The following is a 57,671-nucleotide window of genomic DNA, read 5'->3' on the forward strand; positions in this document are numbered from 1 at the left end:
CACCGTACGCTTTACCGATCTAGGCCAGGGCAACGGCGACTACAAGCTGAGCGTGGCGCAGGCCAGCGCCAACGGGCGGGTATATGAGTACGTGGGGCCAGGGCTGGGTAATTACCAAGCCATCCGTCTGATTCCGGCGCCATTGCAGAAGCAGATTATTTCGGCCGGCGCCAGCTACCAGATTGATTCCACCTCCACTGTGTTTGTGGATGTGGCGTCGTCGGAGCTGGATTTGAACCGGTTTTCGCCGCAGTCGGACAAGGGTCAGGCCATGCGCATTGGCTACGTGGTGCAGGACCGCAAGCTACCGGGGCTGGGCATACTAAAAGACTATCGGTTCCGCAGCGCCCTCGACTACGAATACACTAGCCCGGAATTCGCGCCCATTGACCGGTACCGCGACATTGAATTCGACCGAAACTGGAGCACCGCCAGTACCGTGCAGGGCAACGCCACCCGCCGCGTGGCCCGCGCCGACAACATCCTGAACTTTGCGGTGGGCGCGGCCAAAGACGCCGACAACGCCATCAACTACCGCCTCAGCCGGCGCTACCGCTCAGGCGAGGTGGACGGCTTGCAGCACTGGCTGGATGGGGCCCGGCAAATAGGTGGCGTGCAGATGCGCGGCAGCTTGTTTCTGCTGAACTCCCAAGCCGGCAGCGGCAAATCGACGTGGGCGCGGGGCGAGGCCACGGCGCGCTACGTGCGGGGCCGCGTGATACCCGGCTATGCCTACCGCTTCGATAAAAACCGGGTGACCACTCCCACTGGTGATTCGGTGGTGCTGTCGTCGGCCAATTATTTCGATGAGCACAACGTGTTCATTCAGAGCCAGGATACGGCCAAAACCAAGTTCCGGGCCGACTACACCTACCGCCGCGACCAAACGCCCAACGCCAACCAGAGCGAGTTACAGCGGCGCGGCACCGCCCAAACCTGGCAGGGCACCATGACCACCCGCCTCGGCCGCTACCAGGACCTGGCCGTGCTAGCCACCTACCGGGACCTGGCCGCCCGCGACAGTGTCCGCCAGCGCACCGTGCTGACTAAAGTGGACTGGAACGCTAGCCTGCTGCAAAACCAAGTACGCTCCGAGCTAAGCTACTCCGTGGCTACTGGCCGGGAATTGCGCCGCGACTTCTCGTTTGTGGCCATACCAAACGGACAGGGGACGCACTATTTTCAGGAATCCAACGGTGAACCAGGACAGCAGAAAGAAGAGTTCTTCGAGGCCCCCACGCCCGATGCGGTGTACCGCACCCACATCAAAGTGTATCTGCCTACCGACGACTACATCATTGCCTTCACCAACCGTTTCAGCTACCGCCTCACCACCGCCGCGCCCCGCAACTGGCGCGAAGCTGGCGGCTGGCGGGCCGCAGTGGCGCGGTTTTCCACCATCAGCACCGTTACGCTGGACCGCCGTACTACCGATAAAAGCTTGTCGTCGCGCCTGAATCCGTTTGCGTTCCAGACCGAGGATTCGTTGCTTCTATCTCTGAACAAACTGCTGCGCAATACGCTGTACTTCAACCGCTCGAATCCCATTTTCGGGGCCGAGCTGACCGTACAGCAAACCCAGCAGAAAACCCTGCTGGCCCAGGGCTCCGATATCCGCAACCTTGCTGCGCAGAGCCTGCTGCTCCGCCGGACGCTAGCACAGTCGTTTACGGGGCGGTTTACTACCTCGCGCACTATCCGGCAAAACAACTCCAATTACCTGAAAGACCGGAATTTCCGGCTGCTGATTTACGAGTTGGCTCCCGAAATCAGCTACCAGCCCAACGGCACGCTACGCTTCACCGGCACCTATCTGCGCACCACCAAAACCAACACCACACCCATCAACGACAAAGGCGAAGCCCGCGGCACCTTCGATGAGCTAGGCATTGAAACCCGCCTCAGCCAAGTGAGCAAACGCACTATTACGGCCAGCACCCGCTACGTAGGGGTGGGGTTCAAAGGAGATGCCAATTCGGTGGTCGGGTTGGAGGTGTTGAACGCCTTGCGGCCCGGCAGCAACTTCACCTGGAACCTGAACATCGAGCAGCGCCTCAGCAACGGCCTCAACGTAAACTTGGCCTACGACGGCCGCAAGTCCAACGGCTTGAAAGTGGTCAACACCGGCCGCATGCAGGTATCGGTGCTGTTTTAAAGGCTACTTATGCCTTACGATTATAAAAATAGGAGCTAGTTCCCCTCCTCAGATGAGGAGGGGTTAGGGGTGGTTGATCTGCCGTTGAACAGCAACTAGTTTCAGCTTTCTAGCTCTAGTTCTCCAACCCCTCCTCATCTGAGGGGAACTAGCTCCTATTTTTTACAATAACAGCTTGCGCATGGCCGGTACCAAAGCCAACTCAGCTTGGCCGGCGGGGGCTTTGGTAGCTTCCAGTTGCTTTTGGGCGGCAGCCAGCCAGGTAGGGGTGGGGGCCTGCCCGTTTTCGAGCTGCTGTAACCGCTCCAGACCGAGGGTAGCCAGCAGTTTCAGTTGGGTGGAAAGCGGGGCGTACTCGGTGAGGGCGGGCGCGGTGGCAAAGAGCGGCTTCAGTAGCTCGTCGTTGGATTGCCAGATCCTGAGTTGGTCGCGCACGGTGGCCAGGGCGGCTTTGGCGGGGCGGACCTTGGGGCTACTCTTATCCGCTAAAGCGGAACGATACACTAGCAGCGTATCCACGGCCACGCCAAACTCCCGCGCCCGGTCGGACTCGGCCGGGGCGGCATCAACGAGGCGGTTGAGGGGCGTTTGGGGGGTGTAGGTGAAGCCCTGAAAATGGCGCTTGTATTCCTTCACGGGTTCCACCACTTCTGCCAACGTGCGTAGCGGCACCCGGTAAGTCGGACCAGCCATCTGCGTCAGAAGCTGCTGCGGGGCTTTGCGGTGTAGCAGCCCCAAGCCTTCTAGCTGCGTGGAAACCACAGCCAACCGCCGGTACATATCTGGTACATTTTGGGTGGCCGCGGCCGGCGACCAAAGCCGCTCCGCTACGGCCGCGGTGCGAGGCCAGATGCGCGAATCCATCACCACGCTGTCGGCAAATTCAGCCCACATGGTAGCTTCGCCGCCCAGCACCAGCTTTTGCTGTGCGGGCGTCAGAGGCGTATCGGCGGGCAGCGGGTCGGTGGCGTAGTAGGTAGCGGCGGAATAGTTGAGGTCGATATAGTAGCCGTTGGATAGCAGCGTGGCATGACCAGCCTGCGCGGCATCGTTGAGGCCTTTTTTGCCGCGCCAGCTCTGGATAACGGCATCCTGCGGTAGGCCCGGCCCCAGAATTTCGTCCCATCCCACCATCTTCTTGTTGTACTTCGTGACGATGGCCAGCACCCGGCGGTTGAAGTAGGTTTGCAGCACATGCTTATCAAGCGTTTTGCCGTCGGACTTCAGCATGTTGTTGGCGCGGGCAAAGGCCATAATGCGCGGACTACGCCGCCACTGCCGTCCGTCATTTTCGTCGCCCCCGATGTGGAAGTACGGGTCGGGAAACAGCGCGGTCATTTCCTTGAACAGCGTGTCAATCAGGGCATACGTGGATTCCTTGGTGGGGTCCATGGCCATGTTGGAGGTGCGCCAGCTCTGGTACACGCCGTACGTGGAGTCGTTGGAAGCCAGCTCGGGGTAGGCCGCAAACCAGGCAATGGTGTGGCTGGGTACGTCGAACTCGGGTAGTACTCGAATGCCCCGCTTGGCGGCGTAGGCCAGTACCTCGCGCACCTGCGCCTGGGTGTAGTACTGCCCGCTCACTTGGTGCAACCGGGGCAAAGATCGGGTTTCCACCCGAAAGCCCTGGTCGTCGGAGAGGTGCCAGTGCAGCACGTTCATCTTCACCGCGGCCATGCCATCAAGGTTGCGCTTGATGAGCGCCACGGGCATAAAGTGCCGCGAAGCATCAATGAGCAGTCCGCGCCACGGAAAACGGGGCTGGTCCAGAATGTCTACTTCAGGTAGGTGCTTTTTGCCAGATGGTGCATCGGTAACCAGTTGCCGCAATGTGGCCAAACCCCGCAACACACCCAGGCTAGTAGGAGCATCCAGGGCAATACCCATCGGCGTTACCCGCAAACTATACCGCTCCTCATCAAACAGCTCGGCGCGGCCTGCTTTGCCATAGCGAATAGTTAAGTCGGCCGGACCGGTTTCCGTGAACCGGGTGTTGATAAAGGCCGAAGTAGGCGAAGTGAGCTGAGAAAATAGCAGCTTCTGGGTGGTGCTCTTGATGCTACCGTTGTCGCGCGTTATCAAGTCTTCCTGAGTTATGCGCACGGTGAATGTGCGCTTCACCACGAACTGCCCGTTGCCCCAGCGTACCGAGCTTGGCACTGGCAACAGGTTGCGGGTAACCGAGTTAAGCTGCGCCGAAACCGGCAACAAGCTGGACAAAAGCAACACAACAACAGCAAACAAACGACTAAACATAGGCGACAGGGTAGGGAACGGTGGCGGCGAAAGATACGGGTGCCGTCGGTAGGAGCGTCCGTATGCAGCATTCGTGCCGGGCCTATGCTTGCTGGCCGGCGGTTGGTCTGGCCCCGATTTTTCCGCAATTTGCCGGCTGTCCTTTTTCTCTCGTCCCGGCGCTTCACTGCTTGCTATGAATTCTCCTTCCCGCCTGGCCGGCTGGTGCTGTACGGTGTTGCTGCTGGCTTGGTCGTGGTGGTACTACCCACCCATTGAAACCTGGCGCACTCCCTCGTCGCCGGTTATCAACTGGGATGCGTCGGGCTACTACCTTTACCTGCCTGCCGCCCTCATCCACCATGACCTGCGCGAGCTGAATTTCCGGGAGCAGATGTTCAAGGAGTACGCTCCTACGCCCACCTTATATCAGGCCTACCGGGATTCGAGCAGCGGTAATTTCGTGATGAAGTACCCGGTGGGGCTGGCGTTGCAGGAGTTACCGTTCTTCCTGGTCGCGCACCAGTTGGCGGCGCCGCTGAGCTTCCCGGCTGATGGATTTTCGGCGCCCTATCAGCTGGCTGTGAAGTTGGGGAGCCTGCTGGTGTGCGTGCTGAGTTTCTGGCTAATGCGCGGGGCGTTGCTGCCGCGCTTCGGAGAGTGGCCCACGGCCCTCGCGCTGCTGATTCTGCTGCTGGGCACCAATTACCTCACGTATAGCGCCGCCGGCCATGCTGGTATGGTGCATTGCTGGCTGCTATTCTGGTACGCCGCGTTGCTGCTGCTTACGCCCGCCTTTTACGCCCACCCAAACTTGGCGCGAGCCATAGGAATTGGCGCCATCGTCGGCCTGATGACCCTGACCCGCCCCACGGAAATTCTGGCCGGGCTGATACCAGTACTGTGGGGGCTGGCGCCCAACCGGGCAGTGCTGCGGGACCGTCTGGCCTTCTGGCAGCGGCATTGGCTGCTGCTGCTGGGGCCCTTGATGGCGGGCGCAGTGATAGTGAGCGTGCAGCTGTTCTACTGGCATTATGCTACTGGCCGCTGGGTGGTCTATAGCTACCAAGAGCAGGGCTTCGACTGGCTGAAACCGCACCTGTTTGATGGAATCTTCAGCTTCCGGACGGGCTGGCTGATGTACTCGCCGCTGCTGCTCACCGCGCTAGTGGGCTTCGGGCCGTTGCGGCGGCAGCAGCCGACGGCTTTTTGGGCTTTGTTGGTGTACACGGTGCTGTTTACCTACGTTACGTTTGCTTGGAGCGAGTGGGCGTACGGCGGCGGCCTGGGCGCCCGGGCCATGATTCAGAGCTATGCGGTGCTGGCCTGGCCACTGGCGGCGGCGCTGCGGTGGCTGCTGGCACGGCCTCGTTGGGCGGCGGCCTATGGGGTAGTAGCGGTGGTGGGCTGCACGTACGGCTATTGGCTGAACCAGATGGCCGTACCTGGCGGCCACGGCGGCTTGCTGGCCGCTGGCGAAATGACTCGGGCTTACCTGTGGCGCACTGTGTTCCGCTACGAAGTGCCCCCGGAAACGTACTTGCTGCTCGACAGCAACGCCGAATTCACCGGCACCGCCCGCAACAGCCGCACCTTATGGCAGCAGGACTTCGAGCAGCCTGGGCCGGGTGTGTGCGGGACGCCCGCTTTGCAGGGCAACTGCTCATTAAAGCTCGATACTGAGCACCCACGCAGCGCCGAGTGGGTAATTTCGGCGAAACGTGGCGAGTTTGAGTGGATACGCGCCTACGCCCAGGCCCGCGCCGACCAGAAAGAGTGGGACGTGAACCGCATGACCCAGTACGTGGTCCGTTTCCGCCGCGGCGACGAAATCCTGAAGACCCGCACTGTGCATCTGCAACGTTCCTTGGAAGGTGGCTGGCCCCGCGAGCTGCACTTTGACATGCGCCCCCCCAAAGCCGACTTCGACAATATCCTAATCACCTTCCTCTACTACGGCACCACCACCAACCTGCTCCTCGACAACGCCCGGCTAGAGTCATTTGATGAGTGAATCCGTGGTTCAGATCAAGCCGCGCGACTTGAACTCCAGGTACTTGTTAATGGTGTTCACCGTCAAGTTTTGGGGGGCAGTGAGCAGGGCGTGGATGCCGTAGCGGTTCAGCTCCCGCACAATCTGTCGCTTCTCTTGGGCGAATTTCTCAGCAATAGTCTGGTTGTACACGTCCTGGGTGGTGGCGGCGGGGGCATCCAGAAACTCGCGCAGCTCGGTATTCTCGAAAAACACCACCAGCAGTAAGTGGTCTTTGGCGATGCGGCGCAGATACGGCAGCTGGCGCTGCATGCCGTTCAGCGTCTCGAAGTTGGTAAACAAAATCAGCAGGCTGCGCTGCCGGATATTGGTCTTGACGCTGATGTAAAGCCGTTCGTAGTCGGTTTCCAGGTACTTAGTGCGCTGGCGATACAGCACTTCTAGCAGCTTGCGCATATGCCCGCCGCGCCGGTCGGCGGCTAGAATAGTGCCTGGTTGGTGCGAAAACGTAACCAGCCCAGCTTTATCGTGCTTGAGAATGGCAATGTTGCTGACTACCAACGTGGCGTTGATGGCATAATCCAGCAAGCTCAATCCATCAAACGGCATGCGCATCACTCGGCCCTTATCAATGAGGCAGTACACCTGCTGAGCACGCTCGTCCTGGTAATGGTTCACCACCAAGGAGTCGGCGGCGTTGCCGGTGGTGGTGCGGCGGGCAGTGGCTTTCCAGTTGATGCTGCGCGGGTCGTCGCCGGTTACGTAGGGCCGCACCTGCTCGAACTCCAGGCTGTGGCCCACCCGCCGGATGCGCTTCACGCCCACCTCCGTCAGGCGGTTGCTGATGGCCAGCAGCTCGTACTGCCGCATCTGCAAAAACGACGGATACACTGGCACCGTCCGGCTATCGTCGAAGCGAAACCTGCGCCGTACCAAACCCAGCGGCGAGGCTACGTACACATTCACGGCCCCAAACTCGTACTCGCCGCGCTTCACTGGCCGCAATTGGTAGTTGATAACGGTGGTTTCGCCAGACTTTATGGGGGCCCGAAACAGCACGTTGCGCCGCTGAAACTGATGCGGAATCTCATCAATAGTTTCGGTGCGCACTGGAAAGCGGTAGTGGTTTTCCAGGTAGATGGCCACGTCGTTGTCGGAGCCGTTGGCGAGCTTGTCGCCCAGCACCCGGCGGCCGAACACGTGCCCGGCTCCGCCCCACGCCGGCACGTACAGCAAGCCAGTATCAATGGCCACGAGTGCCACCAGCAAGCCCAGCCCCAATTGCACAACGGCCAGCCAGCCCGGCAGGAAAAACGCCACTACCAGCCCAACAATAAGAGCGAAGAGCAGTACAAAGAAGCGGCGCGTCAGGAAAAATGATTTCATCGAACAGAAACTGTCACTGCGTAGAGAAACAACAAGGCAATGACACCAGAATTAGCGCGGAACCTCAATCTGTTGCAGAATCTGTTTTACAATGTCATCGGGAGTGCTGCCTTCCATCTCGCGCTCTGGTGTGAGCTGAATGCGGTGGCGCAACACTGGGGCCGCTAAATACTGCACGTCCTCGGGGGTCACGAAGTCGCGGCCGCGTAGGGCCGCTAGGGCTTTGGCCCCGTTGAGCAGCGCCAGCGAGGCGCGGGGTGAAGCACCCAAATACAGGCCTTTATGGGCGCGGGTCTGGCCTACCACGCGGGCAATATATTCCAGCAGCTTGGGCTCTACATGCTGCCGTCGCACTTGCTCCCGCATGTTGCGTAGGTCGTTGGCCGTAAGTACGGTACGCACTGCCTCAAGTGGCGTGCCCCCAAAACCGGCGTGATGCCCCTGCAAAATTCCAATTTCCTCTTCCACGGTGGGATAGCCTACGTTCAGCTTGAACAGAAATCGGTCGAGTTGTGCCTCAGGCAGGCGGTAGGTACCTTCCTGCTCAATGGGGTTTTGGGTGGCCAGCACCACAAAGGGCTCAGGTACGGTGTAGCGGGTCCCATCCTGCGTTACCTGCCGCTCCTCCATTACCTCAAACAGCGCCGACTGGGTTTTAGCCGGAGCCCGATTGATTTCGTCGATCAGCACGATGCTGGCGAAAATCGGTCCCGGCCGAAACTCAAAGTCAGCTTTACTCGGGCGAAATACTGAGGTACCGAGCACGTCGGAGGGCATCAGGTCAGGGGTGAACTGTAGCCGGCTGAATGGTACATCTAGGGTGCGAGCTAGCAGTTTGGCAGTCAGAGTTTTGGCTACGCCTGGTACGCCTTCCAATAGTACGTGCCCATCAGCTAGCAGGGCCGTAAGCAGCAATTCGGCCAAAGCGTGTTGGCCGACAATCACCTTGCCCAACTCCTGCCGGATGGCGTCGGCGTGGCGGCTGAGGTGACTCAGATCGGTGCGGGAAGTGAAGGCTGCTGTTGATGCTGGCTCTAGGGCAGGCGTTTCCGTTGGGTCGCCGGCGGTGGAAGCTTCTGCGCTGATGGGCTCAGTGGAAGGGTTGGTGTATAGTGGCGAAGTATCTTGTGGTAAATCAGGAGTGTTTTCCATTTCTATTAGAGAGGCGAAGAGGCAAAAGAGAAGTGATGATCTGAATTAAGCGTCTTTAAATAATTTTATACCGGTTGTATGGTGTCACCGAATATATAGGCCATATGGTTATGAATAGGCTTTATAGGAATAGTTATAAATAGATAAAATCATAATTTAGATAATAGTGCAATAATTATGATGCGGCTTTCCGAAAGTCATTTATAGCCTTATTCAATCCTACTAAATCAGCATCTGATATCTGCCGGGCTGTGAGTAGAAAATTGATTCGGCGAACTAGCGCGTCTACATCGGGGCGGGGCAAGCCGGTCTTTTGCGCCAACCGTTCCCGAGCGGCTTCGTCGTTCAAGTCCAGCCCTGGCTCGTGAAAGCGGGTGCGCAAATGCTCTAAAAACAATTGAATCTTTTTCTCGGCAATAGCTGTGTGGTTGTTGCCTTGCCGGTATAGGCCGGCAATGGTGCGCGTGAATAGCAGCGTGGTGTTGGGCAATGGCTTCAGAATAGGAATGATGCGTTGCCGCCGCCGGGCCTTCACTACCACAAACAGCAAAATGCCCACCACACTCAGGTACAGGGCCCAGCGCAAGGCATCGTGCGCCAGCAGCACCCGCAGCAACGATTGTTCGCCCACTCGGCCCTGCTTCTGGTACTCATCCCACCACACCATGCGCCCGGTGGGCAGGTAAGAGAGGGCCGCAAACGCGAAATTGCCGGTGCGCGGCTGTAAGGCGAAATAATTGGTGAAAGCCAACGGTACTGTGCACAGATAAATGTGGCCCCGGCCGTGTGGCACACGTACCAGTACGGCCTGCCCCGTGGTGTCGGTGGCCAGCGTGGTACCTCGCATCATGCTGTCTGGTACCAGGCGGTAGGCGGCGCCCAATGCGGGTAGGCGGAAGCCCAGCCGCCCGGCCTGGCCAGCCAGCCGAGGGTTGGTCAGCTGAATCCGGACCGAATCCAGCAGCTTGGGATTTGCGGCTACTGAGCGGCGGCGCGCCCTGTTCAGGGAAATGGTTGAGTTAAAACCCAGCGTATCGGTGAGCAGGCGGCTGAACTGCTCGGCAGCAATAAAGGCGTCGTTGCCGCGGGCCACGTGGCGCAGCAGCGCCCGGCAGTCTGAGGAGCTTAGCTGAAACTCGTTGTTGATGAAGAGGTAAGTGGCCCTAGGGTAGCCTGCTTCCGTCAGGCCCGCCTCGTAGTCAGCGTCGTCAGATTCAGATTCGGCTGGAGCCTGCGCGGTGTCGGCCTCCGCCGTGGTATCGGCCGCCAACTGGCTGGAATCCGGCGTAACTTCCTGCTCAAAGGACCGCTCGGGCTCGTCCTCGCCTTCAATCTGGTTGTAGATGGGCACCCGCACGATATGCACGTCGCGCGTCGTCACGTCCAGCAGATCGGGTAACACGTCGTAGAGCACGTAGGCCCCGTACGGAATCTTGTCTTTGTTCTGGAAGGTCGGCGTCCAGTCGAGTTCCTTAGGCCGGTAGTATTCTACGGCCACGTACGCCCCAAACAGCAGCGCCACCCCCAGCAGATACCAGCGAAAAGTAGTCATGTTTTGGTCGTGCTTAGTGCTTATTTGATGGAGCTTCGTATCTGGTGCCTAGTGGCAGTATGTGGTGCTTACTGCCTGGAAACAAGGTCGGAACTACGTTTTAATGGCTTAGAGCGACCAAAGTGCCAGGCACCAGATACGGAGCACTAGTGTTGGGTCAGGCGGCGCGGCGGGGAGCGGCCAGGAGCTGCTGGAATGCTTCACGGGTGGCGCGCGCCTGCGCGTAATGAGTGGGCGTAAGGTCGTCGTGCTCCCCATACCACACAAAATCAAACTGGCGGGTTAGCTCCCGGAAAGCGGGCGGCAGCGGGCCGGGGGGCAGCTCGTAGAGGTAGTCGTGGTTGGTTTTGTCGGGCTGCCAGCGAATCAAGCCTTGGTCGGTGAGCTGCTTGAGCACCTCCAGATAACCTAGGCGTACGGCCAAGCGGTAATTGCCGGTGGTTTCAGCCTCCCGCAACAGCGCCCCGAAATCCAGAGCGTGAATGTCTTCGGCATCAACGTCGTAGGAAAGCGGTGCCCGGCGGGCGCCCCGGCCGAAGGCGCGGGTGATGTCCACCTGCATGAGCTTTAGCACCACGAAAATGAGTACTGCAATCAGTGCGGCGTAGATGCCGTATTCCCAGACTATTTTACCAGAACGAGTCTCCAGCAGGTCGCCTAGCCAGCGCCAAAACCGCATCATCAGCAAATCCCAGGCGCTCTGTTCACTTTTTACGGTTACGTACTGAAACTCGCGCTGCTCCCGAAATTCCCGCAGCCGCGCCGGGGCAGGCTTGCGAAGGGCGATGGGGCTGTTCTGGTCGGGGGGCAGGTGCCTTGCGGGAACTGTGGCGGCGGGTTGCGGTGCGGCCGGCACAGGAGTAGCAGCCAGCAGCCAGCCCAGCGTCAGCAGCCAAAACAAGCACAACCGATAAGTGGAAACAAAAGAAAACACGCCGGATTTAAGTAAGGAAGAAAGCAGGAATAAGGGATAGGCGCTCTAGTATTCGCCTTCGTCATCGGGCCGGTAAGCGTGGTTATGCGCCACCGGAGCGGGGCCGTTGCCCAAGCTGTCTACCAAGCTGCGCAGCCCAATGCCTTCTTTGCGCTCTATCAGATTGAAATATTGAAACATCAGGGCCACCAGTAGCAGCGTGTACAGCATTACCCCGCCGGCAGAAGCTACAACGTTGCCGGCAATCAGGAACAAGTTGGAGCTAGCCCATTCCCACCCCAGCAGCTTGCCCACATACGGTACCACCTGCGGCAGTTGAAAAACCATGCCCATGAGTGCTACCAGAAGCGACATTACCACCGCAAGGCCAAACGTAGACCACCATTTACCCTTAATCAGAGAAATATTGCGGCTGATGGCGCTACCTACGCCTTTGTGCTCAAACGACTGAATTACCCAAATTAGGCTTACAGCAATGCTCAGATAAATCCCTGGAATAAATAGCAGCACAAAGCCCAGCCCAATAAGCACCACAGCCACCAGCCCCGAAACGGCCATGCGCGGGGCATCGTACTTCACCCGCTCGCCCACCAGCGCCGGAGTTACCTCCTGCTCGGGTGGCAGTTCCATCCGCACCTTCACGTAGCCATATACCGTGGCCGCCAGCAATGCATAGGAAATAAGGCTGACCAGCATGCCAAGCCACTGAAATGCACCAAACTGGTTGCTCAGACGGCCGAACGGAGTTGATGTGGAGCTGGCGCCTTCGGTAATCAAGCGCAGGGCGTTGGACTGGGCTAGCCCCAATAGAATGCCCATGAGCAAGGCCGCGGGCAGCACGAAGTAGATGAGGCAGCGGCCAAGCGGCTGCCAGTGCGCCATCACAAACTCGAAGGAAGCCGAAAACTTGTTGCTGAAGTCCCGCTCCTGCCGAAAATCAGACTCTTTGGTAAACTTTAATTGCATAGGTAGTTAGGTTGAATAAGCGGGGCGCAGTACGCTTTGCACTTGAGATTCAGAGGGCTTGCGGAGCTTGAGTTGCGGCTAGCCGGCGGGGATACACGATGAAATACCAAACAATGAAAGCCGCCGAGGAACCAATAATGAGCAGGCTCAGGGCCAGCGGCATTTCGGTGTGGCGGGTTACGAAACCTTCTAGAAAGCCCGCCACGATGAAAATCGGGACCAGGCCGATAGCCAGCTTCAGACCGTCGCGGGCGGCTTGCCGGAAGGCGTCGGCGCGGGAGTAGGTGCCCGGAAACAGCATGCCCCGTGCCATCACAAAGCCCGCGCCGCCCGCCAGCACAATGGCCGAAATTTCCAGGGTGCCGTGAATCCAGATGGTGAGCACCGACGGTAAAAGCACCCCTTTCTGGTAGAAGAAATATTGAAACGACCCCAGCATCACGCCATTGCGAAACAGCGCCCACACCGTGCCCAACCCCAGCGTAGCGCCCAGCGCATACGCCACCAGCGACACGTAAATATTATTGAGGGTAATCATCAAAAACATAGGAGCCTCGCTCTGGCCTTTGTACACAGCCATCGGGTCGCCCTTATCAATGTTTTCCAAGGTCCGGTTCACGTATGCATCGCCCAGCACCACCCGCACAAACGTGTCGTCGTAGGCCGCCGATAGTGCCCCTACCAGCGTGAAGACCGTGAACAGCACCAGCGACCAAGCCAGCGTGGTATGGTGGCGGGCCACCAGCAGCGGTAGCTCACGTGCCCAAAACTCCTTGAAGCGGCTGGTTTGCTCGGGCTTGTTTTTGTAGATGGTCTGGTGCTGCTTGGCCGCCAGGTCGTTGAGGTAGCGCGTGGTAGGCGAAGCCGGGTAAAAGGTCTGAGCGTAGGCCAGGTCGTCGGTGAGGGCCACAAACCGAGCCGCCAGCTCGTCGGGGTCGGTGGCAGCGGTGCTTTCGTACTGCTTCCAGCGGGCTTCGTTTTGCCGCAGAAATACCGCTTCGCGCATAAGATGCTACTTAACTAATGAGGTGATTGTAGGATAAGGATACGCTGCTGGGCTGGCCGAAAAGAACAGCTCGGATAGTTACTGCCAACCAGTTGCGGTGAAGGCCGGATTGCTGGCCAAGCAATCCGCCTCAACAATCAGCAGATAGGCACCAACAATCAGCCGGCAACTCCTAATTTGCAGCATGGTCAGCTTGGCGAAGAAAGTCAATTTTTCCGGGCTGCCCCGCATCCGGCCTTTATTAATTCCGGCGCTGCTGCGGCGCCACCAGCAATTCAGTTTATGAGTACTATCCGAGTACAAACCACCCAAAACGTTTCACTGGAATATGAGGTAGCCAGCTTAGGCGACCGGATAGTGGCGACCATCATCGATTACTTGGTGCTATTTGCTTGGCTGGCCGCCTGCGGAATCCTGGTTGCGCTAACAATCGGCTCGGTAGGGCAAGCATCCCCGGCCCTGGTTGTCATTATCATAGTGGCCTTGGTGCCCTACGTGTTCTACGATTTAGCAAGTGAAATCTTCTTCAACGGCCAGAGCATCGGCAAGAAAGCGCGCCACATCAAAGTGATGCGCCTGGATGGTACCCAGCCCCAACTCGGCGACTATCTGCTGCGCTGGCTGCTGCGCCTCGTGGATATGAGTCTGCCGGGGGTTGGGCCGCTAGTGGCCGTCATCACGATTCTGGCCAACGGCCGCGGTCAGCGCCTCGGCGACCTAGCCGCCGGTACCACTGTGGTAAGCACCCGGCCACGGCAGGCCGCCGGCGCGCTGGCGCCCATCATCACCCCCGCCGACTATGTAGTAGTGTTCCCACAAGCCGACCAACTTGCCGACCACGATGTGGCCACCATTCGGCAACTGCTGCAAAAGGGCCTACAGCACGACAATTTTGCGCTGTTGAATGAAGTGGCCAACAAAGTGAAAGACCTAACCGGTATCTACACCGACCTACCCGACGAAGCTTTCCTGCGCACCATTATCCGCGACCATGCCCATCTGGCCGCCACGCAAGGCTAACGCTGGAGAAATTCCAGAACCCACTATGTTATACACACAAAAAGGCCAACCCATTGCGGGTTGGCCTTTTTGCATGCGGTGAAGTTTGTGGCTCGCTATTCGGTGATGACAGCCTGGCGGGTACCAGCAGATTGGCCGTCGAAGCTGAGGCGGAAGAAATACATGCCGGCCGTTTGGCCTTTGCGGTTCCACTCGATGGTCTGGGGGCCAGCTGGGCGGAGGCCGGCATCAACCTGGTCAATGGTGCGGCCGAGGGCATCGGTTACGGTCAGCTGCACGCGGGAGGCGCGTGGCAAACCGAAGCTCAGCCGGGCTGCGCCAGCTAAAGGGTTGGGGTAGAGCGAGAAGTTGGTAGCTAGTTCAGCTTGGCGGCTGGAATTGACTACCCCAGCAGCTACCGCTATAGCAATGTTGCGGGCGGCTATACCGTTGCCGATGGCTCCTACCAAGGTAGCAGCACCCGTGGCTAAGTTCACGGTGTAGAGGGAGGTGTTAGCAGAAGTACCAGCGTTAGCCACCATGTAGGCCGTATTGGTGCCTTGGGCGGGGCTGAAAATATCCAAGTCCACGTTCGGGGTGGTGGCATTCACCGTAATTCCCGAAGCGCCAACGGCGGTAAGCTGCCCATCCTGAGGCGGGTTGGCAGTGGCCTGCGTGTTGAGTTGATTCAGGGTTAGGTCGTAGTTGTAAAGCGTGGTAGTCGACGTGGTGCCGGCTCCCATAAAGCTGTTGGTGTACGCTACAGCCCCAATGTTAGGCGTATTGGTGCCCGCGGTATACGCTACTTGTCCATCGGTAGCGGCCAATGCGCCGGTAATCGGGTTGAGGCGGTAATTGTTGCGGTTGGCACCCACCACCCGAATCCGGTCCACGGTAGGGTTGAAATCAAAGCCAGTTACGCCTGTGCCCAGTTCCAGACGAATAGGTGCTCCAATGGCCACCGCCGTCCCAGTTACAGAGTTGACGGTGTACAGCTGGGTGTTAGCCGCCGGACTAGCTACCGTTGGATCATACCCCAGCCCGTAGAGCGTATTGGTAGCAGGACGAATGTCCAGGCCAACCATGGTGAGGGTGGCGGCGGTGCCAGTGGGTAGCGTCACACCCAACGAAGTACGGATCAGGGTAGGCTGGGCGGTGTCAAAAGTAATCAGGTTGGTACCGGCCAGCGCGTAAGCCAGCTGGCCCGTAAGGGCGGGTAGCGTGGCAGGCCGGTTAATAGCAACGGTGATGTCGGTAATGGCTACAAACGCGCCAGTGCCCAGCGCGCCTACCGAAGTGGCGTTACCAGTGCTCAGGTTGACAGTATACAGCGTGGAAGTGGCAGTTGTGAGACCGGTGGCAATGGTCGTGGACATATACGCCACGTTGGTGCCATTGCTCGGATTGAAATAGATGTCAAGGTCCGAGGCCTGGAGCACACCGTTGGTAGCTACTCCCAAAGCGCCAACCGTGTTCAGCGTACCGTTGTTCGGCGGCACCTGCGTTACCAGCCGGCTGGCTGTTTCGTCGAGGTTGTAGAGCGTGGTACCCGTCGAGCCGATGTAGCTGTTCGTGTAAGCCGAAGACCCGATACCAGGCGTCTGGCCGGCGTTGGTGTCGGTAGTGGCATAAGCCAAAGCGCCATCGGTGGCGGCCAACGCCCCGTTGTTGGGGTTGAGGCGGAAATTGGTATTCGCGCCCGACGTTACCCGAATCCGGTCCACGGTAGGGTTGAAATCGAAGCCAATACGGGCCACATTGGTGCCCAAATTCAGAGTAAGGGCGGCGCCAATGGCCGTTGCGGCACCCGTGGTGCGGCTGATGGTATAGAGCTGTGCCACGGTGCCGGTTGGGTTGTAACCCAGCGCGAATACCTCACCTGTATTCGGGCGTACATCAATACCTACCAAGGTTTGGCCCGCTGTAACTCCGGTAATAGGCAAAGTGGCTGAGAACGTGCCGGGCGTGGTAGCACTGAACGTTACTAGGCTGCTTGTAGTGGTGCTAGTGGTGCTGAGCCCGTACACCGTTTGAGCCTGGGCGGCACCCACGGAGAGGCCTAGCGCAGCCAACCCCAACAAAGCAGTACGGAAAGGCCGGGAAGTAATTTTTCTGGTCATAAGATGGAAAGAGAAATGAATGGAAGGTGAGCAGATAGTGTCGTGCTCGATGATGTGCATACGAGCATAGCTTTCTATATGGATTTAATTTAATTTGCTTTTAATACATTGAAAATCCGTGTGTTAAGAAATTGGGTACAGCCTCAGAATGACAACGTGCTTAAAATGAGTGCTTCATAAAAAAACGGGTGGCCTTCCCGAAGAAAGCCACCCGTCGGGGTGCCCATAAAATTGTACTGATTACCAGGGTACCGGCTGGCCTTGCCACGTCACGAAGCTGCCGTTTTCCTCGGCATGCAGCTGCTCCGCCAAACGGATAATGCCCTTCGCCGACTCGGCCGGTGGTAGGGCCGCCGTGCTGCCACCCATACCGATTTGCACCCAGCCGGGGTCCACCAGAATGGAAATTACGCCGTAAGTGCCCACCTCGGCAGCCAAGGCGCGCATATACATATTCAAGGCGGCTTTACTGGCCGAGTAGTGGTATGGTTCAGCCGAGGCTTTCCAAGTCAAAGAGCCCTGCCCCGACGACAAGCTCACAATGCGGGCCTTGTTGGCAGCCTTCAGCAAGTCCAGAAACGCCTGCGCCACCAGCAGCGGCCCCACAGCATTCACTTTCAGAAAAGTCAGCGCATTGCCGGCCGTTAAGCCGCCCAGGTGCTGCTTAGCAGGGTCTTCGGGGCCGGCGCCGGGGAAAATACCAGCGTTGTTCACCAGCACATCCAACTGGTTGGTAAGGCCGGCTACAGTCTGGCGGGCAGCTTCGATGGAGGCTTCATCGGTTACGTCGAGCTGCACGAGGTGGAGCTTGTCGGCGTACTGGCTTTGCAGTTGGTGCAGGTCGGTGGCGGCTTCGGGTTGGCGGGCGGCGGCAAATACCGTGTTGCCGCGCTCCAGATACTGGCGGGTGAGTTCCAGACCCAAGCCCCGGTTGGCCCCGGTGATGAGGATGTTTTTCATGAAATGGGAATTGATGAGGAGTGAAACATTGGGAGCTGGGGGCCGAAGTTTAGGGAAATAAAAGCATGTTTAAGTGCAATTAACCCGCAAAACAATAAAAAAGCCGGTCGGGAACGTTCCCGACCGGCTTTCCGTGAAACAGTAAGAAGCCAGGGTACTATCCGGCCGCAACCGCCTTGCGCTTGCTCACGCGCGGATGCCGCTCTTCGGAGCCTTGGGCCAGCAGTTCATCGTCGCGGTCCGTCTTCTTAATGGTCCAGCTTAGCGAGTACAAATCCTTGCGTCGGTCGCGCAGGTTGCGCACCGCGCCGCTGGTATTTAGGTCTTTCAGCAGGTCCAGGTCGAGGTCGGCAATAAGGGTCATTTCCGTGTTCGGCGTGGCTTCGGCTACAATGGCGTCGTGAGGGAAGGCGAAGTCGGAGGGGCTGAACACGGCACTCTGCGAGTACTGGATGTCCATATTTTCAACGCGCGGGAGGTTGCCTACCGAGCCAGTAATAGCCACATAGCACTCATTTTCGATGGCCCGAGCCTGGGCGCAGAGCCGCACGCGCTGGTAGGCGTTCTTGGTGTCAGTCCAGAATGGCACGAACAGAATCTTCATGCCTTCGTCCGACAGCATGCGGCTCAGTTCCGGAAACTCCACGTCGTAGCAAATCAGGATGCCTATTTTGCCGAAATCTGTGTCGAAGCAGCGCAGCTTGTCGCCGCCGCGCATGCCCCAATAGCTGGCCTCGTCGGGCGTGACGTGCAGCTTATACTGTTCGTCCACGGTACCGTCGCGGCGGCAGAGGTAGCTCACGTTATAGAGCTTGCCGTCCTCGTAAAGCGGCATGGAGCCGGCAATAACGTTGATGTTGTAGCTCACGGCCAGCTCCATCATCTTGGTTTTGATGGGCTCGGTGAAGGCCGCCATCGAGCGGATAGCCACCGATGGCGACTCTTCATTGGTAAGAGCCATCATGGGCGCGTTAAAGAACTCCGGAAACAGCACGCAGTCGGCCTTGTAGCCCGATACGGTATCTACGAAGAACTCAATTTGCTGGAAAAAGTCTTCCAAGTCTTTTGTGGCGCGCATTTGCCACTGCACAATACCAATGCGCACGTTGCTTTTCTGGTTGCCAATCAGCTTATCGAATTCCTCATCGTAGTACACGTTGATCCATTCTAGCAGGGTGGCGTAGGCCTTGCTTTCGGAGTCATAGGGCAGATACCCGCGGATGATTTTGCGGACGTAGAAGTCGTTGGAGAGCTGGAACGTGAGAATGGGGTCAACCAATTCTTTGTTGCGCACCATCTCCACGTACTTGGCGGGTGTCATTTCCTCAGCGTACTGGTTGTAGCCCGGAATCCGGCCGCCGGCCACCATGGCGCGCAGGTTCAGGTTTTCGCACAGCTCCTTGCGGGCGTCGTAGAGGCGGCGGCCCAGGCGCAGGCTGCGGTACTCGGGGTCCACAAATACGTCCACGCCGTACAGCGTGTCGCCGTTGGCATTGTGGGTGTCGAACTTGCCGTTGCCTGTAATTTTAGCGTAGGTGTGCCGGTCGCCGAAGTCAGAATATTGTACGATGATGGCCAGCGCCGCTGCCACTACCTGCCCGTTGTCCTCGATGCAAATTTGGCCTTCGGGAAATTTCTTGAGCAGGTTGTTGTACTCTTCCTGCGACCAAGCACCCTCCATGTTGGAGTACACTTTGTCCATAATTCCCTGCACCACCTTGAAGTCAGCGCGCTTTAGAGTGCGCAGCACCAGTTTGTGCGCGGGTACAGCCGTGGGTGTGAGCCGCTCAATAGGGGCGCCGGCACTTTTGTCGGGGGCTACTTTCTTGGAGTGGCTGCCGCCCGTTTTGCCATTTGAACTCGTGGCCATATACGTCGGAAAAGAATGTCGTGAATGAAATGCTAAGATACCGCTCCGCTAAGCGGCTACGGCCCTAACAGTACGGCCACACAACAAGTTTGGCGGAAAAGTGGTGCAAACGAGCCCAAAAACGCCGGTTCTATTGAGGCATAATCGGCGTTTTTATCGTCTACAAAGACCTAGTGCGCGCGCTACTCCCGTACTATGCGGCGCACAGCTGCCCCGGTTTCGGTTTGCACCCGCAGCAGCGCCACACCCCGGAATGCGCCAAAGGCAGCAGCGGGCACCACCGTTGCGCGGGCGGCATGTGGTAGGGTGTAGTTGAACAATATGCGGCCCGCCAAGTCGGTGGCGGTGATGGAAACAGGGCCAGCCGCCGGCAGCAGCAAACGCAACGGCTCTGTGTTACGCACCGGGTTTGGGTATACACTCAAGGCGTTTTCTGGAAGCTGGTTTGTTGTGCTGAGTACTGACAGGCGCCGGTAAATGTCGCGGTATTCCACGCTGGCTACTACTTCCTGGTTGGCAATCCGCATGGTTGTAATGGTGAGCAAGGGTATATGTTGGCCTACTGCCAGCCATTTATACTCGCGGGTCACGGGTAGCGTAATTCCCTGGTTGACACCCATTGCTGAAACGCTGTCCTGGTCTTCGATGCGGGTAACCACGCGTACCGTCTGGAACGTGCCGAACGGCGTAGTCAGCGTCCCCCAGGCATCCACCCGGTTCACCCGTTTGCGACGCTGGCTTAGGTAGCCGGTGCCAGGCACGCTAACACTAAAAAACGAGGAGCTGGAGTCGGCCGCGCTGGCGTAGCTCACCGGGAAACGGTAGATAACGTCCTGCTGAGCGGCATTGGCATACGTAATAGGGACAGCCGTACCATTCACGCTGGCCCCGTAGCCCACCGACCGAAAATCAGCGGCCGAGGCATTGTAGAACTGGTATGGGTCGGTGATGGGCAAACCGATGCCAGGGGGCAGCGGAATGCTTTGGGGCGCGGCCACGGTGGCGCGGTTGCTGCCGCCCAGCACCGAGCTGAAGGTGAGCGTATAGAGCAGCTGATTGGGCACTGCAGTAAAGCGCGCTACGTTCTGGGCTATGGGTACCAACGTGCTGTAATTCCAGCTTTGGTTGGGGCCGCGCTGCGTGAGGGGCGGCACGCTGCTGGGCAGAATAGGAACGGCCATGCTCTGGCGCAAAGTGTCGGTGGGCACCGGCATATCGGTGCGGGTAATAACGGGCGAGGTTTGAGCCAGCGCCGAACCAGCAGTCAGTAATAAGAAAGCAAGGAAAGTTGCGTAGGAGTGGCGCATAGGCGAAGAGGTTGGAAGGCAAGGCATTGAACCCCCCGAATATAGCACCTACGCTGGCGTTAGGTAGCATCCGGACGAGCTGTTGTACCTTGCGGCATGCTTCCGCCCGAAGAACGTCGTCTGCAAACGTTGGGCCGGCTGCTGGCCTCGCCCGAAAGCTTTCCGCCCACTGCTTGGCTGTGCGCCCCGCCCGATGTGCACCGCTGGCAGCCTGCTATGCCCGCTGCTGTGCTGCTAGTAGCGGCAGCCGGCCAGGCTGTGCCCGCCCCGCACGGGCTAGTACGCACGCTGTTTATGGACGAAGTGCAGCTGGTGATGGAGCGCCTGCTCACGCAAGTGCCCGGCGCTCCCGATTGGTTGCGGGTGGATATTCTGGCCCGATACAAAACCGACTACGAGTTTCCGGCCCTCACCGGTCACCCCGACACCCTGGCCGACTACCTCGCCGAAGCCGTGCACGCCGGTGGCCTCAGTGCCCCTGCCGCATTGGCGCAGTTGCGGAAGTACTTCTCGCACTTCACCCCCGAAGCTGCCGCCCGCATCATGGCCCAGGCCTACCGCCGCACGCAGAAATAGCGAGGTGGTAGGCCTAGTGAGTTTAATTCTCAAGCCGTGCAATTGGCGCCAGCAGGACATCCAGCTCACCTGTTCATCTCATAAATTCATTTCTGGTACCTCGTTTGGAATCACCAGCTTACCGGCAGTAGCGGCTTGTATCTGCTCCACGCTCACGCCGGGCGCCCGTTCGCGCAGTACGAAGCCGTCGGGCGTTACGTCGAGCACGGCCAACTCGGTCACTATCTTTTTCACGCAACGCAAGCCGGTGATGGGTAGCGTGCAGGCCGGAAGGAGCTTGCTGCTGCCATCCTTAGCTACGTGCTGCATAGCCACGATGATGTTCTTGGCCGACGCCACCAAATCCATGGCGCCACCCATGCCTTTCACCATTTTGCCCGGAATCTTCCAGTTAGCAATGTCGCCGGTTTCGGAAACCTCCATGGCCCCCAGGATGGTCAAATCCACATGCTCGCCCCGAATCATCCCGAACGAATCGGCGGAGGAAAACAGGCTGGAACCGGGTAGCGTGGTCACGGTCTGCTTGCCGGCGTTGATGAGGTCGGGGTCTACTTCGGCCTCGGTAGGGAAGGGGCCCATACCCAGCAAGCCGTTCTCCGACTGCAATTCTACATTGATACCCGCCGGAATGTAGTTGGCTACCAGTGTTGGGATGCCAATACCGAGGTTAACGTAGTAGCCGTCGCGCACTTCCTGCGCTATTCGTTTGGCAATGCCGTGTTTATCTAACATGATGGATGGAATGGTGGGGTTGCGAGTTGTCGGTTATGAGTTGTTAGTTGCCAGTTGCCAGTTGCTAACAGTGAAGTGTACAACTATCATCCGGCAACTAGCAACTCATAACCGACAACTGAATTAGTTGGAAGACTTGGCAGGGAGAGGTGGACCGGCCACTGCTTGCCGGACTTGCAGTTTGTACTTGCCAGCTAGGTCACGGGCGGTGGTATTAGGGTACTTCTGGGTGTAGAGCAAAGCCACTACTTTCAGTTTAGGGTCCACCCAATACGTGGTACCGAAAATACCGCCCCACTCATAGGAGCCTTCCGACAGGCCAGAGGCTTCAGCGGTTTTGGCGGTGGTGATACTGAAACCCAGCCCAAACTTGTTCTGGCCTTGCTCTAAGGCTCCAATCTGGTTGCTGGTAATGAGCTGTACGGTGGCCGGTTTCAGGTAGCGCCGGCCGTTGTATTCGCCCCCGTTGAGCAGCATTTGCAGAAAAGCGGCGTAGTCGTCGATGGTGGATGATAGGCCCGCGCCGCCCGAAAAGTAGGTGCCTCTGTCCTTCGGATAATTGGGGTTCATGCCGTGCATGCCGCTTTGCTTGACGGTGGCCTTGGCTTCGTTTTCGGTGTAGAGGGCAGCCAGGCGATTTTGCTTGTCAGCGGGCAGGTAGAAATAGGTGTCGCGCATGCCCAACGGCTCGAACAGGCGGGTGCGCAGGTACTGGTCGAGGGACTGTTTGCTGAGCACTTCAATCAGGCGGCCCAGCACGTCAATGCTTAGGCCGTAGGTGAATTTCTCGCCCGGCTGGTGCATCAGCGGCAATGGCCCCAGCGCGTCCATAGCCGTAGCCAGCGTGCCGGCGGGCGTGCCAATACCGCTTGGCACGCCCGCTTTGGCATAAATGGCTTTGGCTTCTTTGCTGCCGATGATGGGGTAACCGATGCCCGAGGTGTGGGTGAACAAGTGCCGAATGGTTATTTCCGACTTGGCCGGCACAGTGGTGTAAGTGGAGTCCTTCTCGTTGAAAGTTGCCAGCACTTTGGGGTTGCGGAAGGCCGGCAAGTACTTGGAAATCGGGTCGTCGAGCTGGAATTTGCCTTCCTCGTAAAGCAGCATCAGCCCGATGCTGGTAATGGCCTTGGTTTGGGACGCAATCCGGAAGATGGCGTCGGGCTTGAGGGGCGTTTTGGCCCCCGTATCATCGTAGCCGAAGGCTTTGCGGTAGACTATTTTGCCGTCGCGGGCTACCAAGGCAATAGCGCCGGGCACCCGGTTGTCGGCTGTGTACTCCTCCAGCAACCGGTCGATGCCGGGCATGGGAGCCAGGCTGGTTGTGAGGGTTTGCGCTTTAGCGGGCTTCGACTTGGCCGTGGTGGCCGTTTGGGCGTAAGCTTGGCCGCCAACAGCCAGCGTGAGGAACAGAAAAACGGTGTTTTTCATAGCGTAGATTAATTTCTCGCAAAGGAAAAGCGCAGAGGTGCGCAGTGCGCGGGTCTTAGCACAGATATACTAGTTGATAGCTCGAACGGTGCGCTGCTCGATGCGCTTTTCGTAGTTGTTACCTTGAAAGATGCGCTGCACGAAGATGCCCGGCGTATGAATCTGGTTGGGGTCTAGCTCGCCGGCGGGCACTAGTTCCTCTACTTCGGCTACCGTGATTTTACCGGCCGTGGCCATCATCGGGTTGAAGTTGCGGGCAGTGCCTTTGTAGATAAGGTTGCCGGCGGTGTCGCCCTTCCAGGCTTTCACGAAGGCATAATCGGCTTTCAGCCAGGTTTCCAGTAAATACATTTTGCCATAGAACTCCTGGCTGGGCTTGCCCTCACCAACCTCCGTGCCGTAGCCAGCGGGCGTATAAAAGGCCGGAATACCGGCTCCCCCGGCCCGAATCCGTTCGGCCAAGGTTCCTTGCGGCAGCAGTTCCACTTCCAACTCGCCGCTTAGCAGCTGCCGTTCAAACTCGGCGTTTTCGCCTACGTAGCTGGAAATCATCTTGCGCACCTGCCGCTGCTGCAAAAGCAATCCAATGCCAAAATCATCAACGCCAGCATTGTTGCTGATGCAGGTCAGGTCTTTCACGCCGAGGCGCAGGATTTCCTGAATGGAGTTTTCGGGGATGCCACACAAGCCAAAGCCGCCCAGCATGAGGGTCATGCCATCGGTGAGGCCATGCAGGGCAGTTTGGGCGTCGGGAACTACTTTGTTGATCATAAGGCAGCGGGTGGAATTCGGTGGATTAGCGAGGAGAGGTACTATGTGGCGGTTGGTAATCGAGGGGTAAAAGTTCACCCATTTTCTCGAATGCCCAGTACTCATCGGTTAAAACGGCCAACGGTTCCACTAACTGGCCGTTAGGCAGAATCTCAACTTCCGGCTGCGTGAGCGTCAGCAACGAAATCTGCCGCGTAGGCCGGGCAACAGAACCGGGCGGGGCGCCGAACGGCTGTGCTGGCTGGTAGAGCGGGTCGGGAGCTTCGCGCAAGTAGCTGACTTGCAGATAATCAGGAAAGCGTAGGTACACTCGTTCAGGAGTCAATTCAGCCCGGCGCAAACTGTCGATGGGGCGCTCCGCCATATAAAGCATGGAAAAGTTGGGTGGCACTTGCCGCCACCGACTGATGGAATCCATTTCCGCGGCGGTTAGTGCTTGGTTGCGGCGGGCGCGCAGCAACGCTTTGCGCAGGCTGTCGGTGTGGGCAAATCGGGGGTTGGGCACGATGCGCAGCTTCCGCACCAAAAAGCCCTGTTGAGCTAAGTCGTTGTTGCGCACACTTTTCAGAAAGTGCGTCAGGGAGCCCCGGTAGGCTTTTTCGCGGTTGGTGAGCCAGAGTTGCCGCTGTCGGGCATTGCGCGGCGTCATCTCCTCGAAAACCGGCCAGCCATAAAACGACACATATTGCTGCTTGAAGTTCAAGGTGAATACTAGCCCGTAATACTTGACTCGATAGCCCAACGCCGCATTATCAACCTGCACAAACGTGGGGCTGCTGGCGGTTAGCTGGTTTTGCTCGGCATCAAAGGCCACCAGTACGGCATCGGGGTTGCGGATGCGACACTGCCGCGAAAAGCTGGTGCGTCCCAGAAACGTTTCGGCAAACTTGCGGTAGTCACTTTCGCGGTTCGGGTTGGGCCGCACCGTCACGCCACTTAGCTGCTGGGCCGACGGAGTGAGCGGTAACTCTAGCGGCTGCGCGCCATTGCGCACCGTTATGCGGCGCTTGAACAGCTTGTACCCCACATAAGACACGATAAGGTCGTAGGGGCCGGCGGGCACGTCTTTTATCGTGAACTGCCCGCTGGCGTTGGTAGAGGCGCCGTACGTGGTATTCGCCAGAAACACGCTGGCAAGCTCCAACGGCTTTTGCGTCAGAGAGTCTCGTATGGTACCATCCAGCGTGCCTTGCGCCCAGCCAGAGGTGGCGTCTATCAGCAGAAAGAGCAGCAGAACAGCTACATAACGCACGCTAGATGATGCACAACGGGCTGGTGATGAGCAACACGTTATCATGCACCTCACTGATTTCACCCACCCACCAAGTGCTGCCGGGCCGCGTCGGCATCCAGCGCCAGCTGGGCTTTCAGGGCATCGAGGCCGTTGAACTTCTGTTCGTCGCGCAGGCGGGCAATGAACTGCAACGTGAGTAGCTGCCCGTATAAGTCGCCGCTGAAGTCCAGCAGGTGCGCTTCAATAGTTTCAGCCAGGTCGCCGCCTACGGTAGGCCGCACCCCAATGTTGAGCATGGCTTCGTGGTGAGTGCCAGCGGCGGTGGTAGCCATTACAGCGTACACGCCCCGGGCCGGAATCAGCTTAAGCGGCTCTTCTACGCGCAGGTTGGCAGTCGGCCAGCCAATGGTACGGCCCAGTTGCTGGCCCTGCGTTACGGTGCCGGTGAGCTGGTAGGGGTAGCCTAGGTAGCGGCTGGCCGTCAGGATATCGCCGCTTTCGAGGGCGCGCCGAATGCGGGTGCTGCTTACGCCCACGGCGTCCACGTCTTCGCGCGGAATTTCCTCCACGCTCAGGCCATACCGGTCGGCGTGCTGACTTAGGTAGTCGAAGCTGCCTTCCCGGTTTTTACCGAAGCGGTGGTCGTAGCCAATCACCAGCTTACCCGCGCCAACCGTGTTCAGGAGGATGTTCTGAATGTATTCTTCCGAAGTCCAGGACGAAAACTCCTTGGTGAAAGGCACTACTAGCAGGTAGTCAACACCAAATTCAGCCAGTTTCGCGGCTTTTTCTTCCAGCGTGCTGAGTAGGCGTAATGCCAGCAGCTCGGGGTGGGAGGGCGGCGGCCCCAGTACCAGGCGCGGGTGCGGCCAATAGGTGATAACCACCGTCGGCCCGCCGCTCTGCTCAGCCACTTCGCGCAGCCGTCGCAGAATCTTTTGGTGCCCTAGGTGCACACCATCAAATGTGCCACTGGTGACAACCGCCTTGCCCTGAAGATGCGGAAACTGCGCCGGGTCCCGAACGACTTGCATAAACTACTGGTTTTGCGCTGATTGAATTGGGTGCGTTGCTTACGGCTGGCGTATTGAAAAAGCGCCAGACAATGTGCGGGCAACGTCTTTTGTACGAGGCCCAACAGATGCTGGTCCGCATTCCAAGGCGAAAGTTATTCCGAAGCGCTGTTAGTAGTGCTATCCGGTTCGGTGGCCGCGTTGTTGGCGTTGAAATACTCCAGCCCAGCGCGACGCTCCGGTCGGCGTTGTTTCTGCTGGCGGGGTGGCCGGGCGGTTTCGCCTTCGGGCCGCGGTGGACGCAAGGCGTCAATCTGTTGCATATTCAGGGCCTCCGCTAGGCGGTACTCCCCAATGCGGGTGCGCACGAGCTTGGTGAGGTGGGCGCCGCAGCCCAGGGCCACGCCAAAGTCGCGGGCGAGGCTGCGGATATAGGTGCCTTTCGAGCAGGTCACGCGGAAATCTATTTCGGGCAAGGCAATGCGGGTGATTTCAAACTCTCGGATAGTGACTTGCTTGCTCTTAATTTCCGCTTCGCCGCCGCGCCGCGCCACTTCGTACGCCCGCTCACCGTTTATTTTTACGGCCGAAAACAGTGGGGGCGTTTGCTCAATCAGGCCGGTGAAGGCCGTGGTAGCTTCCCGTATTTCTTCTTCGGTGAGGTGCTCGAATGGTAGCTCAGCGTCCACGGGCGTTTCCAGGTCGAAGCTAGGGGTGGTTTGGCCGAGGCGGAATGTGCCAGTATACTCCTTTTCCTGCGCCTGAATTAGGTCGATTTCCTTGGTTTTCTTGCCAGTGCACAAAATCAGGAGGCCGGTAGCCAGCGGGTCGAGGGTGCCCGCGTGCCCGATTTTTTTGATGCGCAGCGTGTTTTTTACTTTGCGCACCACGTCAAACGAAGTCCAAGTGAGAGGCTTGTCAAGCAGCAAAACTTCGCCGGCTTCAAAATCGAACGGGGAAAAAGGAGTATCAGACATTAGACTAACGCTTAAAAAAGAACGTCATGCAAAGGTCTGACCCCTGCATGACATTGCGCCCGGTTACAGGCAAAAAGATACTGTTTCCTTAAATCAGCTGCAACGGAATGCCTAGCCCAATCATCACCAGGATAATAAGCCCCACAATGATGCGGTAGAAGCCAAAGGCCCGGAATCCAAAGCGCGACACGAAATCTACAAACGACTTCACGGCCAGCAGCCCCACCACAAACGCTACCACGTTGCCGAACAGCAGCAGCTTCAAGTCGTCGGCGCCGGGCGCACTCACTTTGTAGGTTTTGTAGAGTTGATACGCCGTGATGACGAACATGGTAGGCACGGCCAGCAGAAACGAAAAGTCGGCCGCCGAGCGCCGGTCGAAGCCTTGGGCCAAACCCCCGATGATGGTAGCCGCCGAGCGCGACACGCCCGGTATCAGGGCGATGCACTGAAACAACCCGATTTTGAGCGCCTGCATGGTATTGGGCGTAGTTACCTCCTTACGCGGACCGGAAAACCACTTGTCCACGAACAGCAGCACAATACCACCCAACACCAACGAAACGGCCACTACCGTCACGCTTTTAAGCAACTCCTCAATCACATCTTTCAGCAGAAAGCCTAGTATGCCAAACGGCAGGAAGGCCACAATCAACTTCACGTAGAAATCAATGCTTTGCAGGAAACGACGCCAGTACAGCGCCACTACCGACAGGATAGCCCCCAGCTGGATAGACGTAATATAGGTTTCGGTGAATGGTAACTGACCGATACCTAGTAGGTTAGCAACAATAACCATGTGGCCGGTACTGGAAACCGGAAGAAATTCAGTGAGGCCTTCAACGATGGCCAATAGCAGCGCGTGCCAGTAATTCATAAGTAGGATCTTGTGGACTCAAGGTCTTGGGCGCTTGGTTTAACGCTTGGCTGATGTTCGGGTTCGAATAGACCACTTCAGAACGTTAGCCAAACCTAAAGGCCCTGTGTATTAACGCTTGTAGGTTGGGACCACTGGTGCGGCGGGAGCAGGCTGCTGCGCCAGCGTTTCGCGGGTAGTGGCGTCGGCGGCAATGGGAGCGGGGCCGTGCGGCCGGGCCATGATAGCCCAAAACTCAATCAGAAACCCGATAATCAGCAGAATAGGCCCCAGTGTAATACCGAGGAATCCTTCGCCGTAATCGGCCGTGTCTAGCGTCATCGTGATGAAGCCGGCCGCCAGTACGGCCAGTCCGATGAACATCAAACGGTAATTGCGGGTCCCGAAAGCAAAGCGAGGTTGTTGCGTAGGTTCCATGAGGCTTATGGTCTTAGTTGATTAGGATCTTAGTTTAGTAGAGGCCTGAGGCTTGGAGATTCAGAAAGTTAGTACATCATCTAGCCGCCTAATTATTGGCTCCTATTATGCATTTAATACAGTTCGTCCAGCGACATGCCCAGGTATTTGCGCACGGCGCGGTAGGAACTCAGAAAACCAATGCCGCAGCCCAGCCCCACCATTACCAGCAACAACGCTCCAATCAGCCGGTCGTCGCGGAGGACGCGGAGATCGGCCACTTGCAGGTAGGCGTATTGCAGCAGCGCCAGCAGCAACAAAGCCGACAGAATCCCGCTGGCTAGGCCCTGCCAAGTGGCACGGCGCAAAAACGGCTGCTGAATAAAGAACGGCGTAGCCCCCACCAGTTGCATGCTCCGAATCAGGAACCGCTGCGAGAACAGAGCCAGCTTGATGGTATTATTAATAAGCACCGTCACCACAACGGTCAGCACCACCGCAAAGCCCAGCAGCACTAGGCTCAGCTTGCGCACATTCTGGTTGATAGAGCTGATGAGGCTCTGCACATACTGCACCTCGTGCACGCCCGGCTCGGCCTTCAACTCCCGCTCAATCCGGCCCATCTGCAACGAATCGGAAAACTCGGATTTGATTTTCAGGATGTACGCGTCGCGTAGCGGGTTGTCGCCGAGGAAGTTCTTGAAGTCTTCGCCGGTTTGGTCGATGAACTGCTTGGCGCCTTCTTCCTTCGACAGAAACCGTACCTGAGGCTTGTTGTCGCGCGAGGCAATATAGGGCTTGCGCGAGAAGTCCTGCTGAAGCCGTAGCAGCTCGGTTGCGGGCAGGTCGCGCTCCAAGTACACCTGCATTTCAATATTCTCCTTGACTAGGTTGGAGAGCTTGTGCGCGTGAATCAAGAGCAACCCAAATAGCCCAATTACCAGCAACGCTAGCGTAATGCTGAACACTACCATAGTGTGCGGGTAGCTGCCAAGCTTTTTCTTACGGGTCGGACGGGTTGGGGGCATACGCTGGCAAAGGTAATCGGAGAATGGTTGCAGGTTTGTTATTGATTGTTAATTGTTGAATTGCTGCATAGGTGAATTGTTGGCTGTTCAACAAACCGCTAGAACGACTAGCCATTCAACTATGCAGCAATTCAACTAGTTATAGCGTCGTCCGCGGGTCGTCGTCGATGTTGAGGACTTCGCGAGCTTTGCGGGCGTTGGTTTCGCGGCGGCGCAGGTGCTTGCGGGCGAATAGTTCGGTCAGCGAGTCGAACTGCTCGGTATGCAATAGTGAGATGCCTGCGCGGGCCTGGTTCTGGTTGGTTAGGTCACTATAGTCGCGTGGGGTGGTTTCGTAGCGTAGCTTGGCCCGGAACTTCCCGTCGGTGCGCAGCGCATATTCCAAACTCAAGTCCCCGATAACCGAGGTGTTGGCGTTAGAGCCGGCAATGGGCACGCCCGTAGACGTCGTGACGGTGCCGGTGTTGCTGAAGCCGCCTTCCCGGGTCACGCGCAGGCGTCCGTTCAGAAACGAGTAGCTCAGCCGCACCTGCAAGGCCTGAAGCTGCTCGGCGGAAAGCCCGTTGAAGTTGAAGCTGATTTCCAGGTTGGGGTCGAGTTGCGAAGTAAGGGCCCCAAGTTGGGTGGAAATAATCTGCCCGAGGCTGTTGCCCAGGGCGTTGTCCTGTCCACGCAATGAGGTAACCGATGACAACGAGCCCACTTGCGCCAGCTGACGGAACACTACCAAGCTGAATACCTGCCGGTTCAGCTCCTGCTCATCATTGCGCAACGATGACAGAAATGGGGCCAGGTCGCCTTCCAACGACGACGGAATATCGTTGAACTCCAGGTTGAGCTTAATGGCGGGCAGCAGCAGCGGTCCGGTCAGGTTCATAACAGCCGTAACGGGCACCACGGCCGTGTTGCCGGGCAGGGCGGGGGCCAGCGAAGTGCGCTGGGTATAAGCAGCCGTCACGTTCATTTCGCCGGCTAGCGGGTCGCCGTTCCACACGATGGTACCGCCCGGCCGGACTACAAATTCTTTGTTGACCAAGCCCTGCAGCGTGAAGTTGTAGGCCCCGCGCACAATCTCAATCTGCCCGCTCATGTTGAAGTCGCCGCGCGTATCAATGTTCAGGCGCAACCGCCCCGCCGCCGTGCCCCGGATTACGTCGCCGGTGCTTTCGTCGAGCAGGATTTCCACGTAAGCATCGGGCGTCACTTCCAAGTTCATGTTCAGCCGAATTCCCGACAAATCCACCTTTTCCTGCACGCCAATGGGCACCGGCGTACGGGCCGTATCGAGCAGGTTACGGTTGACGAAGCGGATGTAGCTAGCTTGCTCGGCTTTGGCAGCGTTATCAAGCGGCAACGAAAGGCGCGTGCCGGGGTCGGATTTGGCCTGCACGTTTACTACCAGGTTGGTAGAGGGGCCATTTACGCGGGCCGAGCCGGTGGCGTAGGCTGTGCCGTAGTACAGTTGGTTGTCTTTGCGGGTGGTATTGAGCACCAGCATCTTGCGGAAGGAAGCCTCCAGCGCCAGCCGCATGTTTTGAAAACCGTCGTGGAAAATGTCGCCGCTGATGGTGCCGGAGTTGCCCAGCGGGTCGCGCATCTTGATATTGTTCAGCGAAATCCGGTCATCGGTAAATCGAATCCGGTCGGAGAAGGTGTAGGTGGTGTTCAGGTAGATAAACGTAAGCTGCCCCTCCGACACGTCGATGGTGCCGGTGAGGTGGGGCGCGCTGAGCCGGCCGGCTAGCCGCAGAGTGCCCACGGCCGTACCACCCAAGTCCCGGAACAGCGTCTTCAAAAACGGCTCGGCCAGCTTCACGGGGGCATTGTCGAGTACGGCCGTCAGGTTGAGCTGCTCATTCTCGCGGTTGGGGGCAATGGTACCTGCCACGCGCACTACTCGTTGCCCGTCGCGCAGCACATCCAGGTCGAGGAGGGCCTGGCTGGCGCGGTTGTCCCAGCTGCTGCTGCCCTTCACGTCGCCAATCAGCACCTTATCCAGCGCCAACGAATCGACGGCCAGCGTGGAGTTGAGGGCCAGCGACCCGAAAATACCGCTTACCGTGCCTTCGGCATTCACGCGGCCGGTCATGTTCTGCTTGGTGAGCGAGGTAAGTGTGGCCAGCTCCATGTCCTTCACCAGCAGTTTCAACTCCTTAGCCGGGTCTTGCGAAATAAAGCCCTGGGCGCTGATGCTCTGTGGTCCGTTGCTTAGGCTTAGATTTTGAATATCAATCTCTTTGCCTTTATTGGAAATCACCACCGCGTTGTCTTGCGCAATCTGCCAATCCTTGCCCAGCAAATTCACGCCCGACTGCCGGAATACGATTTTCACCGCGTCGGGCAGAAACGACAGCGCCCCGTTGATTTGCGCTTTGTTAGTGGTGTTGGTTTGGGCCAGCGCCGTTGAGAAATTGATGCGCTCCTGGTCCCACACGCCTTCCAGGTAAAAGCCCTGCGTGGCCCCCAAGCCCGGCAGCACCTGCCGCTCCGACGTCACGCTGGCTTGCGCCAGTACCTCGGGCTGATAGGGTAATTTGGAGGTAGTGAAGTCGAAATCAGTGCGGTAGGTGCGGATGCTGTCAACCTGCAGCGTATCGAAGCTGCCACCCATCTGGAAGATGGAAGTCTGGCCGTTGCGGAACGTGGCGTCGATGTGCGAGTTGTTGGACACCTTCAAGCCCGGCACAAACAGTTGCAACACCGGGTTCGGCTTCTTCAGGTACAAATCCAAATCGATGGCGTACTCCCGAATCGGTGACTGGCGCTTGCGGCGGTAGTAGCTGGCAATAGCCGCATCGTTGCTCTCGAAATTGAGCTGGTATTCCGTCAGCAACACTTGCGCGCTCTTGATTACTTCGGTGTAGTTGTAGTTGCCCACGGCGGTCAGCCGGAACGCCTCGGAGCGCATCCGGAGTTGGCGCTGGCCGTCGCGCCGGACACTCAGCAAATCCAGCGTGTCCAGAGCTAGGGTGCGGCCGGCGTAGCCCAGGCGGGTCTTGCGCAGGATAATGCGGCCCAGCAAATCGTCGAGGCGCAGGCCCCGGAATTTCAGGTCGGCGGTGGTGGCTACCGTTACGCTTTGCTGGGTGAGACCCAGAGCTTTGAGGTCGGCGCGGCGGACACGGGCCCGCATGTCAAACGCCTGTGCGGCTTTGTTGAGGTTGATAGTACCGTCGGCATCGAATTGCAGGTTGGGGTCGTTGGCGGCCACGCGGCCCGTAAACGATTCGCGGCTGAAACGCCCGTCGGTGGTGATGTTGTGGAACCGGTAACCGTTCAGCCAGATGCGCTGCACGGTGGCGCGGGCCGTGAGGGTAGCATCTTTCAGCGAGAAGCCTACGCCTTGCACGCGCCCGTTCATGGTCACGTCACGAATCACTTGCTCCTGGCCCAGCAAGCGGCCCAACTGGAAATTAGTGGTCTTGATGTCACCACTGTAAGACGAGTAGCGCGGGTCGGTTTTGAACTTCAGGTTCACGTCTGACACCACCGAGCCCAAGGCGGTATCAAACGAGCCGTTGGCCACAAAGTCGTTGTAGAACCCCAGGAACTGCCCTTTCAGCTTCACGGTACCCAGCCGCTGCACGTACGGCCAGCCCGAGGCCGGAATGTAGCGCCGAATGTCGCGCCCATCCACCACCGAGGGTTGCAGCTTCATTTCAATGAAGCTTTCCTGGAAATTGGGCAGGCCTTCTACCGCAATGTCGCCTACTACGCGGGTGTTGCGTCCGTAGCGCACATCTAGGTTCTTGGTGCGAAAATTACGGACATAGCCCTCTGCTTGGCCCGCAATGAGCACGGTTTCCTTGAGGTCGCGCACCGATTGTTGGGGCGCAAACAAGGCAATATCACTGGAGTAGATGCGGGACGGTTTGAGCCGGGCCACCACCCGCACCGAGTCGTTGAAATCGGTGAAATTAAGGAAGCGCCGGAACTCAAAGCGTAGGTAATCATGAATCTGGCTGCGGCCGACGCGTAGGGTCAGCTTATCGAATTCCCAGAACTTATCGGCGTAGGTCATGTTGGCCGTCAGCTCACGCAGGCGCGTGTTGGAGGGCGTATCCACCGTGCGCAGGTTGTTGATCTGGGTGTGAATTGTGTCGCCGTGCAGCTGAATTTCCGATACCTCAGCGTAGATGCTGTCGAGGTACATGTGGGCGTAATCCATGGAGCGGCCGTAGTACTCGGCGCGGGGCGTGGCCTGGTTGTCGAGCACGAAGCGGCCGTTGCGCAGGCTGACGGTTTCAATCTTGAAGTCAAACGGCTTGCTGACTTTGGTGGTATCGGAGGGGCCCACCAGCCGCCGTACCGCGCTCAGAAACTGCGAGAGGGTGGTGGAGTCGGGCTGGTTTTTGTAGGTCACCAGCGAAAAGCGTGGCTCTTCCAGCGTCAGGTTGCTGATGTGCAGGTGCGAAGGGTCGAAGACGCTAAACAAGCTGATGGACGCATCGGCCCGGCCAATATTGAACAGCTCCCCGCCGCGCCGGTCCAGCACTTGCACGCCTTGCAGCAGCACCCTGGAAAACGGACGCACATCCACCCGGCCCACCAGCACTTTCTGGCCCAGTTTGTCGGTGAGAATGGTGGCCGCCTCGCGGGCAATGCGCGTTTGCACGCTGGGCACGCGCAAAGCCACCAACGCGCCTACCACCACGAGCACTAGCACCAGCACTAGGCCGAGCAGCACTTTGAGCAGGATGGAGAGGAAACGAGGCACAGGCGAAACGGGGCGTAAGGAGCGAAGATACGGGGTTAGTGGTCGTATGCTAACCGGGTACAGGCGGGCAACTGCCGTGGCAAGAACGATACCACGCCGCCAATGGTTAAGCTTCTGACGCTAGGAAGCGGAATTGGTTTAAGCTTTCAAACGAACTTCACTGTGGATTCCGTCTGTCAGGCATCGCCACGCCGGCTGCTACGGAGCGGGATAGTAGCCTACGACTTGATAAGTTGGTAGCAAGTAGCCCGGTTTGCTGGAAAGCACGAAAAGCTAAACGGTAGCAGTTACTGAACTGTAACCTGGTAAGAGCTATACTAGCAGCTGATTGCCCAACCTCCTAGCTATATTCTATGAACATCAATTACATCACCAAAGTAGAAGGCAACGAAGCCTTGTTGGATAAATATGTGGACGCTGTGTTTGCTGGAACCTGCAAGCCCGCCAAAATTTACCCTTTCCCTTATCAACTGTCTGGTGAGGAAAACTGCCTTGATAGTCCTTTAATAGAATACTTTTTTCAGCAGACGCCTTTCAGGTTGGAAAGAGCAGTAGAGTTTGTTGAAAAGCTTCGGAAAATCGACAAGCAAGGCTTCAATGGCATTCATTACCCCCTCGATAAATGGGTGGAAGCCAACATACAGAAGCCTTTCTTCTACAACGAAAACGAAGCCAACAAACGCACTATAGTAGTGGCCCTAAAACTCAGGCCGGAAGCTGACCCCACTACGGCCTCTCCCGACCACCTGAAGTTCATGTGCTACTTGGCAGTCTGCCACCTCAAATACGGCCCGAGCTATGCCAGCGTAACAGCCAACCAATATTTCCAGATGGCCACCGATTTGGGCTCGGACGAAGTAGCTCGGCTCAAGAAGTTTGGCAGCGGCGAGCTTCCTAAAGAGGTAACCGAGTATAAAGACGACCAGATAAGCTGCGTAGCCAACGACGCCTTTGCCACTATCAAGGTGACGTTGAAAAAGGAGGATGCCGCCAGCTACCAGCAGATTTTCTGGTTCATCAACCGGTTGTTGCAAACTAGTTTCCCCCGAAGCTACTCCATTGAGTTTACGGCCAAGCAGAAAACCTGGCTGCCCATTAAAGGACTCCCGAAGAAAGGCATACACGCGTTGTTTGCCAATGCCGTAGCCTACGAGAGTGTGCATCCATTGCTGGTCGAGTACGCCGGTATTGCCATGAAAACCCATGAGTGGTACACCAACATCAATGCCGAGGAGTGTGCCATGCCCTCTACTTTCGCCGTGTTTGCATTGGGCCTGACGAGCGACGCGTATTTCGGGCTGGTGAAGCAGTACATGAAGACCGTAGACGAAGAGCATCAGGAAATACAAGTGAAATTCACGCCCGCTTTCGTCGAGAAGTTTGGTATCACCGAGCAGAGCCTGCCAGTTTTCATGAGCTGCCTGTTATCCACGCAGGAACACAAGCACCACAAGCTGTTTGCCGAGCAGTTTGAAAGCGCGGAAAAACTAACAATGCTGCTGAATTTCAAAGCTAACTTTGCGCAGTATTTGATTGACGAATTAGAGAACGAAGACGGCGAGGAAGTAGCGAATTACCTCTGGGAATCGGTGCTATTCGCCATTTTTGGTCCGCAAGACAAGTACCCGAAGCTGCTAAGCAACGCCAGTGAAACCCTGCGCCCACTCTACGCCGCGCTATTCGAGGAAATAGAAGAACCCGAAGACCTAGCGTAGCTGTTAGGTGATACCTGAAACGTTGCTCGGGCAAGTTTCAAAACTGCATAACTACTTATTGCAGTCAAGCCGGCCGCAGCCAAGTGGCCGGCTCGGCTGCCTCATCCTTCCCACATGCCTACTATTCTCGCCATCGAATCTTCCTGCGACGACACCTCCGCGGCCGTCATGGTGGACGGTGAAATTCGCTCCAATGTGGTGGCCACCCAGCAAGTGCACGAGCAGTATGGCGGCGTAGTGCCCGAACTGGCCTCGCGCGCCCACCAGCAACATTTGCTGCCCGTGGTAACGGCCGCGCTGCACAAAGCCGGGGTTGCCAAGCACAACCTAGATGCTGTAGGGTTTACCCAAGGGCCGGGGCTGTTGGGCTCGTTGCTAGTGGGCGGCATGTTCGCCAAAACGCTGGCCTTGGCCTTAAATAAGCCGCTGATTGCCGTCAACCACATGCGGGCCCATATTCTGGCGCACTTCATTGAGGAGCCGCGGCCGGCATTTCCGTTTCTGTGCCTCACCGTGAGCGGTGGCCACACTCAGCTGGTAATTGTGCGCAGTGCGCTGGACATGGAAATCATCGGCCAAACCATCGACGATGCGGCCGGCGAAGCCTTCGACAAAACCGCCAAGCAGCTCGGTTTGCCGTACCCCGGCGGCCCTCATCTCGACAAGCTAGCCCGCGAAGGCAACCCTACCCGCTTCCCATTCCCGGTAGGCGCCATGCCGGGCTACGACTTCAGCTTCAGCGGCCTGAAAACGGCGGTAATGTATTTCCTGAAAAAAGAAGTGGCCAAGAATCCCGACTTCGTGCAGGAAAACCTGCCCGACCTGTGCGCCAGCATCCAGCATACCATCATCCAAACGCTGCTCCGCCAGCTCCGCCGCGCCGCCCACGACCATCACCTCACGCACATCGCTTTGGCTGGTGGCGTAGCTGCCAATTCCGGACTGCGCCAAGCGCTGCAAGACGAAGCCGCCGTGCAAAACTGGCAGGTGTTCATCCCCGCCTTCCAATACTGCACCGACAACGCCGGCATGATTGCCATGACGGCCCATTTTCAGTACGAAGCCGGTGACTTCGCCACCCAGCTAGTCAGCTCCGACCCGCGCCTAAAGCTGGTATAGGCTTCGTTATTCGCTTTTTGTTTTTCGTAGAGCGGATAAGCTAGGGTGTGTGGACAATAAGGGTTTCTACTCTAAACAGGACGGTCATGCAGAGCGCAGCGAAGCATCTCGCGTGCTGATGGCAGATTACTAAACCAACCTCAGCAGGCGAGATGCTTCGCTGCGCTCTGCATGACCGTCTTTTTGTTTGCTGTCCACACAGCCTAGATAACCATCACGAAAAACAAATACCCACAACGAAGAACGATGCGTAACTCTTTTCAGCCCGGCGACATCCAGACGTATGTGCACGTGGTGGCGCCGCAGGACTTTGCGGTGCTCAACGGCAAGCTGATTCATCCGGTACTGAGCACGTTTGCGTTGGGGCAGGCAGTGGAATGGTGCAGCCGGCAGTTTGTGGAGCTAATGTTGGAAGAAGGGGAGGTGGGTATTGGCACGTTGCTAACTATCGAACACCACGCGCCGGCCTTCGAAGGAGAAACCGTGGAAATTCGAGCTATTTTTGAACAACTGGAAGGCCCCGCGCTGACTTGCCGCGTAGAAGCCCGTGTGGGTGAGCGGTTGGTAGCCACGGGCCGTACCGGCCAGCGCATTGTGAGCCAGGCTAAGTTGCAGGCCCGCTTTGTCGCGCTCCGGGAGCAACTGTAACGGCTCTGCCCGCCTCTAATCAGACCTTGCGCCCGCCGCTGCGTACCACTGCGAGATATTATTCAAAACCATCGTGAGTAAGAAAGAAGACCTCCCCAAGCGCGTCAACATCCTGAACCGCCGCGCTTCCTACGAATACGCGTTTCTGGCGAAGTATGACGCGGGCATCATGCTGCAAGGCACCGAAATCAAGAGCATCCGCGACGGGAGCGTGCAGATTCAGGACGGTTTCTGCGTGTTCCAGCCCGACGGCGGCCTGTGGGTACACGGCCTCACCATTGCCAAATACACCGCCGGTACCTACAACAACCACGAACCAACCCGCCCGCGTAAGTTGCTGCTCAACAAGCGCGAGCTAAACCAGCTCCACAACAAAAGCCAGGAGCAGGGCCTCACCATCATTCCCCTCCGCATGTTTGTGAATGACCGGGGCTTTGCCAAGCTGGAAATTGCCTTGGCCAAAGGCAAAAAGCTGTTCGACAAGCGGGACAGCATCAAGGAGAAAGACCAGAAGCGCGAGCTAGACCGCGCCCGGAGCGGTGAGTAGTGAGTTTGTGAAGTGGTGAATTTGTGAAAGATACTTGGCGAGTTCAGCTTAAAAAGGGAGCTTCGTGCTGAAGATTAACGGGTACGCTTTGTCAAGACTGCCCATATTTCACAAATTCACCACCTCACCATTTCACCACCTTGGAACACGGAATCTGCGCGCTGAGCGTCGTGCCGGTACGCGCCGAACCTACAGACAAAGCCGAAATAGTTACCCAGCTGATTTTCGGCGAGTGCTATTCCATTTTGCAGGTGCAAAACCAGTGGCAGCAAGTGCGCACCACCGCCGACCAGTACGTGGGCTGGATGGACGTTAAGCAGCACACGCCCGTCACGGCCGAGTACTTGGCCGCCTGGCAGGCCCAAGACCACCCGCGTACCCTGGACGTCGTGCAAATGGTGAGTGACCCCGACACGCGCATTCCGGTGCAGCTAGGCTCCCGGCTACCGTTTTTCGATGGCATGACCCTGCGCCTAGGGGAGCGGCAGTTGTTCTACAACGGCGCTGCCACCAACCCCCAAAATGGCCACGGCCCGCACGGCCCTTTGGATGCCCGCCTGCGCCTGCTCCAGAAAATGGCGCTGGTGTACATGAAGGCCCCGTACTTATGGGGTGGCAAAAGCCTGTTCGGCATCGACTGCTCGGGCCTGATGCAGCAACTCTATGGTTTGATTGGGGTACAGCTCCCGCGGGACGCTCGCCAGCAAATCAACCTTGGCCAAACCGTACATTTTGTGGCCCAAACCCAGCCCGGCGACCTAGCCTTTTTCGACAACGCCGACGGCAACATTGTGCACGTTGGGCTGCTACTGGAAGACCAGCAAATTATTCACGCCAGCGGCGAAGTCCGCATCGACCCACTCGACCACAACGGCATCTTCAACCGCAGCCGGCAGAAGTACACCCACAAGCTACGCCTCATCAAGCGCCTGCTAGCCGAATAAATCCGTTTTTCAGTGGTTCTAGCGCCGCTTCAAAAATGGTCTGCAACCAATCGTAAACTATACATAACCAGGAGAAACTAAACTTTCCAGCTATTGTTAATACGCTTAGAATCATATAGCTTTCGCTGTACCACATGATTCTTATCCGTTTGAGCGTATGGACCAAAAAGTTTTAGTTCTGAATGGTGATTACACGGCCATTACGCTGTGCAGTGTGCAGAAAGCATTTGTTCTATTGTTTCTTGATAAAGCCGAGATGATTGCCAACTCGGAGCACGGCGTGATACGTACCGTTAGCACCTCGTATCCCAAGCCCAGCATCATCCGGTTGCAGCGCTACGTGCGCGTGCCCTACAAAGGCATTGCCCTGAGCCGCCACAACATCATGAAGCGTGACCATTTCGAATGCCAGTACTGCGGTTCCACCAAAAACCTGACCCTCGACCACGTGCTACCTCGCTCGCGCGGCGGCGACTCCAGTTGGGGCAATCTGCTGACGGCCTGCTCCCGGTGCAACCACGCCAAAGGGCACCGCACCCCCTCCGAAGCCGGCCTCACGATAAGACAGCAGCCGAAGAAACCAACCTTATCTGGTTTCCTCAAACTCAGCGCCGGTACCATCGACCATAACTGGCATGCCTACCTCAATAACTAGCCGGAAGCGCTGCTTCCGGCTTTTTTGTGGCCTATGAATGGAGGTCGAAAGGAGCTAGGTCATGCTTGTAGCACTCATTACACACAAAAAAGCCCTGCTTCTCTGTGAAAAGCAGGGCTTTTTTGTGTGTAGTAACTTCTAGCTTTCTTCGCCGCTACGGACCGTGCCGCTGGTGGCAAAGTCAATTAGGTCGCGGTTCAGTTTGTCTTTCTCGGTGATGAACAGGCCGTGAGGGGCACCATCGTATACCACATAAGTACCGTTGGTGAGGTGCTCACTCATCCGCTCACCACTGTTCTTCACAGGTACTGTTTTGTCGTCTTCGCCATGAATTACCAACGTTGGCACTTTGATGGTAGCCAAGTCTTGGCGGAAGTCGGTTTCAGCAAAAGCATGGCCACAGGCTACGGTAGCTTGGTGTGAGCCCAACGAGGCCATACCGAACGACCAGTCGAGCACAGCTTTGCTCACGGGGTTAGACAGCGGGCCTTCGCCGTAGAATTGTTTGCCGAACGTTTGCAGGAAGTCGAACCGGTCTTTGGCAATATTCTTCTGAATATCGTCAAACACTGATTTGTCTACGCCGTCGGGATTGTCGTCGGTTTTCAATAAATAAGGCGTCACAGCCGATATGAAGGCTACTTTCGACACGCGCGCTCCGTTGTGGCGGCTCATGTAGCGGGCCACTTCGCCGCCGCCCATCGAGAAGCCTACCAGCGTTACGTCTTGCAGGTCGAGCGTGTCGAGTACAGCCTTTAGGTCGTCGGCCAGGGTATCGTAGTCGTATCCCTCGAATGGTTTCGAGGAGTTACCGAAACCGCGACGAGTGTAAGCTACTACGCGCAGACCATGCTTGGGTAATTCACCGAGCTGGTAAGTCCAAGCTTCGTGGCTCTGGGGCCAGCCGTGAATCAACACAACGGGTTTGCCCTGTCCTTGGTCGGTGTAGTGTAGTTTTATTTCTTCGCCGTTAACGTCTTGGCCAGCTTTGATGTAGCTCATCAGTGAAAAGTATGTAGGAGATGTAGAATGGGTTTGATGTCTGTACATACGCTGAAGATTCTGCTGAGGTACTTTTCTGACAATATCTTGCACATATATTCACTCATCAACTCCAGCCAGATGGCCTTTTCAGTTGCCTATTACCCTGTACGCTTGTCGGTGATGCTGCTTAGTATGCTAGCCGCCTGCCAATCCAAAACCGATTCTGGTACTACTACCACTACTGCTCCCACCCAGCAACTAACGGCCAGCGGCCCGCAGGATTCGCCTGGCACCTGGTACCGAATCTACCGCGGTACTCTCGGCTCCGACAGCATCACGCTACACCTGCAAACCTGGCCCGCAGGTTTTGAAAGCCGCCGCGCCGCCATGTTTGTGGGCTCTTACAGCGGGGCCGATGGCCAGCCATACGAAGTCGGGACGGACTACAACACCGAAGCCAAGCCCGACAGCATTGTGTTGCGCGACCGAGACCTGACGTTTGCCGACGACAATAGCAGCGGCCCAGTGTGGCGGCTGCACCTAACGGGTAAGGAGCTAAGGGGTACGCGGGGCGGCCAGCAAGTGCAGTTGCGCGAAGTCACGTTGCCCGGCAGTATCCGTTTCGCTTCGCGCTATTTCACCGATTCGGTAGCGGCCTACCCCAACAAGCCGGCTTCGCCCTACGGCCGCACCAGCCTGCATGTGCTGCTCCCTACTAACGGCTCAGAAGCTAGCCAGCGTGCTCTCACCGATGCAATGCTGCGCAACCTGCGCGGCGATTCGCTGTCTACCAAAGCCGTACCGGCTTCGGTACAGCAGTACTGGCAGCAACGGTTCAGCGCATTTCAGAAAGACTACCGCGCCAGTGTAGCCGAACTAGCTCCCAACCTGCCTACGGAACCTGACACCAGCTCTACCGCGCCATCCTACGACTACGTGCTGCGCTTCGAAGACCAGTCGGCCACTCACGTCCTTTGGAACCAAGATAATCTACTGAGTCTGGGCTTTTTCTCGTACAGCTACAGCGGTGGTGCGCACGGTAATTATGGCACCAGTGCCGCCACATTCAATGCCCATACAGGACAGGAACTGCACTTCAAGGATATTATTCGGCCTGATGCCCAGGCGCAGCTCAGTCTATTGCTGGAACAGGCAGTGCGCCGTACATTGAAGCAGCCCGCTAATGTAGCACTCGACCAATTCCTGTTCGTGAAGAAGATGCCCGTTACCTACAACGCGTACCTGACTAGTGGCGGCGCAGTATTCATCTACACGCCCTACGAAATTGCGTCATATGCGCAAGGCGAAATTCGGCTGTTCGTGCCGCGGAAGCAGTTACAGCCCTTGCTAAAATCCGGTCTGCCGTGGGGTGGGGGAGAAGTCAGCCGGCGGTAGTCGTAACGGTACCAGAATCTATAGTAGTTAGCCGATAAAAATGCTCTGAATAGCAACGCTAAGGCTTTGTGATTGGATATCAGCGCGAAACTGCTGGAATGGTTGAGCTTAAGTGGCTTGGGTTTTGCTGAAGCGTGTGCGGAAAATGTGCAAAATGCGGGGCTTATGGACGATTCCGGAGGAGCTGGCGTTGTAGGGGCTACCTTTGCAGTATTCTCTTCACTATACGCTTTTATGCAAGCACCCAAATTCGCGGCTTCACGCTCTTTCCATAAAGAGTTGAAACTCCGCACTAATGCCTACTTCACCGAAGCCGGCAAAGATACCACCGGCGACTCCCGGCTGTTCGCCAAAGCCGTTATCCTTACGGTTTCATTTGTAGCCCTGTACCTGCATCTCGTTTTCCTGACGCCTCCTACTTGGCTAGCGTTGGTGGAATGTGCGCTACTAGGTTTGGTAGGCTCAGCCATTGGCTTCAACGTCATGCACGACGGCGCCCACGGTTCGTTCAGCAAGTCTAAGTGGGTGAATCAGTTTGCCTCCTTCACGCTGAATGTACTTGGTGGCAATAGCTTTATGTGGAACATGAAGCACAACCTCATTCATCACATGTACACCAACGTGGATGGCGTAGACGATGACTTGGACGCTCAGCCGTGGTTGCGCTTAAGCAGCACCCAAACGCGCTACGGCTTCCACCGTTTCCAGCACCTGTACTTCTGGTTTTTCTACGCGCTGCTTTTCATTGCCTGGATTTTCTTCATGGATTACCAGAAGTATTTCAAAGGCAAAATTGGCGAGATGCCTATCAAGAAAATGACCGCCTCCGACCAAGGTGTGTTCTGGGGATTTAAGGCGCTGCACTTGTTCCTATTCGTGGCATTACCTATCTATACCGTTGGTTTTGTAGCTTGGATATTGGGCTTCCTAGTGTTTGCTACCGTGGTAGGTTTCACCATGAGCATCGTGTTTCAGCTGGCTCATACTGTGGAGCACGCTGCCTTCCCCATGCCCCACGAAATCACCAATAAGCTGGAAGATGAGTGGGCTATCCACCAAATCAAAACTACCGCTAACTTCGCTACTGACAGCAAAGTCATCAGTTGGTTGGTCGGCGGCCTGAACTTCCAGGTAGAGCACCACTTGTTCCCCAATATCTCGCATATCCACTATCCGGCGCTCAACAAAATCATCCGTCAGGCTTGCGAGGAATTTGGCGTGGAGTACAATGAATACCCTAAAATGCGCTACGCCGTAGCTTCCCACGTAGCACACCTGCGCGAGATGGGCCGGGCATAACCTTCGACAGACATATAATGCAAGAAAAAGGGCGCTTCTATGGAAGTGCCCTTTTTCATTTATAAACCTGAATAAAACGAAATTGTCCTATCAAATGAATCAAAAATATATACAGCTAGGTGAAGCTCGTATCTATTCTCTGAATTCCGTATCTTTGCCGCCCCGTCAGGGTGGCGGGCCGGCGCTTTTGCGCTGTGTATCAAGTAAAAACGCGTTCCGGAGTTGGCCCTGAGCCGGACGTGTACAGCAGGGCTACAAGCAACAAATGGCTGAAGTAGTTGATAACTTCGACTGGGACAACGTAGGAGCGTCAGGCTTCGGTGGTAACTATACCTCCGAGCAACGCGCCGAAATGGAGCAGATGTACGGCGACACGCTGACCACCGTACAGGAAGAAGAAGTAGTAAAAGGCGTTGTGGTGGGCATCACCGAGCGCGACGTAATCCTAAACATCGGCTTCAAGTCTGATGGTTTGGTATCCATCACCGAATTCCGCGACCTGCCCGACCTGAAAATCGGCGACGAGGTTGAGGTGTTCATCGAAGACCAGGAAGACCTGAACGGCCAGCTGATCCTGAGCCGCAAGAAGGCCAAGATCAAGCAGGCTTGGAAGTCTATCTACGATGCTTTGGAGAATGACACCATCCTCGAAGGCGTAGTAAAGCGTCGGACCAAAGGTGGTCTGATCATGGACCTGGACGGCGTAGAAGCCTTCCTGCCCGGCTCGCAAATCGACGTGAAGCCTATTCGTGACTTCGACATTTATGTTGGTCGTCGGATGGAAGTGAAAGTGGTGAAAATCAACGCCGCTTTCGACAACGTGGTAGTTTCGCACAAAGTCCTGATTGAGAAAGACCTCGAAAAGCAGCGCGAAGCCATCCTCAACAACCTGGAGAAAGGCCAGATTCTGGAAGGTGTTATCAAGAACATGACCAACTTCGGTGTGTTCATTGACCTTGGTGGCGTTGACGGTCTGCTGCACATCACCGACATCTCGTGGGGCCGTATCGCTCACCCGAGCGAAGTACTGCAGCTCGACCAGAAGTTGAACATCGTAGTATTGGACTTCGACGAAGCCAAGAAGCGTATCAGCCTCGGTCTGAAGCAGCTGACTGCTCACCCATGGGATTCGCTGCCCGCCGACATGGGCGTAGGCTCGAAAGTGAAAGGCCGCATCGTGAACGTAGCCGACTATGGCGCATTCATGGAAATCATCCCTGGCGTAGAAGGCTTGATCCACGTTTCAGAAATGAGCTGGAGCCAGCACCTGCGCAACCCGCAGGACTTCATCAAGCAGGGCGACGTAGTAGAGGCTCAGATCCTAACCCTCGACCGCGAAGACCGCAAGATGAGCCTCGGCATCAAGCAGCTGAGCGAAGATCCTTGGACTCGTGGCGACTTCGGCACCAAGTATGCCGTAGGTACCAAGCACAACGGCCTCGTGCGTAACCTCACCAACTTCGGCCTGTTCGTGGAACTGGAAGAAGGTGTTGACGGCCTCGTACACGTATCTGACCTGTCGTGGACCAAGAAGATCAAGCATCCTTCGGAAGTAGTGAAGGTAGGTGACCGTCTGGACGTGCTCGTGCTCGAGCTGGACGTTGCTAACCGTCGCTTGGCCCTGGGCCATAAGCAGTTGGAAGAAAACCCATGGGATACGTTCCAGACGGTATTCACCCCTGGCTCGGTACACAAGGCTACTATCACCGAGAAGACGGACCGTGGTGCCGTACTTGAGTTGCCATATGGCATCGAAGGTTTCGCATATCCAAAGTCGTTGGTGAAAGAGGATGGCAGCAACGCCGAGAACGGCGAATCGCTGGACTTCCGCGTGGTTGAGTTCTCGAAGGATGACCGCCGCATCGTACTGTCGCACACCGCTGTTTACAACCAGCAGCAGGAAGAAGACACGCGTGCTGCCAAGTTCAAGAAGAAAGGCCCCGCTGGCCAGGCTGCCGGTTCCGCACAAGGCGAAGGCAAGCTGACCGACCTCAAGAAGCAGCCTGTTGCTGAGAAGTCGACCCTCGGCGACCTAGACGCTCTGTCGGCTCTGCGTGACAAGATGATGGGTACGGAGCGCCAAGTAGGTGAGCAGAAGCTCGCTTCCAAAGCTGCTCCTGCTGCTGAGGCTGCTCCTGCTGCCGAAGGTGGTATCCTGTCGGCCGTAACAGGCGCTGCCTCCGCGGCCCTGGACAAGGTAACCGAAGTAGCTGGCGACGTAGTTGAGCGTGCCAAGCACCTGCTCGATTCGGACGACGCTGCCGACAAAAAAGACGAAGAGAAAGCTTAAGCTTTTTCGTTCGTAACAAGAGAGGCCCCGGAGAATTCTGGGGCCTTTTTTTGTGCCATTCGTACCAGTGAAATATTTTCAGGAAATTCTTCTCTCAGAAAAACAGTTGTTTACAGCACCCGGAGGCAGGAATATCACTCAGGGTTTGGCATAAGTCGGATTAAGGTGTAAGTTTGCATCCCCAATCCGGTGACGTGACCGAGTGGCTAGGTAGAGGTCTGCAAAACCTCCTACGGCGGTTCGAATCCGCCCGTCACCTCAAGTACAAGCCCGAAAAAGCCCGCTACGAGTTCAACTTGCAGCGGGCTTTTTCGTGCCGGGACAGTCTAGCTATTCAGTCGGCTAGCGGCTGCATATGCAGCAGATAAAAGTTGTTCATCCAGTATTCGGCGTCGGCGCCACAAAAGGAATGGTAACGGCGGCGCACAGCTTCATCGTCAGGGTACACTTCTTCCACCCAAGTTTCCGCCACTAAGTATCTATTAGGAGGGAGGTTTACCGCTTTAATACGGATGCGGTGACTAATGGAAGTGGTAGCAGCCGATACCTGCGCCGGCAGGATTTCTACGCGCAATTGCCCTTCAGTGAAGTCGTAAACTTTAGGTTGCCAGATTCCGGTGTATATCGTTTCCATGCTGTTATGGAGCTGAAATAGTGGTCTGGGTTTAACCGGCCGAAAAAATATTCTGCTGCTGCCAGTATTCACCCAGATGCCGCAACTGGCGCTATAGCTGCCTGTTGAGCTTGTCCCTGCCTGAATGCTAGGTGTGAGCAAGGGTGAAAGAGAATATGGTGGCTTTACAGGCTCAAATCCCTACATTTAACTTCCGCGTACAACGCGCATACTCGCCTTCCACTCCCTGTTTTGGTTTATGAAGATTATTGACCTACGCACCATGCGCGGGCCCAGCTACTGGTCCGTTAAGCATTACAAGCTGATTGTAATGAAAGTGGACCTCGAAGACTTTGCCGACCAGTGGTCTAACGCGGTGCCTGAGTTGGCTGACCGGCTGACTGAATTGTTGCCAGAAATCGGTAAGCCGCACGCCTCTTTTGAAACGCAGAAGCACGCCGTCAAACACCCACCGCTAACCAAAGAGCAACTAGCCGACGGCGAGCCGCTAGGCCACGTTATTCAGCACGTAGCGCTGGAGTTGCAGCGGCAGGCGGGTATGCCGGTGTTCTGGGGTAAGTCGTACCCGGCGCGCGAAGACGGAATCGAGTTTGTGGTGTTCAGCTACCAGGAGGAACGAGCTGGCCGCCGAGCCGCCGAAGCCGCTGTGGAAATAGTGGAAGCCCTTTGCAACGGCAAGGAGGTGGACCTGAAACCGCTCATCGATGAACTGCACGAAATCCGGGAAGAGGAATTCATTGGGCCGAGCACCTGGAGTATTGTATCGGAGGCAGCTTCGCGCAACATTCCCTACATCCAGCTTAAGAACAGCGGCATCATTCAGCTGGGCTATGGCGTCAACCAGAAGCGCATCTGGGCCACTACCACCAGCTACACCTCGCACGCTGGGGTGGAAATAGCTGGCAACAAGAATCGCACGAAAGCTATGCTGCACGACGCGGGCGTATTGGTGCCGAAAGGAACCACTGTGTACTCCGAGGATGGCCTGCGCGATGCTATTGAAGACCTAGGCTTCCCGCTGGTAACTAAGCCGCTGGATGGTAACCACGGCAAGGGCGTTACCATTCGCATCATGAACTGGGAAGATGCCGTGGAGGGCCTTGTTATGGCACAAGCTTACTCCAGGGCCGTTATTGTAGAGCAGTTCATTGAGGGGTTCGACTTCCGGCTGTTGGTGGTGAACGGCAAGCTAGTAGCCGCCGCCAAGCGCACCCCGGCCGCCGTAGTTGGCGACGGGCAACGGACCATTCAGGAGCTAATTGACAAAGTAAACGAAGATCCCCGGCGCGGTTTTGGCCACGAAAAGGTGCTCACCAGCATCAAGGCCGATAAGCATACCCTTGACATCTTGAAAGGGCGGGAGCTTACCCTGGAATCGGTGCTGCCGGACGGGGAGACGCTGTACCTGAAAAGCACAGCCAACATCAGTACTGGCGGCACCGCCACCGATGTTACTGACCTGATGCACCCCTACAACGTGCTGCTGGCTGAGCGGGTGGCAGGCATTGTAGGCCTCGATATCTGCGGCATTGACCTAATGACCACCGATATTGCTGTACCGCTGAATGAAACGCGCGGCGCTGTAATTGAAGTGAATGCCGCACCCGGTTTCCGGATGCACATTTCGCCCACCGACGGCTTGCCCCGCAACGTGGCCGAACCCGTGGTGGACATGCTGTTTCCGCGTGGTACCAATGCCCGGATTCCTATCATTGCCATTACTGGCACCAACGGCAAAACCACAACCACGCGGCTAATTGCCCACATGGTAACCACGAAGGGCTACAAAGTAGGTTTTACCACTACCGACGGCATCTACATTCAGGGCCGACAGTTGCAAAAGGGCGACTGCACGGGCGGGCAAAGCGCGGAGTTTGTGCTCAAAGACCCTACCATCAACTATGCCGTGCTAGAAACAGCTCGTGGTGGCATGCTGCGCTCCGGGCTGGGTTTCCATACCTGCGACATTGCTGTGGTAACCAACGTAGCCGCCGACCACCTGGGCATGCGCGACATTCATACGGTAGAGGAAATGGCGGCCGTAAAGGGGGTATTGCCCCGCACGGTGCGCAAAAACGGCTGGGCCGTGCTCAACGCTGACGATAATCTGGTGTACGCCATGCGCGAAAAGCTGGATTGCCGCGTGGCCCTGTTCAGCATGGACGAAAACAACCCCCGCATCCTCGACCATGTGGAGGCCGGCGGCGTTGCGGCAGTGTATGAGGAAGGCTACGTAACCATCTACAAGAACAGCTACAAGCTCCGCATCGACCGAGCCGCTGAGTTTCCGATTACTTTCGGTGGCCGGGCCACCTTCAACATCGAAAACAGTTTAGCGACGGCACTGACCGGCTATCTGGCTGGTTTCGAGCGTGAGGACATCAAGCTGGCGTTGCGCACGTTTGTGCCCTCGGCCAGTAAGACGCCGGGCCGCATGAACGTGTTCAACTTCCCGAAGTTCGAAGTGATTGTGGACTATGCGCACAACACCCACGGCATCGAGAAATTCGCGGAGTTCCTGAACGCTACGGAAGCAACGCGAAAAATTGGCATGGTATCGGGGCTGGGTGACCGGCGCGACGAAGACACGCTGGGCTTTGCCCGGATAGCCGGCCGCATTTTCGATGAGGTGATTCTACGCCAGGACCGGGACTTGCGCGGCAAAACGGCTGAGCAACTCAAGGAAATCATGGAGCGCGGCTTACGCCTTGACCACGCCGAATTACCCATCAACTACATTGAAAATGAGTTGGAGGCCGTGGATTATGTGCTGGCCAATGCGCCGGAAGGTGCGGTAGTTGTGCTATTCACGGAAAACATAGCCGCTGTGCTAAAGAAGCTAGAGGAGTTTGAAGCAGAACACGGATTAGCGCGGATATAAGTAAAGTGCGTGTATTCTTGACCTGCTATTTTGCCGCCCATACATAGTAGCAATAAAAAAGGCTTGCCATTTGGCAAGCCTTTTTTATTGCTAACTGAAAGCCGAAGCTCTATTTGAGCGTGAAGGTGGTTTTACCAATCATGACGCCGCCTTCATACAACTCCACAGTGTGTTGGCCGGTTTTGTAGGCTGCACCTTTGGCATAAAGAAACTGCACCGGCTGGCGCGTATTGTCAAATACAATATCCTGCTTGGCAGTGTAGAAGGCTTCGGAGCCGTCCACCATGAAAGTGCCACCGCCCGTGCTTAGGTTGTATAGGGCCGAGCCATCAGGCTCAATCAGGCGCAACATAATCTGCTTGGTTTCCTTCGGCGATACGTCGTTGCGGGCTAGGTTGAAGCTGATTTTAACTTTCTCCACCCGCTTGGCTTTGAATTCGTTTTCATCATCGGCTTTTTCCTTGTCACGTGAGTTCAACACACCTACCCTAATATTCTCGGCCTGCAAGCGTGAGGCTACGGCCACCTTCTCGGTCAGCTCCTGATTGGAACGGGCGATGGTGCTGATGGTGTCTGTGAGCCGATTCTGCCGGTCTTTGAGGGTAGTGGTTTCAGTATAGAGAGCTTCGTTATCGGCTTTTAACTGCGCAATTTCTTCGTCTTTCTTGCGTAGCTGAGCCTCAAAATTGACTGCTCGCTGCTTGAAGCGCTGCTGCTCTTTAATGGAGAAGCTACCCGCTTTGAAAGAACGCAGCTTCAGCAAGTCGGCGTTGATAGAGGCAATCTTAGATTCCAGCGAATCGTTTGATAAGCCCATGGCCTGTACTTCCTGGCTTTGGCGCTCGAAATCGGCTTTCAGGGTTTCGTACTGCTTGATCTGGTCTTCCAGCTTGGCATCCTTCTCTTTCACCTGTGTGGTAAGCTGCTCGTTTTCCGCGCTTTTCTGCCGGTTCATCCAGTACAACACACCGTTGATGCCCAACAGCACCAGGGCCAGGGCCAGAATGAGTAGAAAACGGCTATTGTTCTGGGGAGCTGGACTTGGGACTTGTTCCATTACGAGGGGGGTTAAATGAGAACCGGACAGGCCGGGAGTGCGGTATCTTTATCCGCAAACAAACGAAATTTTACCACAAACTGATTTCTGTCTACTGAATCAGTTGCACGAAATGTACGAGGTCTGCATGAAATCAGCCATCCAACTTGACGAAGCATACTGGCGCGGGCGCTATGCCAGCCACCAAACCGGTTGGGATACAGGTGCCATAACGCCCCCGCTGCGCGAATATTTCGACCAGTTGGGTGCCGCTGATGCGCGCCGGATTCTGGTGCCCGGCGCCGGCCGCGCTTACGAAGCCGAGTACTTGCACCGGCAGGGATTTTTGGAAGTGTTGGTAGCCGACCTGGCCCCGGAAGCCTTGCAGGCGCTCCAGCAGCGCGTACCTGATTTTCCTGTGGCCCATCTGCTGCATCAGGATTTCTTCGCGCTTGCGCCCACGCCACCATTCGATTTAATAGTGGAGCAGACGTTTTTTTGCGCCCTCGACCCAGCCCTGCGGCCCGCTTACGCGCAGCAGTGTGCCCGCCTGCTCAGACCCGGCGGAACCCTGACCGGCCTGCTGTTCGAAGCCGATTTCGGTTTGTCGTCGGAGCCGCCGTTTGGTGGTACCCGCGCCGAATACCGAGCGTATCTCGAGCCGTACTTCCACTTTGTTCACTTCGATACCGCCTACAATTCGTTGCGGCCCCGGCAGGACCGGGAACTGTTTATTTGCCTGAAGAAAAAGTAGCGTCAATTCAGCTAGTGGCTTAGAGTCTGCCTTTGCTTGCCCGGCCCGGTGCCGGCAGGCAAAGAGGATACGCTACCTTTGAGTTGCTGAGAATAGGCGGTGCCGACTGGCGCCACCTACAGCGTGTGCATTCCAGACCTGTTCCCATGCTCGAGCTCCTCGCCAACACCCTGCCGCATTTCCGCAACACCAATTCCGGTCAGTTTTTCCTGATGGCCGGGCCCTGCGTAATAGAAGGCGAAGACATGGCCCTGCGCATCGCCGAGAAGGTGCGCCACATCACCGACAAACTCCAGATTCCATACATCTTCAAAGGCTCCTACCGCAAAGCCAACCGCTCCCGCCTCGACTCGTTTACCGGTATCGGCGACGAAAAGGCCCTGCAAATTCTGGCGAAAGTCGGCCGCGAAATTGGGGTGCCTACCGTTACCGACATTCACGAATCGGGAGAAGCAGCGCTGGCAGCCCAGTACGTGGACGTACTGCAAATACCGGCCTTTCTGTGCCGGCAGACCGATTTGCTGATTGCCGCCGCCGAAACTGGTAAGGTAGTCAACATCAAAAAAGGCCAGTTTCTCAACGGTGAAGCTATGCAGTTTGCCGTAGACAAAGTACGTCAGTCGGGCAACCAGCACGTCATTCTTACCGACCGGGGCAACTCGTTCGGTTACTCCGACCTAGTAGTGGACTTCCGCAACCTGCCCGCCATGCGCGACTTTGGCGTGCCCGTGGTAATGGACGTAACGCACTCCTTGCAGCGCCCCAACCAAAGCAGCGGCGTGACGGGCGGCCAGCCTGCCCTCATTGAAACCATTGCCAAAGCCGCCATTGCCGTCGGCGCCGACGGCTTGTTCATCGAAACGCACCCTACACCCGCCACGGCCAAGTCGGACGGGGCCAACATGCTAGCGTTGGACAAGCTGGAAGAGTTGTTGGTGAAGCTGACGAAGGTGCGCGAGGCAATCAGGTAACTCGTTTTTCGTGGTTCGACTGTTGTTCAATTTGCCCTACAGGCCAAGTTGAACAACAGTCGAACCATGAAAAACGAACCCCTACGCCGACAGCTGTTTCACGCTGTTCAATACCTTGTCAACCACATTATTGAACCGGAGTTGGAAATGCTGCCGAGGCTGATTGCGGCGGAAAAACACCAGACCCACGAAAAACAGGTCGATGGTAAGGCGTACTTCCGGGTGCTGCTGCACGTCAATCCAGGCCCGTTCCATGTCGGCGGACCAATGAATGTCATCGAGCACGAACACGCTCCGCTCGGTGCGGTGCGCGGCGCAGAGGTTGAAATAGCGCAGGGTCGGCTCGTAACGGTGGTTGCCATCGAAGAAAGCAAAATCCAGGGGCTCCGTGAGGGAGGCCAGGGTAGGAGCAAGGGTTTCGTCGAGGTTGCCTTCCACCAGCTCTACATTCGACAGGTGCAGCTGCTCGAACGTCTGGCGAGCCACGTTGGCAGTATTCAGGCAGCCCTCAAACGTGAGCACCCGGCTGCGAGAGTCAGCGGCGGCCAGATAAGCCGTGGTAAGCCCCAGGGAGGTGCCCAACTCCAGAATTGTGCGTGGCTGAAAGTGGTTGACCAACCGGAACAGCAACTGTGCCAGCGCGATAGGCTTGGCAGCGGTGCGGGCTATGTCGCCAATGCGGCGCTGGCGGCCGGCCCCCGTGTGCGACCCGGCCCCAAAGTCGCGTACTTCAAGCAACTGGCGGTTGCGCAACAGCTCTTGGCGGCGGTGCTCAATAGGCTCGAAAGCTGCAAACTGTCCGCTGTGGTGGATAACGTAGTTATAGAGCCCAAAAACAAACGGGGAATGCAGCCCATGCGCATTCCCCGAACGGAAAAAAAATCGAACGTAACTAAGAGCTTGAAAGAGCAAGAGGTTAAAAGTTGAATGGCTGAATTGTTAAATGGCTAAGGTTCTACCACGGTTGTTGAACGACCAGCCATTTAACAATTCAGCCATTCAACCATTCAACAAATCAGTTCAACCGATACGGCACTACCAGCGTGAACTCCGGAATTTCGACCGTAAACACGCTGCCATCGGCTAGGCGCTCCATTTCGTAGGTGCCGCGCATCTTGCCCAGCCCCGACTTCAGGTTACAGCCCGACACGTACTGGTGGGCGTCGCCGGGCTCTAGTACGGGTTGCTGGCCTACCACACCTTCGCCTTCCACTTCGCGTACCACTCCATTGGCATCGTATATATACCAGTGGCGACGCAACAGCTTCACGGTATATTCGCCGTTGTTGCGGATATCAATCTTGTAGGCAAACACGTAGTGTTCTTGGCCGGGGCTCGAATAGTCGGGCAGATAGTTGGTCGTGACGCTCACGGTAACGCCCTGCGTGGTGGTCGTATTCATGCTGAATGATGCGGTGTGGGTTAGACTAACAGCCTGGGCCGGAAATTGGTTTATGTACGCAGCCGGGACCTTTCTGGTCCGCCTACCCCACAATAATTTCTTTCCAACGCATGAATGTAAAGATAGAAGAAAGCTGGCGCAAGGTATTACAGCCCGAATTTGAGAAACCGTATTTTCAGCACCTAATTGCTTTTGTGCGTGGGGAATATGCAACGGCCACAGTGTACCCACCAGGTCCACAAATTTTTCACGCCTTTGATGCGTGTCCGTTCGAGGCGGTGAAGGTGGTTATCCTGGGCCAGGACCCCTACCACGGCAAGGGCCAGGCCCATGGCCTCAGCTTTTCGGTGGCCGAGGACAAACGCACCCCACCTTCCTTGCAGAATATTTTCAAGGAATTACAAGACGATTTGCCCGGCACCCCGCCCGCGCCCAACGGCAACCTTGACCGATGGGCTCAGCAAGGGGTACTGCTGTTGAATGCCACCCTCACGGTGCGCGCCGCCGAGCCGGCCAGCCACCAGAAAAAAGGCTGGGAGCAGTTCACCGACGCCGTTATTCAAAAAATATCCGAAGAAAAGCAGCACGTTGTGTTCATCCTGTGGGGAGCTTACGCGCAGAAGAAATCAGAACTGATTGACGAGCGGAAACACCTGATTCTGAAAGCGGCGCACCCCTCACCCTACGCCGCCGACCGGGGCTTTTTCGGCAGCAAGCCTTTCAGCAAAACTAACACCTACCTCCAAGAGCATAAGTTGAACCCCATCGTGTGGTGAAATTCAGATTTTGTGGATGATTTTCTTCCAAACATGATTGCCAACAAAGAAGGCTTGCCATTTGGCAAGCCTTCTTTGTTTCATTGAAACCGGCTGTAAAATCCGAGCCATCCGATAAATCTGTGGAATCCGCGGTTCTAGTTGATGGTGTTGAACAGGCGGTTCCAGCGGATTTTGTTGAAGAAGTCGGCATAGGGGTCCACTGACATCCAGATTAGCACAGCCTTGCCTACGATGTGGTCTTCGGGTACGAAACCCCAATAGCGCGAGTCCAGCGAGTCGTGGCGGTTGTCGCCCATCATGAAGTAGTAGTTCTGCTTGAAGGTGTAGCTCTTTAGGGGTTGGCCGTTCTGGGTCAGCACTCCGTTCTGCATCGTCACGCCCTCATTATGCTCGTAGCGCATAATGATTTTCTGGTAAATAGGCGTGTTTTGCGGGGTGAGTTGCACGGTTTGGCCTTCCTTAGGCAATTGTAGCGGGCCGTAGTTGTCTTTGTTCCAGGTGTTGATGGGTTGAGGCGTACTCTGCGGGTAATCGGGATTGTTCGGAAATACCTCGGCTTCGGCCTGGCCGGGCGCGGCTTTGTCCTGAATAACGGCTTTCACGTAGGGTTGCTTCCGGAAGAAGTCGGCGGTAGCGGGTGTGGCATCAATCATGAAGGTAGGCTCCTGCATGCCGTAGAGCGGCTCGGGCTTACCATCGGGACGGTTGAAGTTGGTAACGTGCTGCGCCTGAAATGACTTGTACAAATCATCATTGGGCTGGGGTACTTGCAGAAAATACCGGTTCTGGCTTTGCGGCGGGTTGCTCATCGGCTTGCCGTTGATAAACACCTGCGTATCCTTGATTTCCAACACGTCGCCGGCTACGGCCACGCACCGCTTGATGTAGTTGGTGCGCAGGTCGGCGGGATGCTGGCTTTCGAAAGGCACATTAAACACCACCACGTCGCCGCTTTTCACTTCCGAAAAGCCCGGCAACCGATAGCTCGGCAGCTGAATAGCATCGGAGTAGCTCTTGAGGCCGGTGCCCCACAGCGTTTGGTGCGTGAGTGGAATTTGCAGCGGCGTTTGGGGCGTGCGTGGCCCGTAGTGCAGCTTGCTCACAAACAGGTAGTCACCCACTAGGAGCGAGTCCTCCATCGACGGTGTCGGAATGGTGTAGGCTTCGAAGGTGGCCCAGCGGATAAGCGTGGCGGCTACTACGGCAAACAGGATGGCGTCGCCCCATTCCCGCCAGAAGCTTTTCTTCTTTTCAATGGGCTTATTGGAAGCGGCAGCCGCTTTCATGCGCTCTTCCCAGGACTGTTGTACGGCCATACGAATTCAAGTAGTCGAAATACAGCACCAACTTAAGCCGGTGCCCGATTGGTAAATATAGCGGCTTGCCAGCTAGGGCCTATCTGTGTTGTGCCGAAGCCTGTATTAAATCCACAGCGGATTAAATGCCCAGCAAATCTTTCATGCCAAAAACGCCCTGGTGGCCGGGTAGCCACTCGGCCGCCAGCAAAGCACCATCCACAAACCCGTCGCGCGAATGAGCCTCGTGCTTGAGTTCCAGCGTGTCGGCCTCCGAGGTATACGTAACGATGTGCGTGCCTACTACTGCGCCGGTCCGCTCACTGAGCACGGCTAGCTCGTGGGGAGCTTGGGCGGCCTCGTTGCGCCAACTAGTTTTGGCTGGGAAGTGCCGCAGAATGGCTTCAGCCGCTGTAAGGGCGGTGCCGCTAGGCTGGTCTACTTTCTGGGTGTGGTGAATTTCACGTACCTGCACATCATAGCCACCAAACTGATGCATTTTGGTGGCTATGTACTCGTTGAAGTGAAAAAACAGATTGACGCCAATGCTGTAGTTGGACGCGTAGAACAACGAGCCATCCGTTTCCTGGCATAGCTTCACGGCCTCCTGGAAATGGTGCAGCCAGCCCGTCGAGCCGCTTACCACCGGTAGCCCCTGGCGTAGGCAGGCCTGAATGTTGGCAAAGGCCGCGTCGGGGTGAGTGAATTCAATAGCGGCATCAACAGTAGCCGGGTCGAAATCCGTGATACTAGCTTCAGGAAAAGCGGGGTCGATAATACCAACAATTTGGTGGCCGCGGGCTACTGCGCGGGCCTCAATAGCCCGGCCCATTTTGCCGTAGCCGATCAACAAAAGCTTCATGTTATTTATACTGTTGATTGCTGAATGTTAGTTGTTGATTATCTGCGTGTTGAAATACAATAGCGGATAATCAGCAACTAACATTCAGCAACTCATTTAAAAGTGAGTGTAACACCGATGCCCGGCGTAACGGCCGCCGTGGGAATGTGCATAAAAGTTGGCTCCCAGCGCAGGCTAAGGTCGTCACCGATGTCGAAGTCCTGTAGATGTGCGTCTACTACAGCATCCAGAATCTGTGCCGCATGAGCCAAGGCAACATACGCAATGAACACATCGCGCTGCCGCCGGTAAACATTAATGCCCCTGGCTATCTGAGTATCGGTTAGGTCGGCGGTGAACTTACCGTTGTCCACAGTGGCTGAGTTTCCATCGTTGCGTATCTCCTCGGCCCTGACAAAGGCTTTGTAGCGCGTTTGGTAGAACAGCTCGCCGTACAGCGTCCCGCCAACCGCGCCATACACCAGCGGGAGCTTCCACCAGCGCCGATTATAGATCTGGCCAGCTCCAGGCAGCAGCGCCGACAACAGGCCCGCTTTACTGGGCTTCGTCATCTTCAGGCCAAATAGCATTGCCGTACGGCGTACCGAATCGGGTACCACAGTAGTGCTTACTTGGGCTGAGTCAGGCCCTGCGGTTACCACAGTTGCAGGTGTAGGGGACGCTACCTGGCCATGCGCTTTTATTACCAAGAGCGGTAGCGCTAGCAGGAAAGTAGCAGCTATAGTGCGGAAGCGGAAGTGAGGACGCATACTAAGGACAGGAAACAACGAATAGAGAATGATGATAACGCCAACCGCTACCCCTTAGTCTGTATAAGCTGACTAGCGGCTCTGCCATCATGCATTCAGGCTGTTGCCTCTTATGCGGGTTGCAAAATGTGTAAAATCCGCTGCATGTCCTCTACCGAATCGAAAGCAATCTTGATTTCACCGCGGCCCTGCGGCCCCGGCTTCACCATTACCCGGCTACCAAACCGCTCCGTCAGGTGCCGCTCGGTGCGGCGCAGTTCGGCTACTGGTACCTGCCCGGCCACTTCCTGGTCGGGTTTGGCGGCCGCAGCACCGGGCTTTTCCA

Annotated in this window: 48 protein-coding genes and 1 tRNA gene (2 of these 49 running past the window's edge); 18 read left to right on the plus strand and 31 right to left on the minus strand. The window is 56.8% G+C overall.

Going from position 1 to position 57,671, the window contains the following annotated elements; all coding sequences use genetic code 11:
* Positions 1-2,155, plus strand: partial view of a hypothetical protein gene (locus G536_RS0105405; RefSeq protein ID WP_022822568.1) — the 3' portion only. It extends 1,628 nt beyond the left edge of the window; 2,155 of the gene's 3,783 nt are visible here — the last part of the coding sequence; its start codon lies beyond the left edge, outside the window; it ends in the stop codon at positions 2,153-2,155.
* A 162-nt stretch (positions 2,156-2,317) separates the two neighbouring features.
* Here G536_RS0105405 and G536_RS26405 read toward each other — a convergent pair whose 3' ends face one another.
* Positions 2,318-4,384, minus strand: a complete 2,067-nt coding sequence (locus tag G536_RS26405) for a beta-N-acetylhexosaminidase (RefSeq protein WP_169515047.1) — start codon at positions 4,382-4,384, stop codon at positions 2,318-2,320.
* Positions 4,385-4,586: 202 nt separating this feature from the next.
* Here G536_RS26405 and G536_RS26410 point away from each other — a divergent pair, with 202 nt between their 5' ends.
* Complete coding sequence (locus G536_RS26410; RefSeq protein ID WP_022822570.1) at positions 4,587-6,404, plus strand: hypothetical protein; 1,818 nt, start codon at positions 4,587-4,589, stop codon at positions 6,402-6,404.
* Between the two features lie 9 nt (positions 6,405-6,413).
* Here G536_RS26410 and G536_RS0105420 read toward each other — a convergent pair whose 3' ends face one another.
* The 7 genes from G536_RS0105420 to G536_RS32865 form a co-directional block, all read right to left on the minus strand.
* Positions 6,414-7,769: a DUF58 domain-containing protein gene (locus G536_RS0105420; RefSeq protein ID WP_022822571.1), complete on the minus strand. Its 1,356-nt coding sequence runs from the start codon at positions 7,767-7,769 to the stop codon at positions 6,414-6,416.
* 51 nt (positions 7,770-7,820) lie between these two features.
* Entirely contained in the window at positions 7,821-8,714 is an 894-nt protein-coding gene (locus G536_RS0105425) for an AAA family ATPase (RefSeq protein WP_425402126.1), read from the minus strand.
* Positions 8,715-9,096: 382 nt separating this feature from the next.
* Positions 9,097-10,473: a DUF4350 domain-containing protein gene (locus tag G536_RS0105430; RefSeq protein WP_022822573.1), complete on the minus strand. Its 1,377-nt coding sequence runs from the start codon at positions 10,471-10,473 to the stop codon at positions 9,097-9,099.
* Positions 10,474-10,630: 157 nt separating this feature from the next.
* On the minus strand, positions 10,631-11,407 hold the full coding sequence (locus G536_RS30375; protein WP_157530427.1) for a DUF4129 domain-containing protein: 777 nt from the start codon (positions 11,405-11,407) through the stop codon (positions 10,631-10,633).
* Positions 11,408-11,452: 45 nt separating this feature from the next.
* Entirely contained in the window at positions 11,453-12,373 is a 921-nt protein-coding gene (locus G536_RS0105440; RefSeq protein ID WP_022822575.1) for a hypothetical protein, read from the minus strand.
* 49 nt (positions 12,374-12,422) lie between these two features.
* A complete protein-coding gene (locus G536_RS0105445; protein ID WP_022822576.1) occupies positions 12,423-13,379 on the minus strand; it encodes a stage II sporulation protein M in 957 nt (318 codons plus the stop codon).
* 78 nt (positions 13,380-13,457) lie between these two features.
* Entirely contained in the window at positions 13,458-13,589 is a 132-nt protein-coding gene (locus G536_RS32865) for a hypothetical protein (RefSeq protein WP_281170594.1), read from the minus strand.
* A 72-nt stretch (positions 13,590-13,661) separates the two neighbouring features.
* Between G536_RS32865 and G536_RS0105455 the strand changes: the two genes are divergently transcribed.
* On the plus strand, positions 13,662-14,399 hold the full coding sequence (locus tag G536_RS0105455; protein ID WP_022822578.1) for an RDD family protein: 738 nt from the start codon (positions 13,662-13,664) through the stop codon (positions 14,397-14,399).
* Between the two features lie 95 nt (positions 14,400-14,494).
* On the opposite strand, the gene G536_RS0105460 is transcribed toward G536_RS0105455, so the two are convergent.
* The 4 genes from G536_RS0105460 to G536_RS0105475 form a co-directional block, all read right to left on the minus strand.
* Positions 14,495-16,498 carry a DUF4394 domain-containing protein gene (locus tag G536_RS0105460; RefSeq protein WP_022822579.1) on the minus strand — a complete coding sequence of 668 codons (2,004 nt, stop codon included), beginning with the start codon at positions 16,496-16,498 and terminating at the stop codon, positions 14,495-14,497.
* Between the two features lie 240 nt (positions 16,499-16,738).
* The gene (locus tag G536_RS0105465) at positions 16,739-17,458 is read right to left on the minus strand and encodes an SDR family oxidoreductase (protein ID WP_022822580.1); all 720 of its coding nucleotides are present in this window, start codon (positions 17,456-17,458) and stop codon (positions 16,739-16,741) included.
* A gap of 157 nt (positions 17,459-17,615) precedes the next feature.
* A complete protein-coding gene (locus G536_RS26420) occupies positions 17,616-19,160 on the minus strand; it encodes a bifunctional GNAT family N-acetyltransferase/carbon-nitrogen hydrolase family protein (RefSeq protein WP_245575759.1) in 1,545 nt (514 codons plus the stop codon).
* A gap of 350 nt (positions 19,161-19,510) precedes the next feature.
* Positions 19,511-20,635, minus strand: coding sequence for a T9SS type A sorting domain-containing protein (locus G536_RS0105475; protein WP_022822582.1), 1,125 nt, complete (start codon positions 20,633-20,635; stop codon positions 19,511-19,513).
* Between the two features lie 96 nt (positions 20,636-20,731).
* Between G536_RS0105475 and G536_RS0105480 the strand changes: the two genes are divergently transcribed.
* Complete coding sequence (locus tag G536_RS0105480; RefSeq protein ID WP_022822583.1) at positions 20,732-21,211, plus strand: hypothetical protein; 480 nt, start codon at positions 20,732-20,734, stop codon at positions 21,209-21,211.
* Positions 21,212-21,289: 78 nt separating this feature from the next.
* Here the strand turns inward: G536_RS0105480 and G536_RS0105485 are convergent, their stop codons facing one another.
* From G536_RS0105485 to G536_RS0105530, 10 genes are all read right to left on the minus strand, one after another.
* Positions 21,290-21,943 carry a CoA transferase subunit B gene (locus tag G536_RS0105485; protein ID WP_022822584.1) on the minus strand — a complete coding sequence of 218 codons (654 nt, stop codon included), beginning with the start codon at positions 21,941-21,943 and terminating at the stop codon, positions 21,290-21,292.
* Between the two features lie 123 nt (positions 21,944-22,066).
* Positions 22,067-23,374 carry a serine hydrolase domain-containing protein gene (locus G536_RS0105490; RefSeq protein ID WP_022822585.1) on the minus strand — a complete coding sequence of 436 codons (1,308 nt, stop codon included), beginning with the start codon at positions 23,372-23,374 and terminating at the stop codon, positions 22,067-22,069.
* A 69-nt stretch (positions 23,375-23,443) separates the two neighbouring features.
* Positions 23,444-24,145, minus strand: a complete 702-nt coding sequence (locus tag G536_RS0105495; protein WP_022822586.1) for a CoA transferase subunit A — start codon at positions 24,143-24,145, stop codon at positions 23,444-23,446.
* 25 nt (positions 24,146-24,170) lie between these two features.
* Positions 24,171-25,397 carry a carboxypeptidase-like regulatory domain-containing protein gene (locus tag G536_RS0105500; RefSeq protein ID WP_022822587.1) on the minus strand — a complete coding sequence of 409 codons (1,227 nt, stop codon included), beginning with the start codon at positions 25,395-25,397 and terminating at the stop codon, positions 24,171-24,173.
* Positions 25,398-25,456: 59 nt separating this feature from the next.
* Positions 25,457-26,413, minus strand: a complete 957-nt coding sequence (locus G536_RS0105505) for a bifunctional riboflavin kinase/FAD synthetase (protein WP_022822588.1) — start codon at positions 26,411-26,413, stop codon at positions 25,457-25,459.
* A gap of 134 nt (positions 26,414-26,547) precedes the next feature.
* On the minus strand, positions 26,548-27,369 hold the full coding sequence (gene truB / locus G536_RS26425; RefSeq protein ID WP_022822589.1) for a tRNA pseudouridine(55) synthase TruB: 822 nt from the start codon (positions 27,367-27,369) through the stop codon (positions 26,548-26,550).
* A gap of 88 nt (positions 27,370-27,457) precedes the next feature.
* Positions 27,458-28,246 carry an undecaprenyl-diphosphate phosphatase gene (locus tag G536_RS0105515; protein ID WP_022822590.1) on the minus strand — a complete coding sequence of 263 codons (789 nt, stop codon included), beginning with the start codon at positions 28,244-28,246 and terminating at the stop codon, positions 27,458-27,460.
* Between the two features lie 111 nt (positions 28,247-28,357).
* Complete coding sequence (locus tag G536_RS26430; RefSeq protein ID WP_022822591.1) at positions 28,358-28,663, minus strand: DUF3098 domain-containing protein; 306 nt, start codon at positions 28,661-28,663, stop codon at positions 28,358-28,360.
* Between the two features lie 113 nt (positions 28,664-28,776).
* Positions 28,777-29,670, minus strand: coding sequence for a cell division protein FtsX (locus tag G536_RS0105525; RefSeq protein ID WP_022822592.1), 894 nt, complete (start codon positions 29,668-29,670; stop codon positions 28,777-28,779).
* Positions 29,671-29,809: 139 nt separating this feature from the next.
* Complete coding sequence (locus G536_RS0105530; RefSeq protein ID WP_022822593.1) at positions 29,810-34,387, minus strand: translocation/assembly module TamB domain-containing protein; 4,578 nt, start codon at positions 34,385-34,387, stop codon at positions 29,810-29,812.
* 353 nt (positions 34,388-34,740) lie between these two features.
* Between G536_RS0105530 and G536_RS26435 the strand changes: the two genes are divergently transcribed.
* From G536_RS26435 to G536_RS0105560, 6 genes are all read left to right on the plus strand, one after another.
* Entirely contained in the window at positions 34,741-36,102 is a 1,362-nt protein-coding gene (locus G536_RS26435; RefSeq protein ID WP_022822594.1) for a DUF6138 family protein, read from the plus strand.
* A gap of 114 nt (positions 36,103-36,216) precedes the next feature.
* Positions 36,217-37,221, plus strand: a complete 1,005-nt coding sequence (gene tsaD / locus G536_RS0105540; protein ID WP_022822595.1) for a tRNA (adenosine(37)-N6)-threonylcarbamoyltransferase complex transferase subunit TsaD — start codon at positions 36,217-36,219, stop codon at positions 37,219-37,221.
* 246 nt (positions 37,222-37,467) lie between these two features.
* A complete protein-coding gene (locus tag G536_RS0105545; protein ID WP_022822596.1) occupies positions 37,468-37,869 on the plus strand; it encodes a thioesterase family protein in 402 nt (133 codons plus the stop codon).
* Positions 37,870-37,939: 70 nt separating this feature from the next.
* Positions 37,940-38,416: an SsrA-binding protein SmpB gene (smpB, locus tag G536_RS0105550; protein ID WP_026879859.1), complete on the plus strand. Its 477-nt coding sequence runs from the start codon at positions 37,940-37,942 to the stop codon at positions 38,414-38,416.
* Between the two features lie 140 nt (positions 38,417-38,556).
* The gene (locus G536_RS0105555; RefSeq protein ID WP_022822598.1) at positions 38,557-39,360 is read left to right on the plus strand and encodes a C40 family peptidase; all 804 of its coding nucleotides are present in this window, start codon (positions 38,557-38,559) and stop codon (positions 39,358-39,360) included.
* A 157-nt stretch (positions 39,361-39,517) separates the two neighbouring features.
* Positions 39,518-40,015, plus strand: coding sequence for an HNH endonuclease (locus tag G536_RS0105560; RefSeq protein WP_022822599.1), 498 nt, complete (start codon positions 39,518-39,520; stop codon positions 40,013-40,015).
* Positions 40,016-40,153: 138 nt separating this feature from the next.
* On the opposite strand, the gene G536_RS0105565 is transcribed toward G536_RS0105560, so the two are convergent.
* Entirely contained in the window at positions 40,154-41,017 is an 864-nt protein-coding gene (locus G536_RS0105565; RefSeq protein WP_022822600.1) for an alpha/beta fold hydrolase, read from the minus strand.
* A 120-nt stretch (positions 41,018-41,137) separates the two neighbouring features.
* On the opposite strand from G536_RS0105565, the gene G536_RS0105570 reads away from it, so the two are divergent.
* From G536_RS0105570 to G536_RS0105585, 4 genes are all read left to right on the plus strand, one after another.
* Complete coding sequence (locus G536_RS0105570; RefSeq protein WP_022822601.1) at positions 41,138-42,394, plus strand: DUF3298 and DUF4163 domain-containing protein; 1,257 nt, start codon at positions 41,138-41,140, stop codon at positions 42,392-42,394.
* A gap of 234 nt (positions 42,395-42,628) precedes the next feature.
* Positions 42,629-43,693, plus strand: a complete 1,065-nt coding sequence (locus G536_RS0105575; RefSeq protein WP_022822602.1) for a fatty acid desaturase family protein — start codon at positions 42,629-42,631, stop codon at positions 43,691-43,693.
* A gap of 265 nt (positions 43,694-43,958) precedes the next feature.
* Positions 43,959-45,983, plus strand: coding sequence for a 30S ribosomal protein S1 (gene rpsA / locus G536_RS26440; protein ID WP_022822603.1), 2,025 nt, complete (start codon positions 43,959-43,961; stop codon positions 45,981-45,983).
* 188 nt (positions 45,984-46,171) lie between these two features.
* Positions 46,172-46,242 (plus strand) — tRNA-Cys (locus G536_RS0105585).
* A 75-nt stretch (positions 46,243-46,317) separates the two neighbouring features.
* On the opposite strand, the gene G536_RS0105590 is transcribed toward G536_RS0105585, so the two are convergent.
* Complete coding sequence (locus G536_RS0105590; RefSeq protein WP_022822604.1) at positions 46,318-46,617, minus strand: hypothetical protein; 300 nt, start codon at positions 46,615-46,617, stop codon at positions 46,318-46,320.
* A gap of 238 nt (positions 46,618-46,855) precedes the next feature.
* Between G536_RS0105590 and cphA the strand changes: the two genes are divergently transcribed.
* On the plus strand, positions 46,856-49,498 hold the full coding sequence (cphA, locus tag G536_RS0105595; protein ID WP_022822605.1) for a cyanophycin synthetase: 2,643 nt from the start codon (positions 46,856-46,858) through the stop codon (positions 49,496-49,498).
* Positions 49,499-49,607: 109 nt separating this feature from the next.
* On the opposite strand, the gene G536_RS0105600 is transcribed toward cphA, so the two are convergent.
* The gene (locus tag G536_RS0105600) at positions 49,608-50,555 is read right to left on the minus strand and encodes a hypothetical protein (RefSeq protein ID WP_022822606.1); all 948 of its coding nucleotides are present in this window, start codon (positions 50,553-50,555) and stop codon (positions 49,608-49,610) included.
* Positions 50,556-50,682: 127 nt separating this feature from the next.
* Between G536_RS0105600 and G536_RS0105605 the strand changes: the two genes are divergently transcribed.
* Together G536_RS0105605 and kdsA are read left to right on the plus strand one after the other, a co-directional pair.
* Complete coding sequence (locus tag G536_RS0105605) at positions 50,683-51,288, plus strand: methyltransferase domain-containing protein (protein ID WP_022822607.1); 606 nt, start codon at positions 50,683-50,685, stop codon at positions 51,286-51,288.
* 146 nt (positions 51,289-51,434) lie between these two features.
* The gene (gene kdsA, locus G536_RS0105610; protein WP_022822608.1) at positions 51,435-52,259 is read left to right on the plus strand and encodes a 3-deoxy-8-phosphooctulonate synthase; all 825 of its coding nucleotides are present in this window, start codon (positions 51,435-51,437) and stop codon (positions 52,257-52,259) included.
* An 81-nt stretch (positions 52,260-52,340) separates the two neighbouring features.
* On the opposite strand, the gene G536_RS0105615 is transcribed toward kdsA, so the two are convergent.
* Together G536_RS0105615 and apaG are read right to left on the minus strand one after the other, a co-directional pair.
* On the minus strand, positions 52,341-53,171 hold the full coding sequence (locus G536_RS0105615) for an O-methyltransferase (RefSeq protein ID WP_022822609.1): 831 nt from the start codon (positions 53,169-53,171) through the stop codon (positions 52,341-52,343).
* A gap of 103 nt (positions 53,172-53,274) precedes the next feature.
* A complete protein-coding gene (apaG, locus tag G536_RS0105620; protein ID WP_022822610.1) occupies positions 53,275-53,661 on the minus strand; it encodes a Co2+/Mg2+ efflux protein ApaG in 387 nt (128 codons plus the stop codon).
* Between the two features lie 110 nt (positions 53,662-53,771).
* Here apaG and G536_RS0105625 point away from each other — a divergent pair, with 110 nt between their 5' ends.
* Entirely contained in the window at positions 53,772-54,437 is a 666-nt protein-coding gene (locus G536_RS0105625; RefSeq protein WP_022822611.1) for a uracil-DNA glycosylase, read from the plus strand.
* A gap of 137 nt (positions 54,438-54,574) precedes the next feature.
* Here the strand turns inward: G536_RS0105625 and lepB are convergent, their stop codons facing one another.
* The 4 genes from lepB to G536_RS0105645 all read right to left on the minus strand — a co-directional run.
* The gene (gene lepB, locus G536_RS0105630) at positions 54,575-55,756 is read right to left on the minus strand and encodes a signal peptidase I (protein ID WP_022822612.1); all 1,182 of its coding nucleotides are present in this window, start codon (positions 55,754-55,756) and stop codon (positions 54,575-54,577) included.
* A 121-nt stretch (positions 55,757-55,877) separates the two neighbouring features.
* Positions 55,878-56,597: a 4-hydroxy-tetrahydrodipicolinate reductase gene (gene dapB, locus G536_RS0105635; RefSeq protein WP_022822613.1), complete on the minus strand. Its 720-nt coding sequence runs from the start codon at positions 56,595-56,597 to the stop codon at positions 55,878-55,880.
* Positions 56,598-56,689: 92 nt separating this feature from the next.
* The gene (locus G536_RS30380; protein WP_051166846.1) at positions 56,690-57,346 is read right to left on the minus strand and encodes a DUF5683 domain-containing protein; all 657 of its coding nucleotides are present in this window, start codon (positions 57,344-57,346) and stop codon (positions 56,690-56,692) included.
* Between the two features lie 110 nt (positions 57,347-57,456).
* Positions 57,457-57,671 carry the end of a ParB/RepB/Spo0J family partition protein gene (locus tag G536_RS0105645; RefSeq protein WP_022822615.1) on the minus strand. Its footprint extends 748 nt past the window's final position, so 215 of the gene's 963 nt are visible here — the last part of the coding sequence; the start codon falls outside the window, past its right edge; the stop codon is at positions 57,457-57,459.

It is taken from the genome of Hymenobacter norwichensis DSM 15439, assembly GCF_000420705.1.
Lineage (GTDB): Bacteria > Bacteroidota > Bacteroidia > Cytophagales > Hymenobacteraceae > Hymenobacter > Hymenobacter norwichensis.

What these genes read in the sequence shown, in the direction of transcription:
- G536_RS0105515 (WP_022822590.1), bottom strand. Translation starts at nt 28,246, where the DNA reads ATGAATTACTGGCACGCGCTGCTATTGGCCATCGTTGAAGGCCTCACT.
- G536_RS0105605 (WP_022822607.1), top strand. Translation starts at nt 50,683, where the DNA reads ATGAAATCAGCCATCCAACTTGACGAAGCATACTGGCGCGGGCGCTAT.
- G536_RS0105475 (WP_022822582.1), bottom strand. Translation starts at nt 20,635, where the DNA reads ATGCGCCACTCCTACGCAACTTTCCTTGCTTTCTTATTACTGACTGCT.
- G536_RS0105430 (WP_022822573.1), bottom strand. Translation starts at nt 10,473, where the DNA reads ATGACTACTTTTCGCTGGTATCTGCTGGGGGTGGCGCTGCTGTTTGGG.
- tsaD (WP_022822595.1), top strand. Translation starts at nt 36,217, where the DNA reads ATGCCTACTATTCTCGCCATCGAATCTTCCTGCGACGACACCTCCGCG.
- G536_RS0105525 (WP_022822592.1), bottom strand. Translation starts at nt 29,670, where the DNA reads ATGCCCCCAACCCGTCCGACCCGTAAGAAAAAGCTTGGCAGCTACCCG.
- G536_RS0105440 (WP_022822575.1), bottom strand. Translation starts at nt 12,373, where the DNA reads ATGCAATTAAAGTTTACCAAAGAGTCTGATTTTCGGCAGGAGCGGGAC.
- G536_RS0105545 (WP_022822596.1), top strand. Translation starts at nt 37,468, where the DNA reads ATGCGTAACTCTTTTCAGCCCGGCGACATCCAGACGTATGTGCACGTG.
- lepB (WP_022822612.1), bottom strand. Translation starts at nt 55,756, where the DNA reads ATGGCCGTACAACAGTCCTGGGAAGAGCGCATGAAAGCGGCTGCCGCT.
- G536_RS0105455 (WP_022822578.1), top strand. Translation starts at nt 13,662, where the DNA reads ATGAGTACTATCCGAGTACAAACCACCCAAAACGTTTCACTGGAATAT.
- rpsA (WP_022822603.1), top strand. Translation starts at nt 43,959, where the DNA reads ATGGCTGAAGTAGTTGATAACTTCGACTGGGACAACGTAGGAGCGTCA.
- G536_RS0105565 (WP_022822600.1), bottom strand. Translation starts at nt 41,017, where the DNA reads ATGAGCTACATCAAAGCTGGCCAAGACGTTAACGGCGAAGAAATAAAA.
- apaG (WP_022822610.1), bottom strand. Translation starts at nt 53,661, where the DNA reads ATGAATACGACCACCACGCAGGGCGTTACCGTGAGCGTCACGACCAAC.
- G536_RS0105560 (WP_022822599.1), top strand. Translation starts at nt 39,518, where the DNA reads ATGGACCAAAAAGTTTTAGTTCTGAATGGTGATTACACGGCCATTACG.
- G536_RS0105495 (WP_022822586.1), bottom strand. Translation starts at nt 24,145, where the DNA reads ATGATCAACAAAGTAGTTCCCGACGCCCAAACTGCCCTGCATGGCCTC.
- kdsA (WP_022822608.1), top strand. Translation starts at nt 51,435, where the DNA reads ATGCTCGAGCTCCTCGCCAACACCCTGCCGCATTTCCGCAACACCAAT.
- G536_RS0105625 (WP_022822611.1), top strand. Translation starts at nt 53,772, where the DNA reads ATGAATGTAAAGATAGAAGAAAGCTGGCGCAAGGTATTACAGCCCGAA.
- G536_RS0105480 (WP_022822583.1), top strand. Translation starts at nt 20,732, where the DNA reads ATGCTTCCGCCCGAAGAACGTCGTCTGCAAACGTTGGGCCGGCTGCTG.
- G536_RS26430 (WP_022822591.1), bottom strand. Translation starts at nt 28,663, where the DNA reads ATGGAACCTACGCAACAACCTCGCTTTGCTTTCGGGACCCGCAATTAC.
- G536_RS0105570 (WP_022822601.1), top strand. Translation starts at nt 41,138, where the DNA reads ATGGCCTTTTCAGTTGCCTATTACCCTGTACGCTTGTCGGTGATGCTG.
- G536_RS0105465 (WP_022822580.1), bottom strand. Translation starts at nt 17,458, where the DNA reads ATGAAAAACATCCTCATCACCGGGGCCAACCGGGGCTTGGGTCTGGAA.
- G536_RS26410 (WP_022822570.1), top strand. Translation starts at nt 4,587, where the DNA reads ATGAATTCTCCTTCCCGCCTGGCCGGCTGGTGCTGTACGGTGTTGCTG.
- G536_RS0105600 (WP_022822606.1), bottom strand. Translation starts at nt 50,555, where the DNA reads ATGGAACAAGTCCCAAGTCCAGCTCCCCAGAACAATAGCCGTTTTCTA.
- G536_RS0105445 (WP_022822576.1), bottom strand. Translation starts at nt 13,379, where the DNA reads ATGCGCGAAGCGGTATTTCTGCGGCAAAACGAAGCCCGCTGGAAGCAG.
- G536_RS0105575 (WP_022822602.1), top strand. Translation starts at nt 42,629, where the DNA reads ATGCAAGCACCCAAATTCGCGGCTTCACGCTCTTTCCATAAAGAGTTG.
- G536_RS26420 (WP_245575759.1), bottom strand. Translation starts at nt 19,160, where the DNA reads ATGGACAAAGTGTACTCCAACATGGAGGGTGCTTGGTCGCAGGAAGAG.
- cphA (WP_022822605.1), top strand. Translation starts at nt 46,856, where the DNA reads ATGAAGATTATTGACCTACGCACCATGCGCGGGCCCAGCTACTGGTCC.
- G536_RS0105590 (WP_022822604.1), bottom strand. Translation starts at nt 46,617, where the DNA reads ATGGAAACGATATACACCGGAATCTGGCAACCTAAAGTTTACGACTTC.
- truB (WP_022822589.1), bottom strand. Translation starts at nt 27,369, where the DNA reads ATGTCTGATACTCCTTTTTCCCCGTTCGATTTTGAAGCCGGCGAAGTT.
- dapB (WP_022822613.1), bottom strand. Translation starts at nt 56,597, where the DNA reads ATGAAGCTTTTGTTGATCGGCTACGGCAAAATGGGCCGGGCTATTGAG.
- G536_RS30380 (WP_051166846.1), bottom strand. Translation starts at nt 57,346, where the DNA reads ATGCGTCCTCACTTCCGCTTCCGCACTATAGCTGCTACTTTCCTGCTA.
- G536_RS0105485 (WP_022822584.1), bottom strand. Translation starts at nt 21,943, where the DNA reads ATGTTAGATAAACACGGCATTGCCAAACGAATAGCGCAGGAAGTGCGC.
- G536_RS0105490 (WP_022822585.1), bottom strand. Translation starts at nt 23,374, where the DNA reads ATGAAAAACACCGTTTTTCTGTTCCTCACGCTGGCTGTTGGCGGCCAA.
- G536_RS0105420 (WP_022822571.1), bottom strand. Translation starts at nt 7,769, where the DNA reads ATGAAATCATTTTTCCTGACGCGCCGCTTCTTTGTACTGCTCTTCGCT.
- G536_RS0105460 (WP_022822579.1), bottom strand. Translation starts at nt 16,498, where the DNA reads ATGACCAGAAAAATTACTTCCCGGCCTTTCCGTACTGCTTTGTTGGGG.
- G536_RS26435 (WP_022822594.1), top strand. Translation starts at nt 34,741, where the DNA reads ATGAACATCAATTACATCACCAAAGTAGAAGGCAACGAAGCCTTGTTG.
- G536_RS0105505 (WP_022822588.1), bottom strand. Translation starts at nt 26,413, where the DNA reads ATGCAAGTCGTTCGGGACCCGGCGCAGTTTCCGCATCTTCAGGGCAAG.